The organism is uncultured Anaerococcus sp. (assembly GCF_963510575.1).
Classification (GTDB): Bacteria; Bacillota; Clostridia; order Tissierellales; family Peptoniphilaceae; genus Anaerococcus.
Map to the genome: position 1 here is coordinate 1 of NZ_CAUPFR010000002.1, position 45,326 is coordinate 45,326.

The 45,326-nt window shown below is 35.0% G+C and carries 46 protein-coding genes, 2 tRNA genes and 1 pseudogene; 41 read left to right on the forward strand and 8 right to left on the reverse strand.

Going from position 1 to position 45,326, the window contains the following annotated elements; genetic code table 11:
• The 7 genes and pseudogenes from rimM to RQ907_RS00285 all read left to right on the forward strand — a co-directional run.
• The coding region (gene rimM, locus RQ907_RS00255; protein ID WP_311491401.1) for a ribosome maturation factor RimM at positions 1–294 on the forward strand (294 nt) is incomplete at its 5' end.
• Positions 287–1,009, forward strand: a complete 723-nt coding sequence (gene trmD / locus RQ907_RS00260; RefSeq protein ID WP_311491402.1) for a tRNA (guanosine(37)-N1)-methyltransferase TrmD — start codon at positions 287–289, stop codon at positions 1,007–1,009. The genes rimM and trmD, both read left to right, overlap by 8 nt.
• Positions 981–1,328 carry a 50S ribosomal protein L19 gene (gene rplS / locus RQ907_RS00265; RefSeq protein ID WP_311491403.1) on the forward strand — a complete coding sequence of 116 codons (348 nt, stop codon included), beginning with the start codon at positions 981–983 and terminating at the stop codon, positions 1,326–1,328. The genes trmD and rplS overlap by 29 nt, the downstream gene beginning before the upstream one ends.
• A 325-nt stretch (positions 1,329–1,653) precedes the next feature.
• The gene (locus RQ907_RS00270) at positions 1,654–1,917 is read left to right on the forward strand and encodes a helix-turn-helix transcriptional regulator (protein ID WP_311491404.1); all 264 of its coding nucleotides are present in this window, start codon (positions 1,654–1,656) and stop codon (positions 1,915–1,917) included.
• Positions 1,881–2,531, forward strand: a complete 651-nt coding sequence (locus tag RQ907_RS00275; protein ID WP_311491405.1) for a transcriptional regulator — start codon at positions 1,881–1,883, stop codon at positions 2,529–2,531. Before RQ907_RS00270 ends, RQ907_RS00275 begins: the two co-directional genes overlap by 37 nt.
• Positions 2,532–2,675: 144 nt before the next feature.
• Positions 2,676–3,530: pseudogene (locus RQ907_RS00280) on the forward strand (ABC transporter transmembrane domain-containing protein); the annotation flags it as partial.
• A gap of 9 nt (positions 3,531–3,539) precedes the next feature.
• Positions 3,540–4,211: an ABC transporter ATP-binding protein gene (locus tag RQ907_RS00285; RefSeq protein ID WP_311491446.1), complete on the forward strand. Its 672-nt coding sequence runs from the start codon at positions 3,540–3,542 to the stop codon at positions 4,209–4,211.
• 196 nt (positions 4,212–4,407) lie between these two features.
• Here RQ907_RS00285 and RQ907_RS00290 read toward each other — a convergent pair whose 3' ends face one another.
• From RQ907_RS00290 to RQ907_RS00305, 4 genes are read right to left on the reverse strand one after another with little or no spacing between them, the layout of a single operon-like run.
• On the reverse strand, positions 4,408–5,202 hold the full coding sequence (locus RQ907_RS00290; protein ID WP_311491406.1) for an ABC transporter ATP-binding protein: 795 nt from the start codon (positions 5,200–5,202) through the stop codon (positions 4,408–4,410).
• Positions 5,199–6,209, reverse strand: a complete 1,011-nt coding sequence (locus tag RQ907_RS00295) for an iron ABC transporter permease (protein WP_311491407.1) — start codon at positions 6,207–6,209, stop codon at positions 5,199–5,201. The genes RQ907_RS00290 and RQ907_RS00295 overlap by 4 nt, the downstream gene beginning before the upstream one ends.
• Positions 6,184–7,221, reverse strand: coding sequence for an iron ABC transporter permease (locus tag RQ907_RS00300; protein ID WP_311491408.1), 1,038 nt, complete (start codon positions 7,219–7,221; stop codon positions 6,184–6,186). The genes RQ907_RS00295 and RQ907_RS00300 overlap by 26 nt, the downstream gene beginning before the upstream one ends.
• The gene (locus RQ907_RS00305) at positions 7,199–8,287 is read right to left on the reverse strand and encodes an iron-siderophore ABC transporter substrate-binding protein (RefSeq protein WP_311491409.1); all 1,089 of its coding nucleotides are present in this window, start codon (positions 8,285–8,287) and stop codon (positions 7,199–7,201) included. The genes RQ907_RS00300 and RQ907_RS00305 overlap by 23 nt, the downstream gene beginning before the upstream one ends.
• 196 nt (positions 8,288–8,483) lie before the next feature.
• Here RQ907_RS00305 and ylqF point away from each other — a divergent pair, with 196 nt between their 5' ends.
• The 6 genes from ylqF (at position 8,484) to RQ907_RS00335 (ending at position 14,572) form a co-directional block, all read left to right on the forward strand.
• Positions 8,484–9,326: a ribosome biogenesis GTPase YlqF gene (gene ylqF / locus RQ907_RS00310; RefSeq protein ID WP_311491410.1), complete on the forward strand. Its 843-nt coding sequence runs from the start codon at positions 8,484–8,486 to the stop codon at positions 9,324–9,326.
• The gene (locus tag RQ907_RS00315; protein WP_311491411.1) at positions 9,323–9,946 is read left to right on the forward strand and encodes a ribonuclease HII; all 624 of its coding nucleotides are present in this window, start codon (positions 9,323–9,325) and stop codon (positions 9,944–9,946) included. Before ylqF ends, RQ907_RS00315 begins: the two co-directional genes overlap by 4 nt.
• Entirely contained in the window at positions 9,943–10,290 is a 348-nt protein-coding gene (locus RQ907_RS00320; protein WP_311491412.1) for a YraN family protein, read from the forward strand. Before RQ907_RS00315 ends, RQ907_RS00320 begins: the two co-directional genes overlap by 4 nt.
• A gap of 1 nt (position 10,291) precedes the next feature.
• On the forward strand, positions 10,292–11,371 hold the full coding sequence (dprA, locus tag RQ907_RS00325) for a DNA-processing protein DprA (RefSeq protein WP_311491413.1): 1,080 nt from the start codon (positions 10,292–10,294) through the stop codon (positions 11,369–11,371).
• 4 nt (positions 11,372–11,375) lie between these two features.
• A complete protein-coding gene (gene topA / locus RQ907_RS00330; RefSeq protein ID WP_311491414.1) occupies positions 11,376–13,433 on the forward strand; it encodes a type I DNA topoisomerase in 2,058 nt (685 codons plus the stop codon).
• 134 nt (positions 13,434–13,567) lie between these two features.
• Positions 13,568–14,572, forward strand: coding sequence for a hypothetical protein (locus RQ907_RS00335; RefSeq protein WP_311491415.1), 1,005 nt, complete (start codon positions 13,568–13,570; stop codon positions 14,570–14,572).
• A gap of 102 nt (positions 14,573–14,674) precedes the next feature.
• On the opposite strand, the gene mscL is transcribed toward RQ907_RS00335, so the two are convergent.
• Positions 14,675–15,088, reverse strand: a complete 414-nt coding sequence (gene mscL / locus RQ907_RS00340) for a large conductance mechanosensitive channel protein MscL (protein WP_311491416.1) — start codon at positions 15,086–15,088, stop codon at positions 14,675–14,677.
• Positions 15,089–15,193: 105 nt separating this feature from the next.
• Between mscL and RQ907_RS00345 the strand changes: the two genes are divergently transcribed.
• From RQ907_RS00345 to RQ907_RS00365, 5 genes are all read left to right on the forward strand, one after another.
• Complete coding sequence (locus RQ907_RS00345) at positions 15,194–15,784, forward strand: CoA pyrophosphatase (RefSeq protein WP_311491417.1); 591 nt, start codon at positions 15,194–15,196, stop codon at positions 15,782–15,784.
• Complete coding sequence (locus RQ907_RS00350) at positions 15,774–16,604, forward strand: aminoglycoside 6-adenylyltransferase (RefSeq protein ID WP_311491418.1); 831 nt, start codon at positions 15,774–15,776, stop codon at positions 16,602–16,604. The genes RQ907_RS00345 and RQ907_RS00350 overlap by 11 nt, the downstream gene beginning before the upstream one ends.
• A gap of 8 nt (positions 16,605–16,612) precedes the next feature.
• Entirely contained in the window at positions 16,613–17,821 is a 1,209-nt protein-coding gene (locus tag RQ907_RS00355; RefSeq protein WP_311491419.1) for a D-alanyl-D-alanine carboxypeptidase family protein, read from the forward strand.
• 22 nt (positions 17,822–17,843) lie between these two features.
• Positions 17,844–17,920: transfer RNA gene (locus RQ907_RS00360), tRNA-Arg, on the forward strand.
• 12 nt (positions 17,921–17,932) lie between these two features.
• Positions 17,933–18,409 carry a nucleoside deaminase gene (locus RQ907_RS00365; protein WP_311491420.1) on the forward strand — a complete coding sequence of 159 codons (477 nt, stop codon included), beginning with the start codon at positions 17,933–17,935 and terminating at the stop codon, positions 18,407–18,409.
• A 27-nt stretch (positions 18,410–18,436) separates the two neighbouring features.
• On the opposite strand, the gene RQ907_RS00370 is transcribed toward RQ907_RS00365, so the two are convergent.
• Entirely contained in the window at positions 18,437–18,841 is a 405-nt protein-coding gene (locus RQ907_RS00370) for a hypothetical protein (RefSeq protein WP_311491421.1), read from the reverse strand.
• A gap of 141 nt (positions 18,842–18,982) precedes the next feature.
• Between RQ907_RS00370 and RQ907_RS00375 the strand changes: the two genes are divergently transcribed.
• The 7 genes from RQ907_RS00375 (at position 18,983) to RQ907_RS00405 (ending at position 26,187) form a co-directional block, all read left to right on the forward strand.
• A complete protein-coding gene (locus RQ907_RS00375; RefSeq protein ID WP_311491422.1) occupies positions 18,983–19,930 on the forward strand; it encodes an NAD(P)-dependent oxidoreductase in 948 nt (315 codons plus the stop codon).
• Complete coding sequence (udk, locus tag RQ907_RS00380) at positions 19,927–20,556, forward strand: uridine kinase (protein ID WP_311491423.1); 630 nt, start codon at positions 19,927–19,929, stop codon at positions 20,554–20,556. Before RQ907_RS00375 ends, udk begins: the two co-directional genes overlap by 4 nt.
• Positions 20,546–22,351, forward strand: a complete 1,806-nt coding sequence (glgB, locus tag RQ907_RS00385) for a 1,4-alpha-glucan branching protein GlgB (protein WP_311491424.1) — start codon at positions 20,546–20,548, stop codon at positions 22,349–22,351. The genes udk and glgB overlap by 11 nt, the downstream gene beginning before the upstream one ends.
• Entirely contained in the window at positions 22,348–22,815 is a 468-nt protein-coding gene (locus RQ907_RS00390; RefSeq protein WP_311491425.1) for an acyl carrier protein, read from the forward strand. The genes glgB and RQ907_RS00390 overlap by 4 nt, the downstream gene beginning before the upstream one ends.
• Complete coding sequence (locus tag RQ907_RS00395; protein ID WP_311491426.1) at positions 22,812–23,921, forward strand: FAD:protein FMN transferase; 1,110 nt, start codon at positions 22,812–22,814, stop codon at positions 23,919–23,921. The genes RQ907_RS00390 and RQ907_RS00395 overlap by 4 nt, the downstream gene beginning before the upstream one ends.
• A 66-nt stretch (positions 23,922–23,987) precedes the next feature.
• Positions 23,988–24,641, forward strand: coding sequence for a sugar transferase (locus RQ907_RS00400; RefSeq protein WP_311491427.1), 654 nt, complete (start codon positions 23,988–23,990; stop codon positions 24,639–24,641).
• 73 nt (positions 24,642–24,714) lie between these two features.
• Positions 24,715–26,187 carry a DUF1846 domain-containing protein gene (locus RQ907_RS00405; RefSeq protein WP_311491428.1) on the forward strand — a complete coding sequence of 491 codons (1,473 nt, stop codon included), beginning with the start codon at positions 24,715–24,717 and terminating at the stop codon, positions 26,185–26,187.
• A gap of 41 nt (positions 26,188–26,228) precedes the next feature.
• On the opposite strand, the gene RQ907_RS00410 is transcribed toward RQ907_RS00405, so the two are convergent.
• Positions 26,229–28,361, reverse strand: coding sequence for a metallophosphoesterase (locus RQ907_RS00410; protein ID WP_311491429.1), 2,133 nt, complete (start codon positions 28,359–28,361; stop codon positions 26,229–26,231).
• 180 nt (positions 28,362–28,541) lie between these two features.
• On the opposite strand from RQ907_RS00410, the gene RQ907_RS00415 reads away from it, so the two are divergent.
• From RQ907_RS00415 to RQ907_RS00485, 15 genes are all read left to right on the forward strand, one after another.
• Positions 28,542–29,750, forward strand: a complete 1,209-nt coding sequence (locus RQ907_RS00415) for an ammonia-forming cytochrome c nitrite reductase subunit c552 (RefSeq protein WP_311491430.1) — start codon at positions 28,542–28,544, stop codon at positions 29,748–29,750.
• Between the two features lie 48 nt (positions 29,751–29,798).
• Positions 29,799–31,067: a cytochrome c biogenesis protein ResB gene (locus RQ907_RS00420; protein ID WP_311491431.1), complete on the forward strand. Its 1,269-nt coding sequence runs from the start codon at positions 29,799–29,801 to the stop codon at positions 31,065–31,067.
• Positions 31,067–31,888 (forward strand): c-type cytochrome biogenesis protein CcsB, encoded by an 822-nt coding sequence (gene ccsB / locus RQ907_RS00425; protein ID WP_311491432.1) that lies wholly within the window; start codon positions 31,067–31,069, stop codon positions 31,886–31,888. Before RQ907_RS00420 ends, ccsB begins: the two co-directional genes overlap by 1 nt.
• Before the next feature lie 9 nt (positions 31,889–31,897).
• Positions 31,898–32,449 carry a hypothetical protein gene (locus tag RQ907_RS00430; protein WP_311491433.1) on the forward strand — a complete coding sequence of 184 codons (552 nt, stop codon included), beginning with the start codon at positions 31,898–31,900 and terminating at the stop codon, positions 32,447–32,449.
• Positions 32,450–32,535: 86 nt separating this feature from the next.
• Entirely contained in the window at positions 32,536–33,450 is a 915-nt protein-coding gene (locus RQ907_RS00435; RefSeq protein WP_311491434.1) for a DUF2232 domain-containing protein, read from the forward strand.
• Entirely contained in the window at positions 33,425–35,434 is a 2,010-nt protein-coding gene (locus RQ907_RS00440) for a DHH family phosphoesterase (RefSeq protein ID WP_311491435.1), read from the forward strand. The genes RQ907_RS00435 and RQ907_RS00440 overlap by 26 nt, the downstream gene beginning before the upstream one ends.
• Complete coding sequence (gene rplI / locus RQ907_RS00445) at positions 35,412–35,861, forward strand: 50S ribosomal protein L9 (protein ID WP_311491436.1); 450 nt, start codon at positions 35,412–35,414, stop codon at positions 35,859–35,861. The genes RQ907_RS00440 and rplI overlap by 23 nt, the downstream gene beginning before the upstream one ends.
• Positions 35,861–37,192 carry a replicative DNA helicase gene (gene dnaB, locus RQ907_RS00450; protein ID WP_311491437.1) on the forward strand — a complete coding sequence of 444 codons (1,332 nt, stop codon included), beginning with the start codon at positions 35,861–35,863 and terminating at the stop codon, positions 37,190–37,192. The genes rplI and dnaB overlap by 1 nt, the downstream gene beginning before the upstream one ends.
• Positions 37,185–37,739: a GNAT family N-acetyltransferase gene (locus RQ907_RS00455; protein ID WP_311491438.1), complete on the forward strand. Its 555-nt coding sequence runs from the start codon at positions 37,185–37,187 to the stop codon at positions 37,737–37,739. Before dnaB ends, RQ907_RS00455 begins: the two co-directional genes overlap by 8 nt.
• Positions 37,729–38,001, forward strand: a complete 273-nt coding sequence (locus tag RQ907_RS00460; RefSeq protein ID WP_311491439.1) for a hypothetical protein — start codon at positions 37,729–37,731, stop codon at positions 37,999–38,001. Before RQ907_RS00455 ends, RQ907_RS00460 begins: the two co-directional genes overlap by 11 nt.
• Before the next feature lie 20 nt (positions 38,002–38,021).
• A complete protein-coding gene (locus RQ907_RS00465; RefSeq protein WP_311491440.1) occupies positions 38,022–38,459 on the forward strand; it encodes a DnaD domain protein in 438 nt (145 codons plus the stop codon).
• A 1-nt stretch (position 38,460) separates the two neighbouring features.
• Complete coding sequence (locus RQ907_RS00470; RefSeq protein WP_311491441.1) at positions 38,461–39,441, forward strand: ATP-binding protein; 981 nt, start codon at positions 38,461–38,463, stop codon at positions 39,439–39,441.
• A complete protein-coding gene (locus RQ907_RS00475; RefSeq protein ID WP_311491442.1) occupies positions 39,428–40,099 on the forward strand; it encodes an NAD(P)H-hydrate epimerase in 672 nt (223 codons plus the stop codon). Before RQ907_RS00470 ends, RQ907_RS00475 begins: the two co-directional genes overlap by 14 nt.
• A gap of 78 nt (positions 40,100–40,177) precedes the next feature.
• A complete protein-coding gene (locus RQ907_RS00480; RefSeq protein WP_311491443.1) occupies positions 40,178–41,062 on the forward strand; it encodes a DUF4349 domain-containing protein in 885 nt (294 codons plus the stop codon).
• A gap of 301 nt (positions 41,063–41,363) precedes the next feature.
• Positions 41,364–41,439 (forward strand) — tRNA-Val (locus RQ907_RS00485).
• Between the two features lie 137 nt (positions 41,440–41,576).
• Here RQ907_RS00485 and RQ907_RS00490 read toward each other — a convergent pair.
• Positions 41,577–43,493, reverse strand: a complete 1,917-nt coding sequence (locus RQ907_RS00490) for an acyltransferase family protein (RefSeq protein ID WP_311491444.1) — start codon at positions 43,491–43,493, stop codon at positions 41,577–41,579.
• Between the two features lie 373 nt (positions 43,494–43,866).
• Here RQ907_RS00490 and serS point away from each other — a divergent pair, with 373 nt between their 5' ends.
• Entirely contained in the window at positions 43,867–45,156 is a 1,290-nt protein-coding gene (gene serS / locus RQ907_RS00495; RefSeq protein WP_311491445.1) for a serine--tRNA ligase, read from the forward strand.
• Positions 45,157–45,326 lie beyond the last annotated feature (170 nt).

The window sequence follows — 45,326 nt, forward strand, 5'->3', positions numbered from 1 at the left end:
ATCAACGACATCCTCAAATTTGTGGGCAAAGACCTAACAATAGACGAAAAAGATTTGGGAAGACTAGAAGAAGATGAAATCTACATCAAAGACCTAATTGGTCTAAAAGTCACCTGCGATGGGCAAAAAGTAGGAGACCTTGTAGATGTAATCTCAGGCGTATATCCAAATGACGTTTATGTTATAAAAACAGATGGGGGCGAAGTTTTACTTCCAGCTATCAAAAATACAATCAAAAAAATTGATACTGAAGAAAAAATAATTGAAGTAGAAAATTTTAGTGACTATGAATAAGGTAACACTCCTGACCCTATTTCCAGAATCCTTCGAATTTTTAAGGACTTATGGAGTAATAGGCAGGGCAATCGAAAATAAAAAACTAGAACTCGAAATAGTGGACATGAGAGATTTTGCAAACAACAAGCACAATCACGTCGATGATACAGTGTACGGTGGGGCAGCCGGTATGCTAATCAGACCTCAAGTAATATATGACGCCCTATTATCAGTCAAAACAGCTAAGTCAAAAGTAGCCTTTATGTCGGCTACAGGAAAAGTTTTAGATCAGAAGTTAGCAATCGACTTTGCGAGTATTGAACATTTGATAATAATATGCGGCCATTATGAGGGAATAGACGCAAGGATAACAAACCACTATGTAGACTATGAAATATCCATAGGAGATTATGTCCTAACTGGAGGAGAAATCCCCGCCATGGTCCTAATAGACTCCATGGCAAGGTTCATAGACGGAGTTGTAGGCAAGGAAGAGTCACTAGTAACAGATTCTCACTATAATATATTGTTGCAACAAGATGAATATACCAAGCCAAGAATTTTTAATGGCTACCACGTACCAAGCGAACTTGTAAGTGGGGACCACAAAAAAATCGCAGCTTGGAATAAGAAAAATGCAATAGAAAAAACAAAAAGAGTAAGACCAGACTTATACGAAAAGTACTTACGAGAGGAGAGCAAAGATGGAATTAATCAAAAAAATAGAAAGTGAAAACCTACGTCAAGATAACTTTGACTTTAATGTAGGTGATACTGTAAGAGTAAGCTACAGAATCAAAGAAGGCGACAAGACAAGACTTCAAGACTTTGAAGGAACTGTAATCTACATCAGCGAAGGTGGAGTAGGCAAGACCTTTACCCTAAGAAGAATTTCTTACGGTGTAGGTGTAGAAAGAACCTTCCTATACCACAACCCAAGAATAGAAAAACTAGTAGTAACCAGACGTGGTAAGGTAAGAAGAGCTAAACTAAGCTACCTAAGAGAACGTCAAGGTAAGGCTGCTAAAGTTAAAGAAAAAACTAATTATTAATGGTAGAAAAAAACATCGTGAGCGATGTTTTTTTCGATTCTCACAGTTTTTTCGAGTAAGCAAAGCTTGCGAAGTAAAAACTGATGAGAAACCTTATGTAATTTTTTAGAAGTGATGCGAGGAAAACGAGCATTGCTTCTAAAAAGATTACTTTCCTTACAAAATCTTTGAAAAAGATTTTGAATTTAACATCGGACTTTTGATATATTTGCAAGGGTCCTTTTTTAGTCTTAGTAAAAATTTGATTTTATCTTTATTAGCTTTTCTTTAAATTTATCAGAGTTTATGATAATATAAATTATATGAAAAAGGATTAAGAAATAAAATGATAAATGAAAGAAAGAAATTTGGGAAAAAGTTAATAGAAATAAGGGAAAGAAAAGGTCTTAGGCAGGCTGATGTTGCGGGTCTTATCAATCTTAGCCAAAGATTCATTGGAAGGCTTGAAAGAGGTGAGATTGAATCTGCGTCTGTGGATAGTTTGGTAGAATTATCCAAGGTCTATGATACAGATATCCTTAGCTTGTATAAGAAATATGCCTACGGAAATTTTTGTATATTAGAAGATATAAAAAATCACTTGATATAAATGCCATATTTTTAAGCAAAGAAATAAGAACTAATTTATTAGATAAAATCAACTTGATAAAAGATAGTAGAGATCTCCAAGCAAAAAGATATGAGATAGACTTACTGGAACTTTTTATTAGATATCTTAACGCTGAAGTAAGCGATGAGTATTTAAAAAATCATTTTGAAGACCTAAGCTCGTTAAAGATAAAGAGGAATAATTTTTCTGATATAGACTTATCTCCTATAGAATTACGTATTTTATTAAATATAGCAAGTTACTCAAAAGATTTTAAAAATATCGATAGACTAGAAGTATTTGAAAAATGTAAAAATCAGAATAAAGATCCAATAGTAAAATTATTAGCCTACAATAATTTTTCTAATTTTTATGTAATAAATAAAGATTATCAAGACGCCCTAAAAATATCAAATGAAGGTATAAACTATTCTAGAAATAGCTCTTATATTGATGGCTTGATTTACTTACATTTCATAAATTTCCTAGCATCTTATAGGGCGAATAAAAACTATGAGGAAGCCTTATTGGCAACTAAGGTTTTATTAAAAAACAATCTTAACTCTGAATTAAATATGATGGTAAATAAAAATATTAATAATATATTAGGATAAACAAGCTAGGACTATTTTTAGTTCTAGTTTTTTATAATGAAACAAAAAAGCGAATAAATTCCAAAGGCACATCCGCCTTTGACAAATTTTTTAATATGATATAAGCTAAAAATAATAAATTATTAAGATAAGAAGGCAGATTTTATGAAAGAGAATTATAGCAAACAAAATTTTAAATTTATAAGGCTCAACTGTGTTTTCCTTGGTTTTATCATTCTTTCTTTGGCCAGCAATTTGGAACAATATTTTCTAACCAGGCTTATAGAGAGATTTTCTAGTATTGTTTCCTACAAGGAAGGGGATTTGATCAAGTCAACTGTAATATTTTTTATCCTTTGGGCTCTGATTTTTTTCGCTTTAAGGCTTTCTAGGTCAAGACTTAAGGCTAGGATTTCTTATTTGTGGAATGTAAGGGTAAAAAAAGAATTAATGGAAAATATCTTGAATCGTGACCCTATCTATTTTGAAAGCAAGGACAAGGCATCTTACATATCCCTATTTAATAATGACCTAAAATTTATAGAGGAAAATTATCTTTTTTCTGTGGACTAGATTATATCTAATATTGTCCTACTTTTTGTGTGTTTAGCCTATGGTTTTACCATAAATGTTGAGATAACTCTGATAATTTTTGTTTTTGGCATAATAGTTATGTTAATTTCAAAATTTATTTCATCCCTATCTTCAAATGAGAATGAAAAATACATGAAATCACTAAATTCTTATAATGAAATATTAAATGATGGTTTTTATGGCTATAAAACTCTTTTGACCTTTAACAAAACGGTTCATTTCCTTAGAAAATTTGGGCAAAGGACAAAGGATAATGAAAAAATCCATGAAAAATCCTTGTTTTTAAATAGCTCAAGGATATCAGTGATAAATATCTCCTCCATGATATTGCAGACTTTTTTGATGCTCTTATCAGCTCTCTTTGTCTATTGGGGAAAGATTGAAGCCTTTTATTTCCCTGTTCTCTTAAGCCTTATGAATATTATAATTTGGCCAATGCAGGAAATTGCGGATTCCTACGGCAATATTATTTCAACTAGGAAAATCAGAGAAAGGATTCTTAGAGAGTTTTCTTTTGAGGAAGATAAATCACCTGATTTGACTAAAAGTGACAAAGAAATCTCTACAGTAAATTCCGATATTTTCTTCGATGATGTGGATTTTTCCTATGGAAATAAGGAGATTTTAGAAGGAGCCTCCTTTGTAATTAATAAGGGAGACCACGTAATCATAAGCGGGGCGTCTGGTACAGGCAAGTCTACGATTTTTAAATTAATTACCAAAGAACTTAGACCAAATGCAGGCAATATTTTTATAGCTAGTAAAAATATCGATAAGTTTACAAGAGAGGAAATTTACGAAAAAATCTCGATTGTAGCTCAAAAACCAATGATTTTTAGGGATTCTATTTTGGCAAATATAGTTCTTTTTGAAGATGAATCTGAAATTGATTTTGAAAAACTAAATGAAGCTATAAAAAGTTCTGGATTGTCACACTTGATAGATAATCTCGAGCAAGGCTACCATACCATAATCAAGGATGCTGGCTCAAACCTATCTGGTGGGGAAATGCAGAGAATAGAAATCGCTAGGGCCCTTTACAAAGATAGCCATCTTATCCTAATAGATGAGGCGACATCAGCCCTTGACCTTAAGATGTCGATGTAAATTGAAGATATATTCGCAAAGCTAGACAAGACCCTAATTTCCATTTCCCACAGGAGGGATATTGACTATAGGAAGTATTATGGAAAAATTATAGAGATTAAAGATAAAAAGACTGAGGAAGTTTCAGTAAATAAATTATAAAATAACCACCACAGGCAAATGAATTATCAAGTTAAAATCTGTGGTGGTTATAATTTTATTGTTTCTTATTATGTCGTCCTATTGGAACAATCATAGGACTCTTGCTAACTGGGTCAGTTATTATTTTAGCTTCCATATTATATACATCTTTAATTAGTTTTTCATTTAATATATTTTCTGGTTGTCCCTCTGCTATAAGCTTGCCATTTTTTACGGCGAATAAATAATCGGCGTACCTACAAGATAGATTAATATCGTGGAGCACCATGACAATTGTCGTAGAGTATTTTATATTGAGATCCGTTAGGATATCCAATACTTCGACTTGGTAGGCTATATCGAGATAAGTAGTTGGTTCATCCAAAAGTAGGATATCTGTATCTTGGGCAAGAGCCATAGCTATCCACACTCTTTGCCTCTGGCCGCCTGAAAGCTCATCTACAAACCTATCCGCCAAGTCAGTAATATTTGTCATCTCCATAGCTCTATTTATAACAGATAAATCCTCATTACTTAATGGTTTAAATGCTTTTCTATAGGGAAATCTTCCCCTAGCTATGAGGTCAGCTACAGTAATTGATTCTGGAAGAATAGGAGATTGGGGCAAAAGTCCCAAATCTTTGGCGAGGTCTTTTAGTTTGTAATCTTTTATGTCCTTATCATCTAAAGTAACTCTGCCATTTTGTATTTCAATAAGGTTGGCTATAGTTTTAAGAAGGGTAGATTTGCCACACCCATTAGCTCCAATAATTACCGAAATTTTGCCTTTAGGAATAGACAAGTTAATATCTTTTAGGATTATTCTATTGTTATATCCACTGGATAAGTTTATGGCTTTTAGTTCTTTCATATAGCACTCCTTTTGTTCATTTTTATTATAAGGTATAGGAGATATGGGGCACCAATCAGCCCAGTTACTACACCTACAGGATACCTTGCAGGTAAGAAATTATTACTTAGCAAATCTGAAGCAAGCACTAGGCATACTCCCATAAGTCCTGCAAGAATAGGGTCTTTCTTTTTGCCTAGTCCTAGGGCGATAGGTCCTGAAATAAATGAAATGCACGCAATAGGACCGGTAACTGATGTTGAAAATGCAGTTAGACCAACACTTAATAGGATTAATACCATCCTAGAAAAATCAGGGTTAATTCCTAAACATTGGCTGGACATATCTCCTAATTCTAAAATTTCAAGTCTTTTTTTATAGGCCAGAATCATTAGGCTAATAATAATACTTGTAATAACCATAAAAGAAAGGTCATTTGGCTTGGCATAGGATAGTGACCCACTAAGCCATCTCATAACTTCTCCAAGATCGTATTTACTAGACTTAAGCAAAACGAAAGAAATCATTGCCCTAAGCATAGCTTGGAAACCAATTCCTATCAAGACTAGTTTACTTGTAGAAAAACCGTCTTTTTTTGATAAAAAGAAAATTAATAAAGCAACAGATATGCCAGCAATGACAGAAATCATACCAGTAGTATATTTATTAGTTTTTAAAAAAGCTATGCAAATAACAGCAGCAAGAGATGAGCCGCTAGTTACGCCTATTATGTCAGGGCTGGCAAGAGGATTCCTAAGCATGGTTTGAAAAACATAACCTGCTAGCGCAAAGGAAAAACCGGCGCTAATTCCTGCTACAAGTCTTGGAAGTCTTAATTCAAAAATAACAAAATATGCTGGATTATCAGCTTTATCTGACCATATATTTATAAGTTCAGAAAAAGAATAGGTTTTATCTCCAATACTTAGGATTAGGAAACTAGCTACAAATATTAAGATTAAAAGCAATAATCTTAGTAAACGGATTCTTCTATTTCTTTTTCTAATTCCCTGAAGAAGATTTTCCACCGAATCCCCCTTTCTTTTTTAAACAAACATATATTAGGATGGGACCACCAATAATAGCGGTGATAATTCCTACTTCAATTTCACTTGGTCTAGCAATTATCCTTGCTAGTATGTCACAGTATAATAATAGCATAGCCCCCGATATTGCTGATATTGGTATGGTGAAACTTAGGTTTGAACCAAACAATATCCTAACAAAATGTGGCACAATAAGCCCTACAAAGGCAATAGGGCCACATATAGCAGTACAGGATGCACACAAGATTACAGAAGCCAAGGAGCCTAAAAACCTACATAGGCCAACCCTTGCACCAAGTGACTTTGCAAGTTCATCTCCAAGTGATATGGCATTTAAACTAGGGCTTATTGCAAAGGCAATCAGATGTGCTATTGCTATAAATGGCAAGAGAATAAGTGTTGACTTCATAGTTGCGGGGCCAAGGCTACCTACCTGCCAAAATCTAAACTGGTCCATAATATTGTTGTTGGGCAAGAGAAGAAAACTAACAAGTGAAGTTAGGGCAAGGCTTGTGGCAGTTCCTGAAAGAGCAAGTTTGACAGGAGTTAAGGCACTTTTTCCTGAGGATGCTATGGCATAGACTAGACCAAAGGCCAAAAATCCACCGACTATAGCTGAACTAATATAAGCAATGGATGATGAAATACCAAAAAAACATAGACCTACTACAACTGCAAGACTTGCCCCAGTATTTATTCCTAGTATAGATGGGTCAGCTATAGGATTTCTACTAATAGATTGCATCAGGGATCCGCTTACAGCAAGAGATGAACCAGCTAATAAAGCAAGTATTGTTCTGGGGATTCTTTTTCTGATGACTGACATACCGAAATCATCAGCCTTATAATGTATATTAAAAGCAGATAGCAACTCTTGAAAGCTGCTATCTCTGCTACCTAATCTTAGTGATAAAAATATTCCTACTAGTAAGCATAAGCTTATCAAAAAGATTAATCCAATATTTATTTTTTTACTTTGCATTTTTGCACGCATTGCCTAGTAAATCAAGATAATCATTTATTGCGTAAGCTATGGACAAAGGTGTTGGTATACATGATGCTGCAAGAGGGGTATTGTCAGGAATCACAGCTACAGCTCCATTTTTAACAGCCTTTAGTTTACCAAATAGGGGATCCGCTTTGAGAGTTTTAAGGGTTGTGTCATCCCCATATGTTATTAAAATATCTGCATCATCAATTTTATTTGCTTCTTCAGTGGATAATTCAATAGCAAAACTATCATCTTTTTCAAATTCTTTAAGAGAAGCTGGAAATTCTAAACCTAGGTCTAATAGGTAAGCTACCCTAGGGTCTTTTGATGTATAAATCCAGAATTTTGATGGGTCGGCTTGGTTAACCATAATAAATACTGCTTTTTTGCCCTTGATTTCTGGATGTTTTTCGACATTTTGGTTGATTAGTTTTTCGGTTTCGCCAATTAGCTCCTCGCCTTCTCTTTCCATTCCCATAGCTTTAGAATCGATTTTTATCATATCTCTCCAAAGAGTTTGCCAAGGCTTATCAGGATAGGCTGCAACTGGGGCTATTTTTGAAAGAGTCTTATAGTCATCTTCTGTAATTCCAGAATAACCAGCAAGTATTACATCTGGTTTTGCATTTGAAATAGCTTCAAAATCTAGTCCATCAAGGTCATCGAAAATTTCTGGATTTCCATTAAGGTCTTTAATTTGTTTTTCTGTCCAAGGAAGAATATCCTTTCCCTTTTCTACTCCGTAATTTGCCTTAGAAAATCCGACAGGAACAACACCTAGGCTTAAAGGAACATCTTGATTCCCCCAAGCGATGGTAGCTATTCTTTGAGGTTTTTTCTCTATTTTTGTCTCACCAAAAGCGTGTTTTAATACAATTTCACTAGGTTGACTATCGCTAGAATCGCTCTTATCGTCTTCCTTTTTTGCATCTTTAGCATCTTGACTAGATGTTTGTTCAACCTTGCTTTCTGATTTTGTATTATCTTTATCATTAGAAGCTTGGTTTCCGCAAGCGCTTAGGCTGAGAGATAATACTAGTGACATTAGAATAAATAATTTATTTTTCATTGATAATGATATCCTTTCTCAATTATTTCAATTCAATTTTATAATATTGATTTCTTATGTCAATGATTTTTTTGAATATTAAAAGGTGAATTTATATATAGAAAAACCTTAGAAAAATATTAAAAATAACATATAATGTCGTAATGTTTAAAATTTGTTTTAAGTCTGATATAATATTATAGAAAAGAGGTTAATTATGGCACTTAATATAAATTGGTTTCCTGGTCATATGAAAAAGACTAAGGAAGATATAGAAAAAAACCTAAAGCTGGTTGATATAGTTTTAGAGATTATAGATGCGAGGATTCCGGAGTCTTCGAGAAATCCAATGCTTGATGAGATTTTGGGGGATAAGCCAAGGCTTATTATCATGAATAAGGTAGATCTTTCAGATCCAAAGGAAAATCAAAAGTGGATTAATAAGTTTAAAAGCGATGGGATTGTGGCTTTGCCTATGAATTCTAAGGAGAGAATTAATGTGGGCAAAATTTACGATATAGCCAGGGAAATTTTGGCAGATAAGTTTAAAAAACATGAGGAAAAAGAAATTGATAACCCTCTAATCAGGATGATGATTGTGGGTGTCCCTAATTCTGGTAAGTCTACTTTTATAAACAATGTTGCTCAAAGAAAGGGAGCTAGGGTTGGCAACCGTCCAGGTGTGACCCAAACCAAACAGTGGATTAAAACTAATTCTAATTTACAATTATTAGATACTCCAGGTGTCCTTTGGCCAAAATTTGATGATAGGACTGGCCTTCACCTTTCTTTTACCAATGCTATCAAGGATGAAATACTAAATATAGAAGACCTTACCCTTTATTTTTTAAAGGAAATGGCAAAAGAATATCCAGAAAATCTAAAAGAAAGATACGGGGTGGATCCCAGTTCAGAAGCCATTGATATCTACGAAGCCATAGCCAAAAAACGTGGGGCAATCATTGCTGGTGGAGATTTTGATTATACAAGGACAGCAAGTATTATCCTTAACGATTTTAGGACAGGCAAGCTTGGAAGAATTACCCTAGAGAAACTATGAAATATTCCTTATATAATGACCAAATAAAAAAAGAAATTCACGAAAAATACAATCTTATAGCTGGAATTGATGAGGTTGGAAGGGGGCCTCTAGCAGGGCCTGTTGTGACTTGCGCAGTAATTATGAAAAAGGATTCTCATATTGAGGGAGTGACTGATTCTAAAAAGCTAAGTCGAAAGAAAATGCTTGTTTTAAAGGAAAAAATTTTGGCAGAAGCAATCGCAGTTTCCTACGGTTTTGCAAATGCCAGAAAGATTGACCAGGTAAATATCAGACAGGCTACCCTAGGGGCTATGAAAGATGCCCTTGACCATTTAGAAGTCCGCCCAGACATAGTTTTGATTGATGCAGAAAGGATTGATACAGACCTTCCTCAATTAAATATTGTAAAGGGAGACCTAAACGAATACGCTATTTCTTGTGCATCGATTTTAGCTAAGGTTAGGCGTGATGATATAATGATAAATTTTTCTAGAATTTATCCTGGTTATGGTTTTGAAACAAATTTTGGCTATGGAACCAAAGCTCATTATGCTGGTCTTGAAAAATATGGAGAAACCCCTATCCATAGGCAAAGTTTCCTAAGAAAATTTCATGAAAGGCAGTTATCATTTATATGACAAGAAAAAGAGAAGTTGGCGATTTTGGCGAAGCAATCACTGCCGAATACTTAGAGAAAAATGGATACAGAATCCTCGATAGAAATTATTCCAAACCCTTTGGAGAGATTGATATAATTGCTATAAAGGATGATTTGGTAGCCTTTGTTGAGGTCAAGACCCGTAAGTCAGATGCCTTCGCCTATGCTGCTGAGGCTGTAAATTTTTATAAGCAAGATAGGATAAGGAAGGCGAGCCAAGTCTATTTGATAGAAAAAGATATGACTGATTTTTTGATGAGATTTGATGTAAGCGAAGTTTACCTAGATACTAGAAAGATAAATTATATAGAAAATGCTTTTTGATATGGACAAGAGAGAGATTTTATTATACTTAAATTACATAAATATAAATAATAGGACAATCATAGATATTTTCGACAATACAGGTCTTGAAAAATTTTTTGAAAGGTCAAGGATAGACTTTCCCTACCTTGTAGATCAAAATTACGATAAGATTTTTAATCCAAAGAATCTTGAAGATTTCAAAGCCTATAGGGAAAAAGTGGCTAGGCTGGGTGTAGACTTTGTGACGATCCTAGATGAGGATTATCCAGAAAATTTAAGACACATTGACGATAGACCGGTGGTTTTATATTATAAGGGAAGTTTGGATTCTATCCGTGATAGCCAGTCTATAGCCTTTGTTGGTGCAAGAAAGTGTACGGATTATGGTAAGTGGGCTTGCAAAAATTTGGCGGGGTCTATTGCCCAAGCAGGCATCACAACAGTTTCTGGTCTTGCCTACGGGATTGACGCTATGTGCCACAAGGCGACTTTAGAAGTTGGCGGCAGGACTATTGGAGTAATTGGTTGTGGCATTGACCAAGTTTACCCAAAGGCTAACAAGTTTTTGTACGAAAAAATCGAAGAAGAAGGATTGATTTTGTCTGAATTTCCCCTAGAAACTCCACCTATTGGATATAATTTTCCTAGGAGAAATAGGATTATTTCAGGGATTTCACTAGCAACTGTGGTTATAGAAGCTAAGGAAAAATCAGGAACCATGATTACAACCAGATGTGCCCTAGATCAGGGGAAGGAAGTTTTTGCAGTGCCAGGTAATATTAATTCGATTTACTCTAAGGGCACTAATAAGCTTATCCAAGATGGGTCGAAATTAATTTTGTCCGCTGAAGATATCCTAGATGAACTTGATTATTTACTTGATAAGAAGATTGAAAAAAAGACTATAGATTATTCTGCCCTTGATAAAGACGAAGTTAGTGTAGTAAGATATATTGAGAATAATCCAAATGCGAGTGCTGATTCTTTGGCACTTAACTTAGATTTAAGTATAGATGTGATAAACTTTTTACTAACAAGCTTAGAACTTAAAAATATAATCGAAAATATCGGAAATAATGAGTTTACAATAAAGGAGTGAAACTTTGGCTAAAAATCTAGTGATAGTAGAGTCGCCTTCCAAGGCTATGTCAATTTCAATGATGCTAGCCAGAAATTACACGGTTAAGGCAACAGTTGGCCACCTTAGGGACCTGCCAAAAAGCAAGTTTGGGGTTGATATAGAAAACAACTTTGAACCTGAGTATATCAAGGTGAGAGGTAGGGCAAAAACTATTAATGAGCTTAAAAAAGAAGCAAAAACAGCTGACAAGGTTTATTTGGCAACAGACCCGGATAGGGAAGGTGAAGCCATTTCTTGGCATCTTGAATATCTTTTAGACTTAGACCCAAATGAAAATAACAGGGTGGAATTTCATGAAATAACCAAAAACAATGTCCTAGCTGCTATGAAAAAACCAAGAAAGATTGATAAAAACCTAGTTGATGCCCAACAGGCAAGAAGGGTCATGGATAGGATTGTGGGTTATGAAATAAGTCCGATTCTTTGGAAGAGGGTAAAATCTGGACTTTCAGCAGGTCGTGTCCAATCAGTTGCCCTAAAATTAATAGTTGATAGGCAAAAAGAAATTGATGACTTTATTCCAGAAGAATATTGGACCATAACAGCCACCCACAAATACGAAGATATTTCATTTGAATCAGAATTTTATGGTACAAAATCCAAAAAAATGAAGGTTTCAAATGAATCCGGGGCAAAAAAGGTTTTAGAAAAAATCGATAAGGATAAGTTTAAGGTCGAATCAATTTCTAAAACTCAGAGAAAAAGACGCCCTTATGCGCCATACACAACCTCAACCCTCCAACAAGACGCCTCAAACAGACTTGGTTTTTCAACCAAATTCACCATGCAGCTTGCCCAACAACTCTACGAAGGAATTGACATTGGCAAGGATGGAACAGTTGGTCTAATTTCCTACATGAGAACAGATGCGACAAGGATTTCAAAGGAAATTGTAGGTGAATCCTTAAAATACATCAAGGAAAAATTTGGGGAGAAATACGCAGGCAAGGGTAATACTTATTCAGGCAAGAAAAAAGGCAGCCAGGATGCCCACGAGGCCATCAGACCTACATCAATATTTAGAGACCCGATTTCCATCAAAACCTACCTAACAGACCAACAATACAAGCTCTATAAGCTAATCTGGTCAAGGGTAGTAGCAAGTCAAATGGCAGATTATGAATATTTGTCAACTCAAATAAATTTTGATAATGAGGGTCTAATCTTTAGGTCAAATGGAAAAATCACCCTTTTTGAAGGCTATAATAAATTGTATGGAAATTTGGATAATGAAAATATTTTGCCAGACCTAAAGGAAGGTCAAATCATAAGTGCAGAAAAAATCACCAAGGACCAACACTTCACCAATCCACCAGCCAGGTACACAGAAGCATCTTTGGTAAAAACTTTGGAGGAATTTGGCATAGGCAGGCCTTCAACCTATTCTGCAACCATTAACCAAATCATGTCTAGAAACTACGTTGAGCTTGATGGTAGGTCAATATATCCTACAGAACTAGGAAAGACTGTAAATGACTTCTTGCAAGAAAATTTTGATGACGTAATAAATGTGGAATTTACAGCAGACATGGAAAACCAACTCGATAGGATTGCAGAGGATGAAGTCTTTTGGAAGGATGTATTAAAGAATTTTTATAAAGATTTTTCTAAGGATATGGCTGCGGTCAAAAAAGATACAACCGACTACAAGGTCAAGGATAAGATCCTCGATGAAAAATGCCCTAAATGTGGCAAAGCCCTTGCTGTTAAACACGGTAGGAACGGTAAATTTATAGGTTGTACTGGTTTTCCAGACTGTGATTTTACTAAATCAATAATAAAAACAACTGGAGTTAAGTGTCCGAAATGTGAACACGGGGAAATTATAGAAAAAGTTTCAAAAAGAGGCAAGAGATTTTACGGTTGTAACAATTATCCAGACTGTGACTATGCTCTTTGGGACCCACCAACAGGAGAAAAATGCCCAGAGTGTGGAGAACTCTTGGTTCACAAGAAAAATAGAAAAACCGATGAAATCAGGTGCTCTGCCTGTGACTATGTAAAAGAAAAGAAACGCTAAAAGCTAAGACAAATTTGCCTTAGCTTTTTTATGTATTGAACTTATTTTTTAAATCAGATCTATATTAATTTTAAAATTGAAATATTATAATACTATGGTAAAGTATTTATAATAAATAATATCAAGGAGTATTTATGAAAAAAACAAATAAAATGTTAGCTGGTTTAGTAGTAGGAACAATGGCATTTGCAGGTTTAGCAGCTGTAAAAATAGACAATCCTAACCTAAGTACAAGAATCCAAAATGTAGCTTATGCTGATGTGAATGCAAATAAGGTAAAGCTTGTTAATTCAACATTTAACTCTGCTAATAATACCAATACCCTAGAATTTAGTGGATTAAGCCTTGAAAATCTTGGTCCAGTTTATGAATTTATGGTGATTTCTAGAGTTAATGGTGGTACAAATAAGGTTAAGCTTGGAGCTGATAAGTATTCAATAGAGGATTTAGATGGAAAAATGGTCTTAATTTTTCCTGGTAAAAATGTTAAAAACGTCAACCTCGTATTCAAAAATACTTACTTAGGTCTACATTTTAAGCCAAATCAGGGAGGGAAATTTGCTCTAGATCATGTTCAAGTACTTAATTTAGAAGAATTTAGAAACAATGCTAAAGTAATGCTATTTGATACAATTGATAGAAATTTATTTAACCAAAAACAGTTATATTATATAGATAAAATCTATGCTAGAGGCGACAGTATTCTTGCCATAACAGAAGACTACAAATCAATTGTGGGGATGTTTCAAGGTATTGCACAAAAAATCAACCAAATGAGATTAAGTCGCAATTATACAGAAGACCAAATGGCAGATAAAACTCAAATATTCTTAGAAGAAGGTCTTGAAAAAATCTTATCTGTTAAACCAAAAATACAAGGTCCACAAAAACAAGTAGCAAAAAAAGTAAGTCCTAAAAAGAATGATAAAAAAGCTCAAAATACAACTGAAAAGCTAAGGGAAGCTATAAATAAAAATAAAATCGTAACCAGAGCAGCAAAGCTCCTCCTAGATACAGTTCCAAACTTAAGCAAGGATTTGAAAACAAAATTAAATACCCTAATGAAAGAATCAGAGGACTTGCTAGCAAAGGCTGAAAAAATGCTTGCAGAATTAGAAGCCAACAAGGCAGCAAGATAAGCCCTTAAAAATTACGAAAAAAGCTAAACCTATCTAAAAGATAGAATTTAGCTTTTTTTCTTATAAAAAATGGACTAGGCAAAAATTTGCCAGTCCAGATTTTTATTCTAGAGCGTTTGCGTAGTTTTCAAGCTTAGATGTACAATTTGGACACCTAGTTGCATCCTTAGCAATTTTGCTCTTGCAATATGGGCAATCTTTTTCTGTTACTTCTTTTGGCTCTTCATTCTTTTTGTGGAAAAGATTGATTGATTTTACCATCAAAAATAAAACAAAGGCAATAATTAAAAATGTAATTACAGCATTGAGAAAAGAGCCGAGTTTAAGTTGAGCTCCACCAATACTTAGGACCAAGTCTTCATAATTAACTCCAGCAGTAAGGCCGGAAATTATCGGCATTAAGAGGTCTTCGACCACACTATTTACTATAGCAGTAAAGGCTGAACCCATGATAATACCTATAGCCATGTCAAGGACATTGCCACGGGTAATAAATTCTTTAAATTCTTTTAACATCTATAGTCCTTTCTATTTTATAATTAAAACTAAAAACGTACATATATTATACCCCAAGTCTTGACTTTATCATGAGATTTTTATATGATTTTACTAGGAGTTTCTATGAAATATTTGCAAGTAGATGATGAATTTTTTGATAGGTTAAAAGTATATGCTGTTTTTATCCCCCTAATTAAGGTGGATGGCAAAGACCATATTTTATTTGAAGTAAGAAGCGAAAGCGTAAGTCAACCTGGAGAAGTATCTTTTCCTGGAGGTGGACTTGAAAAAGGTGAAAATTTTAAAGAGGCTGCCCTTAGAGAAACTATTGAGGAATTAAAACTGGAAGCAACTGATATAGAGTATATTGGATACTCTTCTATGATTTTGACTTCTTCTTATAGGTTAATAAAAAGTTTTTATGGTAGAATTAATAAAAATTTTGAACAAATAAAGTATAATAGAGAAGTGGAGTCAATTTTTACGGTTGATCTTGATTTCTTTATAAAAAATCCACCGATTTCTTACAAGGCTCCTTATAAAATGGACTTTCCAAAAGATTTTCCTTTTGATAAGATTCCAAATGGCAAGGAATATAAGTTTCAAACCGGATATAATGAAATGTTTTTTTATGATACCAAGCCCGTAATTTGGGGATTGACTGCAAAATTGCTAAAAAACTTTATAGAAAGTTGGACTAAAGATGAGAAATGATATTTCGCAAAAAATTAAAGATTATGCAAAAACAAATTCAGCAATAGAATCTATTTTTTATGTGAAAAGACAAAATAATGATGAATTTTATAAAATTTATACAGTAGCTAGTGAAATTATCGTAGCCAAGCTAGAAGAAGAATTCAGGAGTCTTTTTGATGATGTGATTCTTGTAAATAGGGTAAAAGAAAAAATTGAAATCGACAAGAATAAGTTTTCTTTTACTACTATTGACCTTTACAAGATGGATAATATAAAGGTTTCAGAGTCAATCATAAGTAGTGACCTTGACAAGGAATTTATAAAAACTTTGCCAACCGACATTGAGTTTTTATATAATAAACCAGGTGCAGAAGCCCTTTTACCTAACAAGGAATTTGCCTACAAGCCTGTCAAGGAATACGAGTTTAGCCAAACAGTTAAAAACTTTTTTGCCTATGCTATAGAAGTATCCCTATATTTGAACCAAAATAATAGCCTAGCAGCAGCTATTAGGATGGGAGATTTGAGGCAGGAGCTAGTCAATATGCTTAAAATCCATATTATAAATAAGTACAAGGGTGGAATGGATATTGGCAAGGATGGTAGGCAACTCAGTCAGACTTTAAGCAAGGAATATAAGGATGATTTTGAAGAGACCTTCCACGATATAAACCCACTTAGTATATATAATTCTCTATTTAAGGCCTGCATACTTTTTAGGAAGGTGGGCATGGCTGAGGCTGATGAATTGGGTTTTGATTATGATAGACAAAGTGATGTTAAGACCCTAAAGCTTTTGAGGAATAATTACAAAAAGCTAGAATCCTTTTTGAATTAGGAGTAATTATGAAATACAAATACAAGATAGCAAGTCTGTTCATGGCAGCCTTTATATTTTTTATGCCAGTAAGCCTTGCTGCTAGCCAAAATAAAATAGTTGGTCTTGATGATAATGTAAAAGCTTATTTAATTGGTAACGAGGAAAGTGGCGAGGTTTATTACGAAAAAAATGCCGATGAACCTATGCCTATGGCTTCTTTAAGCAAACTTATGACTTTTTTGGTGACTATGGATGCTATAAAAAATGGGAATCTTAGTCTTGATACCAAGGTAAAGGCTGATAAGGAAGCGGAAAATTTGACTAGTTGGCAATATTCATCTTTAGGAGTAAAAGAGGGGGAGACTTATACAGTTGATGAGCTCTTGAAGGGTCTAATAGCTGTATCTGGCAATGATTGTGCTTATCTTTTAGCCAATACTATTTCTGTTTCAGAGCCTGCTTTTGCTAGAGAAATGAATGAAAAAGCAAAATCACTTGACCTAAAGAGCCAAGTGTATTATAATTCTAGTGGGATACAAACAGAAGATGGTCATCAAAATACAACTTCTGCTAAAGACTTATTTAAGTTAAGCCAATATATACTTAAAACTTATCCGGAAATCCTAGACTATTCAGCTATCAGAGAGATTAAAGATCCAGCTCGTGATATAGATAAGAGATCTACTATTCCTCTTATGGATGAAATAAAGGGAGTTGATGGTCTTAAGACTGGTACAACAGATGAGGCGGGATATTGCTTAGTATCAACTGTTGACATGGTCAAATTAGATAGCAAGGATGAGTTTAGAACCATAGGTGTGGTTTTGGGTGCAGACCGAAAAGACACTAGGAATAAAGTAATGAGTGACCTTATTTATTATGTTTCAAAATATTTTTCTACAAGGACTGTTTTAGATACCAATGTTCCTGTAAAATCTATAAAAGATATTACAGTTAAACAAGGATATATAGACCTTTATCCAAAAGAAGATATAAAAATGATAGTAAAAGAAGGCGAAAATCCTACAATAAAGTATAATATAAAAGAAGACGTAAAAGCGCCTATCAAAGAAAACCAAGACCTTGGAGAAATAGAGATTTCTTATAAGGATGAAAGTCAGAAAGTTGGCTTGTTTTCAAAGAAGGCTCTTGATAAAGCGAGTCTTTTCTCAAGGGTAATAAGAACTATAAAAGATTCTTGTGACTTTTTGCTTAAGACTCTAATAGCAAGATAAAGGCAAAATTTTTGCCTTATATGTATCGGTAGCTCAGCTGGATAGAGCACTGCCCTCCTAAGGCAGGTGTCGGAGGTTCGAATCCTCTTCGGTACACCAAAAGGAAATATTATGCAAGATTTATTTACAAAAGCTGATAAGTTTTTTATGACAGAAGCTATAAATGAAGCCAAACTTGCAAAATCAATTGACGAGGTCCCGATAGGGGCCGTTGTTGTTTGTGGGGAAAGAATAGTTGGCAGGGGACACAATTTTACTTACAAGGGTAAGTCTGCCCTAAACCATGCCGAAATTTATGCCTTAAAAGATGCAGGGAAAAATATCGGAGACTTTAGACTAGAAGAATGTACTATGTATGTAACACTTGAGCCTTGTCTTATGTGTACAGGTGCTATTATGCATTCTAGGATAAAAAGGCTGGTAATTGCCTTAAAAGACCCCAAAAGAGGTGGGCTTTCTACCTCCTTTATAGATAAGGATAGTCCCCACCTAAATGTACCTGAGATTTCTTATGGTCTCATGGAAGAAGAATCCCTAAAGGAACTTCAGAGTTTTTTTAGGGCCTTAAGAGCAAAGAAAAAAAGCTAAGATAGACTTAAGTTTATCTTGGCTTTTTTAGTCCTTAATTTCAGCAATGAATTGCCAACTTATATCGTATTTGTCTACAAAACTAGTGAAGAGTTTATTATCAAGCTTTTGAGGCTCACTTGTAATATTAGAATCCTTCTTAAAATTGATATAGACCATGTATAGATTATCCGAATTTGTTTCGATTACAATCCTAACGTTATTTCCCTTTACATAGGTAGCGTCATTTGTTACATCATAAAGGTAAATCCTATTTCCATATATATCTATATGGGAACTATAAATCCTATCCCTGATTTTAGGTGGGTGGTTAAATTTTTCGAAATCCCTATATCTTATTATGTTTTTTGGTTCTTCGAGGTTAAAAACATTACAATAATAATCTATTGCCTCCTCGCACAAACCATTTTTAAAAGCTAAAGCTACTGCCATTTTTATTCCTTTCTATCTTATATTAATTTATCTTTTTAAATAATTATTTCAACTCAAACCATCTTTAAATTTTAATTATTAAAAAATCTACATTTAGAGTATAATATTCAAAAGTAGTTTTTTATTAAAAGGAGTATATAGATGAAAATTAGTCTTATTGATCCGTTAGAAGTTAAGGAATCCTATATTATAGAACAAAAGGAAAAACTTGAAAAACTCGGCCATGACTTTACCTACTACAAGGAAAGCGCTAAGGATGAGGAAGAAAAAATTGCAAGACTTAAAGATGCTGATATAGCTATAATTACCAATAAGCCAGTATCTAGAAAGGTAATAGAAAATACCCATCTAGAATTAATTGATGTTGCCTTTACAGGGGTGGACCATGTTGATTTAGATGCCTGCAAGGAAAAAAATATCAAAGTCCTAAACGCTTCTGGTTATTCAGATGATTCTGTAGCTGAACTTGTTATTGGTCTAACCATTGGAGTCTTAAGGAAATTCAACCAAAATAGGGAAAACATTTTTGAAAAAGAAAATAATTACCTATTGGGGTCTCTAATCAAGGGCAAGACTTTTGGTATAATCGGTACTGGCCATATAGGTAAAAAACTTATAGAATTGCTTAAGGTTTTTGGTTGCAAGCTTATAGCTTATTCTAGGACCGAAAAAGACGACATAAAGGACCTTGGTGTAGAATATGTTGACTTAAAAACCCTTCTTAAAGAAGCTGATATAGTTTCTCTTCACATCCCAAATAACAAGGAAACCAAACATTTCCTAGGAAAAGATGAACTTGACCTTATGAAAGAAGGTGCAGTTTTAATCAATTGTGCTAGAGGAGCTGTTGTTGACAATGACTATCTTGCAAAACTTTTAAATGAGGATAAGCTAAGGGCAGGTATAGATGTTTTTGATATGGAACCACCACTCCCAGAAGATTACCCACTTAGAAACGCAAAAAATGTTATTTTAACAAACCACGTTGCTTTTTATACAGAAGAAGCTATGCAAATTAGGTCTGATATAGTCTTTGACAATCTTTACTCTTATCTAAATGGAGAAATAAAAAACGAGATAAACTTATGATAGAACCTAAAATCGTTGCTATTGCCGGAGGTACTGCCTCTGGCAAGTCTACGATAGTAAAAATAATTGCTGAAACTTTCAAAGATGATTTGATTGTTGTAGGCCACGATAATTATTACAAGGCCCATGATGATTTAGACTTTGATCAAAGAAAACTTTTGAATTATGACCACCCTCAAGCTTTTGACACTGACCTTTTTTGTGAGGATTTGAAAAAATTACTAGCTGGCATAGAGATTGACATGCCTCTTTATGATTATAAAATCCATACTAGGAGCAAGGAGACAATAAAGCTTAGGGCGAAAAAAATTATCCTTATTGAGGGGATTTTGGTTCTGTATGATAAAAAAATTAGAGAACTGACAGATACCAAGGTCTTTGTAGATGCAGATAGCGACATTAGACTTAAAAGAAGAATCCTTAGGGATACGGTGGAAAGGGGCAGATCTTTGGAATCTTGCCTAACCCAGTATATCGAGCAAGTAAAACCTATGCACGAAAAGTATGTGGAACCAAGCAAGAAATACGCCGACATTATTATCCCAAGAGGGGCTAAGAACACAAAAGGAATAGAAATACTGTCTAAACATATAGATAATATGATAGGAAATACTGATGAAAGTTAATATTTTACCAACAAACTATGAAGAAATAAAAGATTATATTGACGGCAATTCCACCATAGGCCACAAGATTTGGGGACCAATCCCTCATGAAGATGGCTATATTTTTAGGGTCTATGCCCCAAATGCTGATGAGGTTTACATCAAGGGAGATTTTACTGGTTGGCAAAATGAAAGACTTACCAAAAACGATGAGTTTGGGTATTTTTATGGTTTCTACCAGGCAAAGGTAAATGACTATTATAAATATATAGTAGTTAAAAATGGCAATTGGATGGAAAAAACTGATCCCTTTGCCCACGCTATGGATGGAGAAGGAGATTTTGCAGCAAAAATTATAGCAGAAGATGATTATGTTTTTAATGATGATGAGTTTATAAAAACTAGAGGCAAAAATTATGACCAACCCCTAAATATTTATGAACTTCACATAGGATCTTTTATGAGATTTGCTGGCAGGGTAAACTTCCTAGATATAGTCGATAATTTAATTAACCATGTTAAGGAAATGGGTTACACCCATGTTGAAATCATGCCGGTTACTGAATATCCATTTTATCCTTCTTGGGGCTACCAATCGACAGGTTTTTTTGCCATAAGTCACAGGTACGGTTCTCCTAGAGATTTTAAGAAATTTGTTGACCTTCTTCACCAAAATGGCATAGGGGTCATCCTGGATGTGGTAGCAGTTCATTATGCGTCTGACTACTATGGTCTTGACCACTTTGATGGAACAGCCATGTACGAATCTCAATACATGGACCTAAAATATTCTGAATGGGGATCAAATAATTTTGACTATTCTAAGGGCCATGTGAGAAGTTTCATGAAGTCCTCAATGGCATATTTGATTGAAGAATTTCACCTAGATGGAATTAGGATTGACGCTGTATCTTATATGGTGTTTTATAATGGTAATTCAAACAGGGGTGTTCATCATGATAACATCTTCTTTATCAAAAACCTAAATGAAACCCTAGAAAATCTTCACCCTGATGTTATGAGGATTGCAGAAGATTCTTCTGACTACCCAAAGGTAACCCATCCAGTTAGCGAAGGTGGTCTTGGTTTTGATTACAAGTGGGATATGGGTTGGATGAATGATACCTTGAGGTATTTTAAGGTTGATTCTTATAATCGTAGGGACTACCAATCAAATATCAATTTCTCCATGTTTTATTTTTACAACGAGAGATTTCTTTTGCCTTTAAGTCACGACGAGGTTGTCCACCTCAAAAAATCTATGGTTGATAAGATGAGTGGGTCTTATGAAGATAAGTTTAAACAATTAAAAGTCTTGATGACCTACCAAATGACCCATCCAGGTAAGATTTTAAACTTTATGGGCAATGAAATTGCAACTTTTGAAGAGTGGAGTGAAAGTGTTGGAATCAGGTGGGATTACCTTAATTTTCCAATCCATGACTCCTATAATCGTTTTGTAAAAGATTTGAATAAACTTTATAAGGACGAAAAGGCCTTTTACAAGTATGATTATGATTTGAAGGGATTTGCCTGGAGGGTTGTAGATGATAATACCAACTCTGTTTTTGCCTACGAAAGAATTGCAGATGATGACAGGTATTTGGTTATTTTGAATATGGCAAATGTCTACCAACCATACTATGAAATTTATTATGACGAAGACTTGGTTTTCGAAGAAGTATTTAATTCACTAGATGAAAAATATGGTGAATACAGAAGAGAAAAGAGAAGAATAGAAGTTAAGAAAGGAAATAATCTGGGATTAGAGCTTTGGCAATACGAAGCTGTAATCTTTAAGATAATTAAGTTATGAAAGATAAAAAACCAATAAACCTATCATGGCTAGTTGAAAAATGGACCTTGATAGATGAGGACACATATCTAAAAAATATGTGGTTAAATACAGAATCGCTTGATTTTATTAGGATAAATAAGGAAATTCAAACTAATGAAGATATAGAAGCATCCTATATAGATATAGACCAAGATGTTGAAAAATACATACTTATGCCAGGTGCAAGTGAGGTTGATAATTCCGACATTAGAGATGCCTTTATTTCTAGTCTTAGCAGACGTGAAAGAGATTATTTTATAGAAAATGCAGAATTTATATCTCCAAGCGCTGAGTTTTTAGATACAGTTTACGAATTGGGTCTAGAAGGAAAGTGGAATGACTTTAGGGATAAGGTTGCAGCAGGTCTGTTACTAAGTTGGGCAGAAGACGAAGGTTTGCCTGTCAATAAAGATATGGAAACAATTAATATAAACAAAATATGAAAAAAATACTAATGATCTTGGCACTGGCTACTATTTTTGCGGCCTGTGCCAATACTAATGAAAAAGAAAATGTAGAAAAACCAAAATTAGAAGCAGTAAAAGAAGATTCTAGCGAAGAAAAATCACCAGATGTAGAATTAGAAAAGCATACAGAAACAACTTATGATTATTTTGATACTATCACAACTTTTTTGGCCTATACCAAGGATGAGGATGAATTTAACCACTATGTGAAAGTACTCAAAGATGAACTTAAAATTTATCATGAATTGTTTAATTCTTATGATGCCTTCGAAGGTGTGAATAACTTTAGAACTATAAATGAAAATGCAGGCAAACAGCCAGTCAAGGTTGACCCAAAAATTATCGAGCTTGTAGAATATTCTAAGAAAATGTATGACCTTACAAATGGCAAAATCAACATAGCCATGGGTTCACTTCTTGGTTTGTGGCACGATTATAGGGAAATGTCTATAGATAATCCAGACAAGGCTGCTATTCCAGAAGAAAGTATGCTTGTCAAGGCAAGCAAGCACAAGGATATAGATGCAATAGTTGTAGATGAAAAAGCAGGAACAGTTTTTATAAAAGATCCTGATGTGCAAATTGATATAGGAGCTATCGGCAAGGGTTATGCTACAAAAATAATTGCAAATAAGCTCCAAGCAGAAGGCCTTAAGCATGGAATCTTATCTGTAGGTGGAGATGACGTATTGATTGGAGATAATCCAGCCAGCGACAATTCTTATTACAAGATTGGAATCCAAAATCCAGACCTAGATGATAAGGATAACCCATACTCATCTGTGGTTAGCCTTAAAAATACATCAGTTGTTACAAGTGGAGATTATCAGAGATACTTTGTGGTAAATGGCAAGAGATACCACCACATCATTGACCCAGAAACCATGTATCCATCAACTAGGTGGAGGTCTGTTTCTGTAATTTTAGATGATATAGCTGAAGCAGATACAATTTCAACCTACCTTTTTATAATAGACTTAGAAGAAGGTCGTGAATTTGCAAAGAAGGTTGGAGCCCAGGTATTGTGGATAGATGAAGATTATAAGTCCTATACAACAGATGGTTGGCCTGTAGCACAATAGGTTTTGACTAGATAATATTAAAAAAAGTAGTTTAATAGTTTAAAAACAATTAAAACTGAGGTAGAAGTGAACACGGTAAATGAAGATTTAATTTATGAACAATTAAATAAAAAAAAGGTTAGCCTATTTTTTAAGAGGTTTTTTGATATCCTAATATCGCTAATCGTCTTAATTATTATTGCTATCCCTATGTTAATAATAGCGATTTTTATAAAACTTGACTCCAAAGGCCCTGTATTTTATAAGCAAGAAAGACTTGCTAGAGGCAAGAAGCCTTTTTATATAATTAAATTTAGGACAATGAGGGTTGGGGCTGACAAAAACCTTGACAACCTAACTGTAAAAAATGACCCAAGGATAACAAAAACTGGTGCTTTCCTAAGAAAATGGAAGATTGATGAGCTCCCACAATTTATAAATGTTTTGAAGGGTGATATGTCACTGGTAGGTCCAAGGCCAGAGACCCCAAAAATGGTAAATTTGTATCCAAATTATTATGATGTAATTTTTGCAGTTAGACCTGGAATTACTGATTATGCCTCAATTGAATTTAGGAATGAGTCAGAATATTATAATTCAATCGAGGATAGCGAGAAGATTTACCTTGAAAAAATCCTTCCAATTAAAATAGATCTCAAATTAAAATATATAGAAAATTTGTCTTTAAAGACTGATATTTCAGTGCTTTTCAAGACTGCAAAAACAATCGTAACAAAATAAGACGTAAATTTTTACGTCCTATTTTTTTTTGAAAAATTCTTGGTATAATTAATAGGTAAAATAGGAGGTAAATGTGAAAAGAGCTTTTGATAATGATAAATATATAAAGGAACAATCTGCAAAGATTGTTGAAAGAATCAGTCACTTTGATAAGTTGTACCTAGAATTTGGTGGTAAACTCTTTGATGATGCTCACGCTTCTAGAGTCTTGCCAGGATTTTTACCAGATTCAAAATTAAGAATGTTGCTAAATATTAAAGAAAAAACTGAAATAATTATAACCATAAATGCCAAAGATATCGAAAAAACAAAAATTAGGGGAGACAATGGTATTTCCTACGATACCGAGGCCATAAGACTAAAATCAGCCCTAGAAGATTTTGGTTTTTTAGTTTCTGCTATAGTTATTACCCAATTCGATTACCAAGAAAAAGTTCTTAAATACTGCCAATACTTGGATAATCTTGGTATAAAAAATTACAAAACTTACGATATAGTTGGTTATCCAAACAACTTGTCAACCATAATTTCTGACGAGGGTTTTGGTAAAAATGACCATGTCAAAACCACTAGACCTCTTGTAGTAGTTACAGGTCCTGGTCCAGGTTCAGGAAAAATGGCAACCCGTCTTTCTCAGATGTACCTAGATCACGAAAATGGAGTCAATGCTGGTTATGCTAAGTTTGAAACTTTCCCAATTTGGAACATACCTCTCAAACACCCAGTAAATATGGCCTATGAAGCAGCTACAGCTGATCTTGATGATGTAAATATGATTGACCCTTACCACCTAGAAGCCTATGGCAAATCAGCTGTATCCTATAATAGGGATGTAGAGGCCTTCCCAATCCTAAAGAAGATGTTTGAAAAAATTATAGGCAAATCTCCTTATATGTCACCTACAGACATGGGTGTAAATATGTCAGGTTTTTGCATAGTGGATGATAAGGCAGCAGCAGATGCGTCTAAGGCAGAGATTATCAGAAGATATTACAATACCCTAGTTGATTATAGGATGGCTAAGGAAAATCTCCACACCCTAGAAAAAATACAAATGCTTATGAGCCAGCTAGAAATATCTGCTGATGATAGACTGGTAGCCCTTTTAGCAAGAGATAGGGCAAAATCTTCAGGTACAGAAGCCTTTGCTATAGAACTAGAGAGTGGGGAAATCATTACAGGAAAGAAGAGTGACCTCCTAAGCGCTCCTTCAGCCTGTATCCTAAATGTCCTAAAAAAACTTGGCAAGCTTGATGATGAGATTTTACTCATTTCTCCTCACATTATAGAGCCAGTTTCTGACCTTAAGACTAAGGGACTCGGTGGTAGCGAGACAAGTCTTTCTGTAAATGAAATGCTAATAGCCTTGTCAATTTCAGCTACTACAAATCCACTAACCCATATGGCAATAAAGCAATTAGGAAAATTAAAGGGTCTAGATGCACATTCGACAGTTATTTTAAATGATTCACAAAAATCTATGTTAAGAAAACTCGGATTAAACTTCACCCAAGACCCTGAATTTTCTGAAGATAATTATAGGTAAAAAAAGACAAGCCTTTGTAAAGTTTTTACAAGGCTTGTTTTTTATTTGTCATTATCATCAAATTCTATATAGTTGAAATATAAATCTATATCATTATCTGTATCATTTTGGTAAATTTTTGCCATATCTTCGTTCATTTCACCAACCATATCTATTATAAATTTCCTAAGGGATTTTTGTCCAAACATCTTATCTGACATATCCATCTTAAATTTTGATACAGATTTTGAATGGGCTATTAACTTGGCAAGGTCAACCCCACTTACATGTGATTTTTTGGTAATAAACCTAGAAAAGAAATCCAATAAGTCCTTTAAATTATTTACCTTGTGCCTAATATACTTGTAGGTGATATTAGAAGTTAGGCCTTCAGCCTTGAAGAGGTCATCATAAAATTTGTTTTTTGACCCATATTTAATAAATTTAACGCTTGTGGTTATATAGTCAAAGGCTTCGTTTATTTCATCACCCGTATAGTCAATTAGCTCGTTAATTATATTGTAAGACTTATCATTTAGCCTGGCAATCATTTTTGTGACATAGTCTGGTTTCTCAATATCATTTGACCTATATTGGTAGATGAAGTTTGCAAAGTCATAAAAATTATGGCCTTCATCATCTATAGGCATCTTAAACATTTTATTTAAGATTTTTTCGAAGAAATAAATCATAAGTGGTGGGTAGATTATCTCTTTTTCAATCTGCCTAAATAATAAATCTAAAGCTTCCTCAATATCAGTTGAATAAATACTTATCCTGTTACCAATGGCCTTAATTAGGATATGGTAAGCCCCATTTTTTTCTATTAAGTCGATATTTCCTAGGAGGGTTTTTCTCATAGGGAACTTATCTTTTATAGCAGGGAATACTACCTGATCCATGTAATTGGTGGAAGGAAGTTTAAATTTTGTATTTGTATTGATTTGGCTAATTATTTCTTTTTTAATATCCAAATTTTCAAGCAATGGGTTATTGGCTTGGATTCTTATATAATTAGAAATAACTTCCCTGAGGGAGAGCTGATTTTCCAAGGTATGCATAGATGCATCCTTGACATGGATAGTGTTTTTATTTTCATCTGTGTAGGTAAAATCTTTTATCAATTCAGTTTTGATTTTTATTTCAAAACCACTTATGGTATTGGATTTATTATCTATCTTTATATGCCTAATTGGAAGAGGGTAGGTGATAGTTGACCCAGTTTGGATATCATATATTTCATTACCTTCTTCGGAGATAAATTTAGCTGTGCCATTTTCATGAAGATGGCCAGTGAAAATAAACTTAACCCCATTGTCGGCAAGGACTTCGATTGGAGTTTTATTGTTTAATCTTGGATCCGAATCCTTTATTTTATCCTTGTATTCCTTGATGATAAAGGGAGAAAAAACCAATTCTTGGTTCCTAAAATTTGGGATAAAGGCGTGGTGGGAGCAAGCTATAACCATGTCATTACGGCTCTTGGCCTCATCTATCTTATCAGCTATCCACCTTAATTGTTCTGTTGATACAGACCCAATTACATTATTCATCACATCCCTGTGCCCCTGTTCCATATCTGCTGCATAGATAGAGGAATCAATCATAATTAGGCTTAGGCCATTGTCGAGTGTATCATCTTTTTTAACCCTTGCTACATAAGAAAAATACCCATTTGCATAATAAGAATATTTTTCATCTCTCTTATACTTTTCATTTACATCCCTAAGGTAAGATTTAAAGATATCACTATCCTTATAAAATTCTAAAATTGAAGAATCATCGTAAATAAACTTGTAAATATCAAAAAAATTTTGGGGACTAGTAGGAAGAGCCTTGGTGTCATTTTTATAGTCATAGGCTTTTTTTGAATTTATATCGTGGTTGCCTGGAATTATAAAAATTTTCCTATCAGGTGTTTTTTCTTGCCAAGCCTTAAGCAGAGATGCGGCTTTTTTGTGGCTTACCAATTCGCCTTCCTTGCTTAAGTCGCCAGAGATTATTAAATATTTGCTAGAAACTTCATCAACAAGGCTAAGAGCCTTTTTAAATAGTGATTCACTTTCAACAACTAATTTTCTTTCTATTTTTAGTTCTTTTTTTAAACTTTCGGTATTAGCAATCAAAGACTCATCTAAGACATGAGGGTCAGAAATGATTGAAATATCAAAAGATTTATTGTCTTTATTTTCCATTACTTCCTCGCAAATTTCTTAGGATTATTATACCATTTTATAAAATATTTATTAGTGTAAAAATTTTATAGGAAAAGCTTTGCTTACCAAAAATTGAAAAGTAGTTTATAATAGATATTAAGAATAAGCATAAAATGAGCTTAGCTATGCTCATGCAAATTAATTTTATAGGAGGAGAATATGAACAAGAAGCTAATAGTGACCTTATCTGCCTTTGTTTTAGCCATATCTCTAAGCTCCTGTAGTGGTGATAAGCAAATAAAAACTGCAGAAGATTATAAAGATACATATCCTGATATTTATGCGACATACAAAGCTAATGAAGATATGAGCGAAACAAAATTCGGTGGATCTGTTCAGGTTGACTACCTCGAAGCCCATCCAAACCTAAGAACCTACTACGACGGATATTGTTTTGCTAAACAATACGATAGGGCAAGGGGTCACGTTTATGCCCTAGAAGATGCTATCAATACAAAAAGACCAAAACCTGGTGCATCATGCCTAGCTTGTAAGACAATTGATTTTGTAAATGCCCTTGAAAAAGATGGTATAGATGTAAATAGCATGGATTTTGACCAATTTGTAAAAGACCATCCAAAAATGCAGACAATCTCATGTGCTGACTGCCACTTGGACACTCCTGGTAAGATTCAAGTTACTAGAGATCACTTCAAGAAACAAATCGACCAAGGTAATGTTAATGGCAACAATACAAAGGCTGATAGCCTTACTTGTGCACAATGCCACGTTGAATACTACCTAGATCCAGAAACCAAGGAAGTAATTTTACCATACAAGTACGGTTTTGAAACTGATGATATGTTAAAATATTACGATGAAATTGACTTTGCTGATTGGGAACACCCACAAACAGGTGCTAAGCTCCTTAAGGCCCAACACCCAGAGTATGAAACTATGATGGGATCAGTTCACGACTCAGCGGGCCTTTCTTGTATAGACTGCCACATGCCAGTTGTTGAAAATGAAAAAGGTGAAAAATTCAAATCTCACCACTGGACAAGCCCACTAAAATCAAAAGAAAATATCAAAAATTCTTGCTTATCTTGCCACGCAGGTAAGAGCGAAGATGACATGATTGCTTGGGTAGAAGAAGTTCAACAAGGTGTACATGACAGGACAAATGAAGTAAGTGACCAACTTAAAAAATTCGTAGACCTTTTAGCCAAACATGTTAAAGCCGGTGACTTATCTGATGAAGACAAGACCCAGCTACAAAGTATTCACAGACATGCTCAATTCAAATGGGATTTTGTTTGGGTAGAAAATGGTGAAGGCTTCCACAACTCAAAGAAAGCCCACCAAAACCTAGACGAAGCAGAAGAATTAGTGAAACAAGGCCTAGAAATCTTGAAGAAGTATGAATAAAAAGCTAAGATGGACTCCCTTGGAGTCCTTTTGCTTTTAAGGAAAATTATGAAAAATAAAAAAATATTTAAAAGCTTTTACTCGATGAAAACTGGAATTATACTCCTAGTTGTAATAGCGATTTTATCTATAATAGGAACTGTGATTCCCCAAGGAAACCAAGAAGATTTTTACCTCCAATCCTATAGTACATTTTGGGCAAAAATCATCCTTGTATGTGATTTTGACAAGGTTTACTCATCTTGGTGGTATATATTTTTAACAGGTCTATTATTGATAAATTTATTCTTATGTAGTGTAACTAGGTTTAAGCAAATTTTTGAAAAATCATTCAAAGACCCAGATATAGAGCCAAAACTCAAAAATTACCAGACATGGACTAAGGTAAAGGACGATGAGCTTGGTATTTTTAAAAAACTTAATATAAGAAATCATAAAAGTGCTGAAATCGACGGCAAGGAAGTTTTCTATAAATTTGATGGCAAAATTGGCTACTTGGGATCTTGGCTTACTCATTTGTCCTTAATTATAATTATCTTGGCCTTTGCCTACGGTAGGTACAAAGGATTTGAGGAATTTGTCCATGGAGTACCAGGCACAATAATGGAGCTTGAAAATTCTCCTTATAAGATAAAAGTCGACCAATATGACGTTATGTTTAGGAAGGACTACACAGTTGACCAATACATTTCAAGCCTATCTATCCTTGATAAAAATGATAAAGTTCTTGACAAGGGTATAGCTATGGTCAACCAGCCTTTTAGGTTTAAAGATTTCAATGTTTATCAAAATTCAACAGGTTGGGCCTTCGATGCTTTGCTATATAAGGATAAAAAGTTGGTGGAAGATAGGCTCATGTATAAGGGAGATATCTTTGTAGCAGATAATAAAAAAATCGCCCTCCAATTTGTGGATTTTTACCCAGACTTTGATGAGAAATCCATGATGAAACCTAGGACCAAGTCACCATTTTTAAACCATCCAGTCACCCTTTATGCTATTTTCTATGACGGTTTAAGGGTAGATATGGGACTAAATCATGAAGGAGAACCCATAGAGTGGCAAGATTATACCTTTGTAATCAAGAACCCACAGATGTTTACCCTCTTACAAGTGGCAAATGACCCAGCCACACCTATAGCACTCTTGGGGGCAGCTTTACTTATGATAGGCCTATTTTTAGCCTTCTATATAAATCCTAGGGAAGTAATCCTAGTTAGGGATGAGGGTTTCGATTACCTTTACATTAGACAAGCCAAACACGACAAGCTTCACAGCAAAAAATATGAAAAAATAATTGGAGAGATTAAATTATAATGAACTTACTAAAAGTAGAAAATGTTTTATTTTATATAAGCCTTTTTGGCTATTTAATATCTATGTTGCTATTCATAGCACTTTTTGTAAATAAGACAGAAAAGTGGGGAATAAGGGGCAGAAATATATTGACAGTTGCCTTTATAGCCCATACCCTAGCCCTTGGGGTTAGGTGGGTAAATGCAGGGAGAATTCCACTTTCAAACCAATATGAATTTGCCACAGCCTTTGCTTGGGGCATTGCTCTTTGCTATTTGATTTTTGAAAGAAAGTACAATCTCTTAGCCATGGGCACCTTTGTCACCCCAATCTTATTTTTAATAATAGGTTACGCTGCCATGCGTGATAGGACAGTAAGACCTCTAATGCCGGCTTTAGATAGCAAGTGGCTTGCAGTCCACGTTTCTCTTGCCATTTTATCCTACGGAGCCTTTGCAGTAGCGGCAGGAATTTCAGCCATGTTCCTTATGAGAGATAAGTTTAAAAATGATTCGTTTTTATCAAAATCTATGGCAGAAAAAGACCAATTAGATCTTATTGCCTATAGGATTATAGCCTTTGGTTATATTTTCTTATCACTTGTAATGATAACTGGTGCTATTTGGGCAGAATCAGCCTGGGGCAGGTATTGGGCATGGGATCCAAAAGAAACCTGGTCCTTTATAACCTGGATAATCTATTCAATCTATCTTCACCTAAGAAGGTCAAGAGGCTGGGAAGGAAAAAGAGCGGCGATTTTTGCCATAGTTGGCTTTATTTGCGTAGTCTTTACCTATATCGGCGTAAATACTTTGTTGCCATCCCTTCACTCCTACGCCTAAGGAGCGATAATGAAAAAATTTAGGATAAAAGATATAACCTTTATGGCCATTTCCATTGCCCTTATGTATGTATTTGGCTATCTACTTTATATAATGAGCAGGTTTTTTCCGATACCAGGTTCAAGGGTCATATTTACAACCCCACTTTTTACTTTTGTTCTAACAGCAGCTGTACTAAAAACTAAAAAAATCGGAACCATATCAATAATCATGGGCCTTTTGGCCCTGATCTTATTAAGATTATCAGTTTTTGGAGCCCTAGCTGTAGGCCTAACAGGAATCCTAACAGACTTAACAAGCCTTATTTTAATAAGGACTTATACAGACTATAGGTCAATCTACAGGACCCTTGCCTTTCACAGTTTTTATTCTATATGGACTTCATATTTTTTAGTAAGCCTATTTATAGAAAATTCCACCTTTGTTATGGGAAATATTTTCACAGTTTTTCTAGTATCAATAATATTGTATTTTCTTGCCTACTATATAGCCAAGCTAACTATAAAATTATTTGATGCGAGAAAACTTTTGGATAATAAGACATACACTTTCAAGGACTAGGGGCCAGGCTTGTAAATATTGTTTAAATTCCTTTTTAAAGTAAAATAATATAGATAAAAATTATTTAATTTTTATATGGAGAATTTATGACTTTAACAAAAAATATAAACAGGATTATGGAGCCTATTTTTGTCATAGCCCTAAGTCTTGCTTGCTTATATTTTTCTCAAACAAGCATTATTTTTATTGGTATGATTCCGATAGTTTTTGCTGTATTTTATTTTAATGAAGGAATTATAAGCTATTTGATAGCAGGTCTTGGGACGTATTTTCTAGGGCTGATTTTTACTGACAGTGACAAACTCTTTGTGAGTTTAGTCCCACTTTTACTTATAAGCCTTAGCCTTATAATCCTGATAGACCTCAAATTTTCTGCCAAAGTGCAGATAATTTCGTCTTTTCTTATAACTAGTTTGATCTTTATATTCTTGTATAAGTATAGGATGCTAGTTGATAACCTAAGCTTAGATATACTTGCTACAAACTTGAAAGAGAGTTTTGAAGCAGTTTATTCTTACAAGTTAGATTTTGATATATATAGACTAACCATAGGTCTATATCCAGCTATACTTGGTTGGGTATCGATGTTTTATGCGATTTTAGCGGTAAAAATTATTAGAAATTACCTAGCTTTCAAGGATAGGTCCTACACAGACATCACAAACCTAGATGAGTTAAGGATGAATCCAAAAGATTTGCTTATACTTTTTATAATTGACCTTGTGATTTATTTTATAGCTAGATTTTTTTCTATAAGCAATATTTACATCTACGGTAATTTGATATTACTTAGCCTGATGTTTTTCGCCATAAATGGAGCAAGTCTTTTTGACTATATGCTAAAAAACTCAAGCCTGCCTCTAAGTAGGGCTTTTCAATGGTTTTTTATGCTGATACTTATTCAAGTTTTGATTATCCCCTTAATTATCTTTGGGATAGTAGACATATTTATAGATTTTAGAGCAAGGAGGAAAAATGAAGAACAACGAAAAATTTATTAGCATGGCTAATATTGTCTTAATAATGGCTTTTCCTTTGCTTGCTTCTTTAGTAGTATTTTATTATAATCCAACCCTTGGAGCCTTGGGCTTGGCAGTTTCAATTATTTTATTTTTGTTCCTAAAAAGTATAAATTCAACCAAGGCCAAGGAATTGCAAAGGTATGTGGATGAAGTATCCTATTCCTTTGACTCAATCACAAAAAATGTTGTTTTTGAGATGCCCTTTCCTATAGCTATCGTTGAAGAAGATAGGAAGATTAAGTGGCACAACTCATTTTTTAGGGAACTTTTCCCAAATAGGACCCTAATTGGCGAACAAATCGACAACCTAATCCCAGATTTTGGAGAGCTTGAGTTTGATAATGAAGAAATTAGGACATCTAAAAATGTATCTATAGCAGATAAGGTAATCCAATTTTACTACTCAACTATCTTTGATGATGACCATAGCAAGAGCCAAACATTTTTGTACGGAATTGACAATACCTATGACGAATCAATCAAAAAACTTTTTAAAGACAAGAGGTTGGTATTTTATTCTGTCTTTATAGATAATTACGAAGATATTAGAAATTCAGCACCATCTGACACCTTTATAAATGTTCTTGGTGAGATAGACAGGATAATAAATGAATATTTCAAAAAATATAATTGCCTAATTAGAAAATACGAAAACGACAGATTCATGATTTTAAGTGAATATCAAGATTATGTAAATATCCATGAGGATAAGTTTTCTATCCTCGATAAGGTAAGGGATATTAACAAGGGCAACACCCTTCCACCTACCTTATCTATCGGTGTTGGTATAGCAGGAGCTAAGCCAAGTGAAATATATTCTGATTCTAGAGATGCCATTAACATCGCCCTTTCACGTGGAGGGGACCAAACTGTTGTTAAACTTGAAGACAATTACGAATATTTTGGTGGCAAGACCAAGGCAATTGAAAAAACTTCCAAAGTAAGGTCTAGGGTAATTTCCCAGGCCCTAAAGAGGATGATGCAAACAAGTCCAGATATATATGTAATGGGCCACAATAACCCTGATATGGATTCCTTTGGTTCAGCCCTTGGAGTCTATGAAGGCGCAAGGTCAATGGACAAGGAAGTTTATATTATCCTAAATGAAGTAACTAAGCCTATAGAAAATATGTATGCTAGGGTGACCGAAGAATTAGAAGAACTAAAAGACCACATCCTAACAGAGGAAGAAGCCCTAAAGAGAATAAGCCAGGCATCCTTGGTAATAGTCACCGATAACCATAGAAAAAATTCAACTGAGGGGCCAGCCCTCCTCGATAAGACAGATAATATCTTTATAATAGATCACCATAGGAGAGGTAAGGATTATATCAAAAAGGCCACCATATCCTATATTGAGCCCTACGCATCATCAGCGTCAGAGCTTGTTACAGAAATTTTGTCTTATCTGGATGAAGACTTTAAGGCAAGGACTGCTGTTGCAGAATCCCTCCTTGCAGGTATAACAGTAGATACCAAAAATTTTGTCTACCAAACTGGAGTCAGAACCTTTGAAGCTGCATCAATCCTAAAAAGATGGGGAGCTGATTCGGTTTACATCAAAAGGATGTTTAAGGATGACTTTGAGATTGTAAAATATAAGTCAGAGGTAATAGCAGATTCATTTATAGTAAATAATTTTATTGCTGTAGCCCATTTTAATAGGGAAATTGATGGATCAACTTTGATTGCAAGCCAGGCTGCAGATGACCTTTTAAATATAAAGGGAGTTCTCGCAAGCTTTGTCCTAACTAGGGCCAATAATAAAATTCATATCTCAGGTAGAAGCTTAGGCGATATATCGGTACAATTAATACTAGAGCGCATTGGAGGTGGCGGACACTTAACAGCCGCAGCCACCCAATTAGATATGAGCATGGAAAATGCCGAAAAAATGTTAAGAAAAGCTATTATTGAATATATAAGAGAGGAAGAAGAAAATGAAAGTAATACTAACAGATAATATTGTAAGAGTTGGAGTTAAGGGAGACCTTGTAGATGTAAAACCAGGATATTTTAGAAACTATCTTGATCCACAAGGCCTAGCTGTAAAGGCAACAAAAGATAATATGGCTGAACTTGAAAAAATGAGAGAAGAACTTAAGAAAGAAGAAGCTGAAAATAGAAAAGAAGCTGAAGCTCTCAAAGAAAAAATCGAAGCTTTAACAATTACAAAGAAAGTAAGAGATGGAGAAGACGGCAAACTATTTGGTTCTGTAACAAATAAGGACATCGCTGAAGCCCTAGCAAACCAAGGAATCGAACTTGATAGAAAGAGAATCGAAGAAGTTGAAAAAATCGTAGGACTTGGTGAATTTGTTATCAATGCTAGACTATATGAAGGAGTTAACGCAGACCTTAAAGTTAACGTAGTTGCTGAGGTAGAATAATGACAGATGGCTTAAGGCCACTACCTTATGACTTCTTATCAGAACAGGCTATCATAGGTTGTATTTTAGCGAAAAATGAAACCTTCGATAGTGCAAATCAAATTATAAAACCTGTAGACTTTTATGACTCGAGAACACAGAGAATCTACAAGTCCATAGTCCTAATGTTTGAAAAAGACATCAAGGTAGACTATGTTTCGCTTGTAAGTCAATTGTCGAGTGAAAATATATTACAAGAAGTTGGAGGGGAGGAGTTTATCACAGAGATTACCCTCTCCTCATTTTATACTCCAAATATTGAAACTTATTGTAAGACAGTCAAGGAAAAGTCACTTCTAAGGAGTCTTATCGGGGCAAGTGAGGATATAATCGATTCATCCTATAAACAAACAGATGATGTAAGCGATATCCTTGCGATCGCAGAAAATAGAATATTCGAAATATCCCAAGATAGCCACAACCAGGGCCTTGTAAGGGTAGCCGATACTATGGATGACACCCTAAGGCAAATAAATGAACTGACCCTTGCTGATGGCAAAATCACTGGAGTTGCAACAGGTCTTGACGTAGTAGATAATAAATTATCTGGCCTACAAAATTCCCAGCTAATCCTACTTGCAGCTAGACCTGCTATGGGTAAGACTGCCCTAGGACTCACTATGGCTTGGAATGCAGCAAAGGTTGGCAAATCAGTAGCTTTTTTCTCTCTCGAGATGTCTACCTACCAGCTTAACCAAAGACTCTTGTCAATGGTAAGCCTTGTAAGCCTTGAATCAATCATAAACGGGTCAATAAGAGATGATGATTGGACCCTTTTGATAGATGCAACCAAAAAAATAGTCAAAACTGACCTCTATGTTGATGAAACACCAGGTATTAGACTTTCTGAAATGAAGTCTAAACTAAAAAGGCTAAAGGCAGAAAGGGGACTAGACCTAGTTGTAATCGACTATTTGCAGTTAATGCAGGCAGATGGCAGGCAGGAAAATAGGCAAAATGAAATTGCCTCTATTTCTAGGGGTCTAAAGTCCTTATCCAAGGAATTAAATTGTCCAATTCTTTCTCTTGCCCAGCTATCAAGAGAGGCTGACAAGAGAGCCGACCACAGGCCAATCCTATCAGACCTCAGGGAATCTGGTGCTATCGAGCAGGACGCAGACGTAGTTATGCTCTTATATAGGGAAGACTACTACGATGAGGAAGTTGAACCCAACCAAGCCAAAGTAATCTTTGCCAAGCACAGGAACGGGGCAACAGGAACAGTTGACTTATTTTTCAATAAACAATGCACAACTTTTACAGATTTATCTTTAAGAGAAGAAAATGTCTAGGATATATTTAGCAAAAATAGACACCAAAGCAGCCTTTGAACTCCAAAAGCGGGCCAACTTCACAGATCCAAGGCTAATTGGCTATAATTATGGCAACCTCACAGAATTTGAAATCAAACTCTGGCAGGGGTCTATTTCCATGCCAAATAAAAAATACTTTGCAGTAAGAAGGGTAAGTGACGATCGTTTTATAGGTTTTATTGGCTTAAAAAATATAAATCCCTTCTTCAAAAGAGCCAAGCTCGGCATAGTTTTTGACCCTAATTTCGTATCAGCCGGCTACGGCTATGAGGCAGTTTCAGCTCTCCTTAGGGTATTTTTTAAGGAAATGAACTACAGAACCCTAACCCTTGATGTAAATACCTTTAACGAAAGAGCCTTCAATCTTTATAAAAAATGTGGTTTTAAAATCACATCATACACTAGGGAAGTCTTTGAAAACCAAGACATAGAAGTCGATGACAAGGATTTTGAACTTGCCCACGGCATGGTATATTCAAAAATTATCAATATGAAACTAACAAAGGATGATTATAATGAACTTTGAAATGCAAGAATTAAAATTAGATATGGGTACAACACCCTTTGAAAATATGTTTTTAAATACCTATCTTCAAATGGCTGATGGTGATGCTATCAAGGTTTATCTACTAATCTATAAGGAAATTTACAATAACCAAAAGGTAGACGAAGGAAAAATCAAACGCCAACTAAATTTTGACGACCAAAGATTTTTAGACGCAGTTAATTTTTGGATAAATTTGGGTATTTTCAGGGAATACAAGAATGCTGACGGACAAATTATATAGAAATTGTATCCCTAAGGCAGATGTATTTTGGGGAAAATAACGATACAAATTCCAATGAAATTAATTTCGATAAGGCTCAGAGAAAGTCAATCATGTTTGAAAATGTTGAGAGAATCATAGCTAGAAAACTCACCCCTGCTGATATTACCAGAATCCACGAAACCCTTGGCGAATATGACCAAGAACCAGAGCTAGTAACAGAAGCCTTTAGGCAAGCCAAAGAAGCGGGAAATGTTGATGTAAAATACGTTATGGGCTACCTAAAAACCTGGCGAGATATGGGTATAAGTAGCCTTAACGAATTGAGGATGAAGGAAGAAAGAGATAAGCTTAGAAAAGCAAATGGGGTAAGGACCTACAGGAGAAAAACAGATCCACAAAAACCATCAGATGGTATGTCTATAGCTGAAAAAGCCAGACGCAAGAGACTTCAAAGATTAAATAAGACGGAGAACTAATATGAAAGCCAACGAAAAAGCTTCCCTAATCCTAGCTGAAAGACGTAGGATGAATAAGGTCTTACAAGAAGAACGCATAGGGGAAATTTACAAAAAAATTCCCCAAATCAAGGCCATAGACACCCTGATAAAGGAAACTGGTTTTAAAAGCCTAGACCTTGCAAGTAAGAATCTTGATACAAGCGCTGCTGAAGAAAAAATTAAGACCTTAAAGCAAGAAAAAAACAAACTTCTCTTGGCAAATGGCTATAAAACTGATTACATGGACCTAAAATACCACCACGACCTTTGCAAGGATACTGGCTTTGTAGGCACAAATCCTTGTTCTTGTAGGTTGAATTTAATTATAGAAGATAATTACGAAAAGTCTGGACTTAGGGCTGTAATCAACAGGGAAAATTTTAGGACCTTTGATTTTTCTTTATTTTCAAAAAATCCCTACATGGGTATGGGTATAAGTCCTTACGAAAATATGGTAGACATTGTAAAAGACATCAAGGCCTATATCAATAATTTTGATGAAGAAACTGGCAATATTTACATCTGTGGAGATGTGGGCAGGGGAAAGACCTTCCTAATAAATTCTATAGCTAAGGAACTTTTAGATAGGAATTATTCTGTGGTTTACATGACCTCAACCAAGCTTTTTAAGTTTTTAAATGACTACCACTGGGCCTTTGAGGACAGACGAGCTAATCTTGAAAGCCAGTACGAAATGCTTTTTGATTGTGATTTATTAATTATAGATGATTTGGGAGCTGAAACTCATAGGTCAACCGACCAATCAAACCTCTTTGATGTTGTAAATGAGAGGATGAACAAGGGTTTGCCTATAATTTTATCTTCCAACTTTAATGAAGATATGATAGGAGAAATCTATGGACCTAGAGTATTTTCTAGAATTTTGGGTAATAATTCTAAGACCTATGAAATATTTGGTGAAGATCTAAGATTAAAGGGGACAGATTATGATTTTAGTTGACAGAGACCAGATGCAGGCTATAGACCGTTATGCAATCAATACTCTAAAGATTCCGAGCCTTTGCCTAGTTGAAAGGGCAAGTCTTGCTGTGCTTAAACATATCAATCTCAACAAATTTGGGTATTTTGCAGTAGTGGCAGGCGTGGGAAACAACGGAGCAGACGGACTTGCCCTAGCCCGTAACCTCCTTGCCAGGTACAAGGATGTTGAAATCTATATTGTAGGTGATGTAGCAAAGGCAAGTGAAGAATTTAAGATAAACCTTGCCTCATGCGAGACCCTATGCGAGGAAATTTTCTATGTAGAAAGCATTGAAGATTTGGAAAACATGGAAAAAAGGCTGGAAAATGTAAACCTAATTGTGGATGCACTTTTTGGCACAGGCCTAAATAGGGCAGTGTCAGGACTTTATGCAACAGTTATTTCCATCTTAAACAACGTGATGAAATACAAAGTTTCAATCGACCTTCCATCAGGACTTGACGCCACAACAGGTATGGACCTGGGCGAAGTAGTAGATGCAGACCTCATCGTCACCCTCCAGCTCATGAAGACAGGCCTCTACGAAAGAGAAGCCTACAAGAAAAAGTGTGTCATAGAAGACATTGGTATCCCACAAAAAGCTATAGATTCGGTTTTATACGGCCTAGTAAATTAAGAAAGACTTTTTTAAGTCTTTTTTATTTTTTTACAATTCTTTACTATGATGATATAATAAAAGAAAAAGGAGGTCTTTATGAAAAAGAAGTTTTTATTATTTTTAATAAGTCTTTTTGCCCTATCTTCCTGTGGCGCTGGGTATTACTCCACAAAAGAAGAAGCTAACCAAGCCCGTGACTATGCAAGTGAGCCTGATAATCCAGGAGAAGGAGAACTGACAAAAGATGAAGCTGGCCCAACAGATGCAAGCGAGAATTTAAGCGAAAATCCGGACTCCTATATAGAAAAGTTTGTAAATATAGACCTAGAAACCATAAATTACGCCAAGGACTTTGAGACCATCAAAAAATCTGCCAAGGACCTTAAGGGTATGATAGAAAATGAATCTACATTTTCTCAAACATCTGACAGAAAGGATGACCTAAAGACAACAGAATTTACCATAAAAATTCCAAGGGATAAGACAGAAAAGTTTGACCAAGTCCTAGCAGCTATAGGCAAAACTATAAATATAAGTAAAAATGCAAACAACCTAAAAACAGCCTTCAGGGATGTGGACAAGGAATTAGAAATAAAAGAAAAACAACTTGCGAAATTCAATGAACTTCTTGATAAGACAAATAATATTGAAGACACCCTAGTCATAAATGCTAAAATAATAGAAACCCAGGGCGAACTAGATGCCATAAAAAAATCTAAAGCAGACCTAAAAGACAGGGTGACCTACGATACCTACAATATAGGTTTGAGAGAAGTTTATTCTTACGACCAGAGGACAAACAACCCAGACTTAGGATCCAGGATAAAAGATGCCATGGGCCAATCTTTAGGAATCGTAAAAGAATTCTTCGCCCAAATAATAGTAGGCATTTTCCTCTACTGGCCATTTATCCTAATAATTTTAATAATTCTTTTAATCATCTATAGGCTAAGGAAAAAATTCAAGAAAACAAGGGACTGATTTATCAGTCTCTGTTTTTGTGGGATTTTATTAATTCAGCAACCAAAATAAGGAAATCCCCTCGTTTCGACCGAAGTGGAGAAAGCTCTGGACAAAATCAGGACTGGCTCTGGTAGGGACTAGGGATTTTTTTGTAAAATGATTCTTGATTTTCAGATTACCATAACACCCTTACCATAATAATTGTACAAAAGTAGCGAGAGGCTTCTCGACTTCGCTCGAAGCGAGGGGGGAAGCCTTCACAAATTAAATCTCTTCCATTTGACATCCTATAAATTTCCTGTTATGATTAGATAGACTAGGGGAGTTAGCTCAGCTGGAAGAGCATCACGTTGACATCGTGGAGGTCGCTGGTTCAAGTCCAGTACTTCCCACCAAAGACTTTAGAAGTGTTGGTTTTAAAGGCTTTTTAAAATGTATAACTACAAATCTCAAATAAGAAAAAATTTCAAAAACAAAACCCCAGGCTCTTTGATAAGTAAAATTGCTTTTACTTCCAAAGCCCGGGGCTATTTTATTGGCTAACCTTATTTACATTCAAAATTTTTCTTACAACTAATTCGGCGTAGGCCTCGCTACCTTGGACATTTGGGTGGGTCCTGTCAACAGCCAAGAGGTCTGGTCTATCTTTGACATAAGAACGCCAGTCTATCAGATGGGCCTTAGGATTATTGTCCACAAAGTCCTTCATATCCTTATTTACCTTATCCATATAGGATTGGAGGTGGGAAGTATTTACAAAATACACATCCCTGCCATCAGCTATATCCATTATAGCCTGCATATCCCTATGGTTGGCAGATCCATTCGAACCAAGTGATATAAGGATTATATCGCCAAGCCCAACATTATTTTTAATATTTCTCAAAATTTCTGGTCCTGCTGGCATATCCCTGCCTACCTTACCATCGAGGTAGAGGTTTGGTATATAAGCCCTTAGGTACTTATCGATATTGATTAGGACAGAATCGCCCACAGCTGTGATGTGGAGGTCTCGAACATATAAAAGTTCATTTTCGCTAAAGTCAAAATCGTCATAAGCTTTTTCCTTAAAGTCTTCTGACCCTTTCTTGATCTTTTTCCTAGCTTCATCCTCATCTTTTGAAACTTCTTCATCATCTTTTGAATCTTCCTTCCTATCACTAGGAGAATCTTCTTTTTTATCTTCTTTCTTATCTTTATCTTCTTTTTCTTCTTTTTCCTTTTTGGTTGTGAATGATTCGTTATTTTTCTTAATCTCTTCTTCGCTTTGCTCAAACCTTGCCTTAAGCTCTGCCATATCCTTTTCTTTTTGGTTGCCAATTAAAAGGGAGATGACATTTAGGATAGCTAGACCTAGGAGAGGAATGATTATTAAATACTTATTAATCCTCTTCCTATCAAAAATTATGTGACAAAGCTCACCTAAAAATATTATCCAAATTACTTGCAAACCATAGTACAAGAATTTATTTTCTATAATATTTATCAAGAAATAAGCGAAAAATACTTGGATAACATATTGGACTATGTAGAAGTAAAAACTCCTCCTGCCCAAATACTCCAAAATTCCACCGAAAATAGTCCTAGAAAACTTAGCTCCATAGTCTACTTCATACTTGTAAAGCACAACGATTAGAAGGGAAAGGCTTAGTGAAGAGACTAGGAAAAATGACCTGTAAATCCAAATATTTTCTCCATTAATAAAAAACATTGGGAGGATAAAACAAAGGCCCAAAAGTCCTATTGCAATCCTTAGGTGGTTTTGATTTACCTCTAGTCTGTCCCTATATTTTAGGTACAAAAGATAGAAAATCATGCCAAAGAAAAAGGCATAAATCCTGGTATCTGTTCCGTAATAAATCCTAATAATAGGATTGTCATTAAAGGCTAGGACATAAGAAGTTCCTATACTTATTAGACTCAAAAGTCCCAATAGGAAAATTTTTAGGGAAATGGATTTAATCTTTCCTCCTATATACTTAATAAGGTAAAAAATCCCTATAAATTGTAGGTAAAGGGCTATATACCAGAGGTGGACAAAGATATTAAAATTGCCATTCCTATCAAAATATGATGCTCCAGCTATAATCTGCCTAATATTTTCAAAACCAAATACTACAGCCAGACTCGACCTAGCAGAGTCGTCAAAAATTTCCCTAGCAAAGACTAAGGCAAGTGCCAAACTTATAAAGGCTATAAAAATGATAGGTGGGAGGATTTTTAAAAGCCTTCTCTTTAGACTTTCGAATATATCTCCTAGACTCAGGTCTTTATTAAAATTTGCCCTCTCCATCAAAAATCCAGACATGGCCAAAAAACCAATTACAGCCAAAAATCCACCTGGCAGGGCGTGGCCAAAAAGGTGGTAGGTTGAAATAGCTATTAGGCAAAGGCCTCTTAGGATATTTAGGTAACGGAAATTTACTTTTCTTCTAGTTAATTTTTTCACATTCTTCTCCATAATAAATCCATTATACTCTTATCGAGCTGATTTAAAATCATTTTATCCAAAGATTATGAAAGAAAAATGTTGTCAGTGTTAAATCCAGATAAAGATAATCAGATTCATTAAGTAAATTTGCATTTTTTTTCGATATGATGTATATTATAGGAAATGAAATATTGCGATGAAAAGAAGTAGTAGCTATGAAAGGCACCTAGAGAGGGAATGGTTGGTGGAAATTCTCTGTTGGCAGTAGTGAATCCGTCTTTGAGCAAATACGAAATTAAGGCAAGCTCTGCTTGCGTAATTTGGGTGGCACCACGAGACCTTCGTCCCAATTTGGGGGAGGCTTTTTTTATGCATATTTTAAGGAGAAGACATGATCGATATTAAATTATTAAGAGAAAACCCAGACTTTGTTAAAGAAAACATCAAGAAAAAATTCCAAGATGAAAAACTCGTCCTAGTAGACGAAGTATTAGAACTTGACGAAAAACTACGCCAATACAAAACAGACGGCGATAAACTAAGAAGCGAAAGAAACAAGACTTCTAAGGAAATCGGCGCTCTTATGGGCCAAGGCAAAAAAGACGAAGCCGAAGCCGCAAAGGCCCATGTAGTAGAAATAAATGACGAACTAGTCCACATCGAAGAAGAAACAGCTAGACTTAACGAAGAAGTTAAACAAAGGATGCAAGTCATCCCACAAATCATAGACGAAACAGTACCTATAGGCAAGGATGACACAGAAAACGTAGAAATCGAGAAATTTGGCGAACCTCTCGTTCCAGACTTTGAAGTTCCTTACCACATAGACATCATGGAATCCTTTGATGGTATAGACCTTGATTCATCAAGAAATACATCTGGAGCAGGTTTCTATTACCTAAAGGGCGACATAGCAAGACTTCACTCAGCAATCCTATCTTATGCTAGAGACTTCATGATAGATAAAGGCTATACATACTTTGTCCCACCATTTATGATTAGGTCAGAAGTCGTAACTGGTGTTATGTCCTTCGCTGAAATGCAAGATATGATGTATAAAATTGAAGGCGAGGACCTCTATTTAATCGGTACATCTGAACACTCAATGATTGGTAAATTCATCAACACTATAAACGAAGAAGACAAAATGCCACTAAAGATGACCTCATATTCTCCATGCTTTAGAAAAGAAGTAGGAGCACACGGCATAGAGGAACGTGGGGTTTATCGTATCCACCAATTCGAAAAACAAGAAATGGTAATCATCTGCAAGCCAGAAGATTCTAAAAACCTATACAACGAACTATGGCAAAACACAGTAGAATTCTTTAGAAGCCTTGAAATCCCTGTTAGAACCCTAGAATGTTGTTCAGGCGACCTAGCCGACCTTAAGGTAAAATCTTGCGACGTAGAAGCATGGAGCCCACGCCAAGGCAAATACTTTGAAGTAGGATCATGCTCAAACTTAGGTGACGCCCAAGCAAGAAGACTAGGCATCAGACTAAGGGGAGAAAATGGCAACTACTTTGCCCACACCTTAAACAACACAGTAGTAGCCCCACCAAGAATGCTAATAGCCTTCCTAGAAAACCTACTCCAAGCAGACGGTAGCGTAAAAATCCCTGCCCCACTACAAATGTACATGGGCGGCAAAGACAAAATCGTCCCACAAACAAAATAAACTTTTGCAATAAAACACTCCTTGCCCTAGGGGTGTTTTTTATTTCCCAAAGGGGTACCGTAGGAGACTGAAAGATCTAATTTTTTATTTTTATTGTAATTTATCTCAAGTATTTTTCAGTCATTAACATTACTGCTTCGTTTAAAGGGGAGGCCCAAGGGACCTTCCGC

Bases quoted from the DNA above. Each gene is read 5' to 3' on its own strand.
- RQ907_RS00390 (WP_311491425.1), top strand. From the start codon at position 22,348: ATGAAAGATAAAAAACCAATAAACCTATCATGGCTAGTTGAAAAATGG.
- RQ907_RS00365 (WP_311491420.1), top strand. From the start codon at position 17,933: ATGCAAGATTTATTTACAAAAGCTGATAAGTTTTTTATGACAGAAGCT.
- RQ907_RS00395 (WP_311491426.1), top strand. From the start codon at position 22,812: ATGAAAAAAATACTAATGATCTTGGCACTGGCTACTATTTTTGCGGCC.
- RQ907_RS00430 (WP_311491433.1), top strand. From the start codon at position 31,898: ATGAAAAAATTTAGGATAAAAGATATAACCTTTATGGCCATTTCCATT.
- RQ907_RS00475 (WP_311491442.1), top strand. From the start codon at position 39,428: ATGATTTTAGTTGACAGAGACCAGATGCAGGCTATAGACCGTTATGCA.
- RQ907_RS00370 (WP_311491421.1), bottom strand. From the start codon at position 18,841: ATGGCAGTAGCTTTAGCTTTTAAAAATGGTTTGTGCGAGGAGGCAATA.
- RQ907_RS00465 (WP_311491440.1), top strand. From the start codon at position 38,022: ATGTATTTTGGGGAAAATAACGATACAAATTCCAATGAAATTAATTTC.
- serS (WP_311491445.1), top strand. From the start codon at position 43,867: ATGATCGATATTAAATTATTAAGAGAAAACCCAGACTTTGTTAAAGAA.
- RQ907_RS00420 (WP_311491431.1), top strand. From the start codon at position 29,799: ATGAAAAATAAAAAAATATTTAAAAGCTTTTACTCGATGAAAACTGGA.
- RQ907_RS00440 (WP_311491435.1), top strand. From the start codon at position 33,425: ATGAAGAACAACGAAAAATTTATTAGCATGGCTAATATTGTCTTAATA.
- RQ907_RS00335 (WP_311491415.1), top strand. From the start codon at position 13,568: ATGAAAAAAACAAATAAAATGTTAGCTGGTTTAGTAGTAGGAACAATG.
- RQ907_RS00305 (WP_311491409.1), bottom strand. From the start codon at position 8,287: ATGAAAAATAAATTATTTATTCTAATGTCACTAGTATTATCTCTCAGC.
- RQ907_RS00410 (WP_311491429.1), bottom strand. From the start codon at position 28,361: ATGGAAAATAAAGACAATAAATCTTTTGATATTTCAATCATTTCTGAC.
- RQ907_RS00315 (WP_311491411.1), top strand. From the start codon at position 9,323: ATGAAATATTCCTTATATAATGACCAAATAAAAAAAGAAATTCACGAA.
- glgB (WP_311491424.1), top strand. From the start codon at position 20,546: ATGAAAGTTAATATTTTACCAACAAACTATGAAGAAATAAAAGATTAT.
- dprA (WP_311491413.1), top strand. From the start codon at position 10,292: ATGGACAAGAGAGAGATTTTATTATACTTAAATTACATAAATATAAAT.
- trmD (WP_311491402.1), top strand. From the start codon at position 287: ATGAATAAGGTAACACTCCTGACCCTATTTCCAGAATCCTTCGAATTT.
- RQ907_RS00270 (WP_311491404.1), top strand. From the start codon at position 1,654: ATGATAAATGAAAGAAAGAAATTTGGGAAAAAGTTAATAGAAATAAGG.
- mscL (WP_311491416.1), bottom strand. From the start codon at position 15,088: ATGTTAAAAGAATTTAAAGAATTTATTACCCGTGGCAATGTCCTTGAC.
- RQ907_RS00460 (WP_311491439.1), top strand. From the start codon at position 37,729: ATGAACTTTGAAATGCAAGAATTAAAATTAGATATGGGTACAACACCC.
- RQ907_RS00355 (WP_311491419.1), top strand. From the start codon at position 16,613: ATGAAATACAAATACAAGATAGCAAGTCTGTTCATGGCAGCCTTTATA.
- ylqF (WP_311491410.1), top strand. From the start codon at position 8,484: ATGGCACTTAATATAAATTGGTTTCCTGGTCATATGAAAAAGACTAAG.
- RQ907_RS00300 (WP_311491408.1), bottom strand. From the start codon at position 7,221: ATGCGTGCAAAAATGCAAAGTAAAAAAATAAATATTGGATTAATCTTT.
- RQ907_RS00345 (WP_311491417.1), top strand. From the start codon at position 15,194: ATGAAATATTTGCAAGTAGATGATGAATTTTTTGATAGGTTAAAAGTA.
- RQ907_RS00480 (WP_311491443.1), top strand. From the start codon at position 40,178: ATGAAAAAGAAGTTTTTATTATTTTTAATAAGTCTTTTTGCCCTATCT.
- ccsB (WP_311491432.1), top strand. From the start codon at position 31,067: ATGAACTTACTAAAAGTAGAAAATGTTTTATTTTATATAAGCCTTTTT.
- udk (WP_311491423.1), top strand. From the start codon at position 19,927: ATGATAGAACCTAAAATCGTTGCTATTGCCGGAGGTACTGCCTCTGGC.
- rplS (WP_311491403.1), top strand. From the start codon at position 981: ATGGAATTAATCAAAAAAATAGAAAGTGAAAACCTACGTCAAGATAAC.
- RQ907_RS00290 (WP_311491406.1), bottom strand. From the start codon at position 5,202: ATGAAAGAACTAAAAGCCATAAACTTATCCAGTGGATATAACAATAGA.
- dnaB (WP_311491437.1), top strand. From the start codon at position 35,861: ATGACAGATGGCTTAAGGCCACTACCTTATGACTTCTTATCAGAACAG.
- RQ907_RS00285 (WP_311491446.1), top strand. From the start codon at position 3,540: ATGCAGGAAATTGCGGATTCCTACGGCAATATTATTTCAACTAGGAAA.
- RQ907_RS00470 (WP_311491441.1), top strand. From the start codon at position 38,461: ATGAAAGCCAACGAAAAAGCTTCCCTAATCCTAGCTGAAAGACGTAGG.
- RQ907_RS00435 (WP_311491434.1), top strand. From the start codon at position 32,536: ATGACTTTAACAAAAAATATAAACAGGATTATGGAGCCTATTTTTGTC.
- RQ907_RS00415 (WP_311491430.1), top strand. From the start codon at position 28,542: ATGAACAAGAAGCTAATAGTGACCTTATCTGCCTTTGTTTTAGCCATA.
- rplI (WP_311491436.1), top strand. From the start codon at position 35,412: ATGAAAGTAATACTAACAGATAATATTGTAAGAGTTGGAGTTAAGGGA.
- RQ907_RS00455 (WP_311491438.1), top strand. From the start codon at position 37,185: ATGTCTAGGATATATTTAGCAAAAATAGACACCAAAGCAGCCTTTGAA.
- RQ907_RS00375 (WP_311491422.1), top strand. From the start codon at position 18,983: ATGAAAATTAGTCTTATTGATCCGTTAGAAGTTAAGGAATCCTATATT.
- RQ907_RS00320 (WP_311491412.1), top strand. From the start codon at position 9,943: ATGACAAGAAAAAGAGAAGTTGGCGATTTTGGCGAAGCAATCACTGCC.
- RQ907_RS00350 (WP_311491418.1), top strand. From the start codon at position 15,774: ATGAGAAATGATATTTCGCAAAAAATTAAAGATTATGCAAAAACAAAT.